This is a genomic window from Desulfosporosinus sp. OT (assembly GCF_000224515.1).
In the GTDB taxonomy this organism is placed as follows: domain Bacteria; phylum Bacillota; class Desulfitobacteriia; order Desulfitobacteriales; family Desulfitobacteriaceae; genus Desulfosporosinus.
In genome coordinates this window covers 1-57,671 of sequence record NZ_AGAF01000111.1, presented here as the reverse complement: position 1 = coordinate 57,671, position 57,671 = coordinate 1, and the positions used below count along the sequence as shown (strand labels likewise).

The window sequence follows — 57,671 nt, the reverse complement described above, 5'->3', positions numbered from 1 at the left end:
GACAAGGACTTTGAAATAAAGACTTTGCAACTTGAATTATCCGGCTTAAATAGGGACTATATAGCCAAAGGTCGCAGTCTGGATGAAAGCACCGATCCTGATATCAGAAAATATATTAATGATCAGAAACATGCAGAGGAATCATTAAGTAAAGCGCTAGATGATTTATCGGCTAGAGAAGCATTATATAAGACGGGTGCCTTGTCACAAAGTGAACTCAATGAATTTAAAGAAACTGTCAATGAAAAGGAAAAATCTGTCCAAGATGCGAGGTTTTCCGAGGCTAACACCAGGAAGGAAATCCAACAAGAGCTGGATCAGCTTAAAACTTCAATAGATCAAAAGAGCCTCATGGTTACCTCCAAGGAGCTTGACCTCCAAGGGATGCAGGAAAAGATGAACAAAAGTTACATAAACGGGAATGACATTGTTGCCGATGTTCCCAGTGGGGTAGTCACTGAAGTTGGTTGTGTTCAGGGAGATATCATAACCAATGATGAGGGGAAGAAACTTTTAAGTATCCTGAATAAGGACAAGCTTGTGATAGAGGCAGATGTGGCTGAAGAATTTATTAAGGATGTCAGGATCGGAGCAGACGTTATTATAAACCCTCAAGCAGATAAAACCCGGACCTACCAAGGGAAAGTTATGTCCATTGCCGAGAAAGCGGTACTGAAGAACAATGAAACGATCATCCCCGTCCGAATATCGATTGAAAATCCAGATAGCTTTCTGCTTCCAGAATTCAACGTCGATGTAAAAATAGATTTTGTAAGTAAAAAGTAGAGTTAGAGCAGCTTTTGATCGTTATAACCTGGGAGTTACTTTAGGAGTGATAAGATTGGGCATGATCACCAAGTTCATCTTTAAAAGTATTTGTGAAAAAAAGTTACGGACGTTTCTAATCATCTTAGCAATCGTTCTATCCTCGGGGGTATTTTTTGCTTCGATCGCTATTTCTGGGAGTCTAGAGCAAATGATTATCAAAGGGATTCAAGACTCTGTTGGTAATGCAGATATTACGGTCGTTCCTACTGAAAAATCCTCTTCTCCGTTTTTCTATCTGGATAAAGCAGAGCGTTATCAAGACCGGACGGAATATATCCTGGGTGAGATTCAGGAAAATGCCGTTTATAAACCCAACAGGAAAGAAGAAGTCAGTATTAACTTGACAGGAGCAGCGCTTGAAGAGCTTCAAAAAATGAACCCATTCACGATTGACCAGCAGGATAACCTATACCCTTTTGAGGGCAGAAAAATCGTCATTGGCCAATCAGCCGCAGAAAAGTATCAGTTGAAGGTAGGGGACAGTCTGGATTTGGAATTAGTACAAGGTCAAAAAACATCCAGACAACGATTTAAAATAAGTGGAATAGGTTCTTCAACAGGATTTTTCAAGGCAAAATCAAAATCAATCGCTGCCGTGGTACCGCGGGATAGTTTAAGTTCCTTTAGCAATGCGCGCGGCAAGGTAGGGGCAATCTATATCAAGCTGCTTAACCCTGAAGACAAACAAGCAATGATTGAGTTGTTGTCCAATGACTATAAGAACTACAAGGTGTTTGAACTTTTTCCCCTTGAGGAAATAAAACGCGAAACGTCTATGATATCGGCGCTATTTCTAATGTTATCATCGATCGTTTTCTTTATGAGCATCTTCATTATTTACTCTTCCTTTAAGGTGATTACGACAGAAAAGCTGCCGATCATAGGGACTTTTAGAAGTATCGGTGCTACCAAACGCATGACAAACTATTTGTTATTAGGAGAAAGTGTCTTATACGGTATCATCGGTGGACTGTTAGGATGTGGTGTAGGGGTAGGAATTTTATATCTCATGTCGTTTGCCCTAAGTAAAATGGCCAATGGATCGGACGGAATGGAATTCAAGGCGACGATTCAGTTTTCGGGGGCGAATTTTGTACTCGCTTTCTTGATGGCGGTCATCCTTTGCTTGGTGAGCTCGATCATCCCTATCTTAAAAGTCTCGAGAATTCCGATCAAGGACATCGTTTTAAACTCTGTACAAAAGAATACTAAACGAAGAAGGCTACGGCCGATACTAGGCATAGTCTTTATGATCATTGCTTTGGCATTTTCCTTAATTGATTCGGATGAGTTAAGGCCTATTTTGGGTAGTGTAGGGATGATTCTTATCCTTACAGCCATCGTAATGCTTGTACCCAATATTACTGCGGTGTTTGTCAGGCTCTTTGAAACCGTATATGTGTATGTTTTTGGGAATATAGGGATTCTTGCTGCCAAGAATTTAAGAGAGAATCAGAATATCATCAACAACATATCCATGCTCGCCATAGGGATAGCCTGCTTGCTTTTGATCAATACCGCCAGCTATGATAATGTCATTAGCATTACAGATGAGTTCAAGAATACTTTATATGATATTGAAATGTATACCGGAAAAGCCGATAGAAATCTCGAAAACAGGCTGCTTAGTATTGACGGAGTGAAAGAAGTCTATGGAGATTACGAGGCTTACGGAGTAGAAATTGCCGATAAAGATGAGAGGATATCCCGCATCAAAGGAGTTGATAAAAGCAAGATTTTAGATTTCTGGAACATTGATAGCGATGGTGATATTCAAGCTGAGTTTGAACGACTTGATGAAGGACGTAATATTTTACTCACCCATACTTTAAAGGAAAGGCTGGCTATAAACGAAGGGGATCTGATCAAGCTTAAACTGAACAGTGGTGAAAAGGATTACAAGGTAATTGGTTTCTTTAATGATTTTGCCAATAGTAAAAACTATGGTTTAGTCTCGCAAAGATTTCTTAAGGCAGATATGCAGTATCAGTATTATTCTGGTATTTTCATCAAGACATCCCAAAACCCTGAGGATGTGCTTAAGGAAATTGAAACGGAATTTATAAGGCTTAAGCCCTACTTACAGACGAAAGACAAACTTCAGGAAGAATATATGAGTTCCAATCAGCAAGTGACGACACTGATGTCAGGTTTTTCGATTTTGGCCATTATTATCGGGATTTTTGGAGTATTGAACAATCTTCTGATCAGCTTTCTCGTACGCAAGCGTTCCCTGGCCGTTTTCCGGTCCATGGGCATGAGTAAGGTTCAAACGGTTAAGATGATTTTTATTGAAGCACTTTCAGGTGGAGCGATCGGAGGCTTTGTCGGGGTTGTTACCGGAACATTGATGATTGTTATTTTGGCTGGAACCAATCAATCAAAGGACATCCATTTCCCGTTGGCTTCATATATAGTTTACGTTTTGGCCGGTATGGCCTTAATGTTGATAGCCTCAATCAGCCCGGCCTTAAAATCCTCGAAGCTGGATATTGTTTCGTCGATTAAGCTTGAGTAAACTCGTTCACCTTAACCTGAGAAACAACAGGGTTCAAAAGAAAAATACTATAGCAAAAAATTGGTGAAGATACAACGACGGTTGAAGTAGCTGCACCAGTCGATCTGGCAAGAACGATGAAAGATAACACTGAAATTACGCATATGCGTAATAATTCCCGCATCAACGATCAGGTCGTCGGGGCGGTAATTGCTATGCTCAAGGACGGCGTGGCTGATTTATACAAATCCCATGCCACAAAGTTCCTGCTTGAGGAGGAGGGCTCAAGGGCGCCGCCCATAAACAGTATATCCGGCATGGGAACGGTGGCAGCCGAAGGTCTCTATAACGACCATTACCTAACACTGAGTTAGGCGAAAGCTTTGCTCAACAACATTTTTTGGGAATGATCTGTAGTAAGTCGGTTATTAGTGATATACTAAATATTAGAAGTGCATAACATGAAACCTCAACCTTAGGAGAATACATAATTTCCTGAGGTTTTCTTTTGTTCCTGCTAAGACTCTCCAGCTAAGGAGGCGAGAGGTTTAATAATAAATAGTAGATAACCTAAGGAATCCATTTAATGTTGATACGATGTTTCAAGATTATGGCTAGAGTCCATTATTTCTAGAGAATTATAGTCACATTTAGATCGTTTAAAGTCTTCAGTCTTATTGTTTGAGGATTCAAAAACTATTGGATCTGCCAGCCAAACCATAGCTTGCGTGGAAACTAATCCATAAACTAAATGGTTCCATAATGCCGAATAATATGTCTTTGTTAATCTAAATTTTTTTAGTATGCCAAATTTTATTCCACCTATAAGACTACCAAGCGAAAGTATTGATATGAAAATGCCTTTAGTTAAATGATGATCTTTTCCAGTTTTCTTAAGTATATAGATCGTCGGAATTCCCCACACTGAACCAATCATAAAGTGTGCTAATTCACCTAAAATATAATTCTTTTTTTGTTTCGTTCTAAAAGGAGCAACAAACAATCCACCTGCTATATATGCATATAAGGTTTCAGTTTTACCTGCTTTAAATATTAACAAATTGGATATGTCCATAAAAATAGTTCCGATTAGGCCTCCTAATAAACCAATCGTTATTGAGTCTTTTAACATGTTAAACCTTTTTGTCCACATCATAAAAGTCATAAAAATGTTCAGCATTTAATATCCTCCTTGGTCTTGTAAATATACCTAATTGTAGGTTGCTCATAACTATTACGTTTTATGATTCTATCCATCTCCAGTGTATGGAAAGTAACTTGAGTGCTAAATAAGACTTGCTATCCACCCTATACAGAGCTATCATGTCCTACACCCGGACGATTACCGGGCGTAGGATATTTTTTTGATAGTAATATGTTCCCACAAGCTCCTAAAGTCAGTGTTCAGTATCCAAAGGAAATGCAAGTGGTAGATTAATTAAAACTATTAAAAAGAAAAATTCATAGTATTTTCCGCAATTTATTGTACAGATTCTAGCAATCAATTACCTACACGAGTTACACTTAAGTGTGACTTTTTGTATGATTGTAGGTTTACAGGCAGGAAAAGACTACCAAAGGCAGAATAATTACACTAAAGAATAAAGTTGAACTTCAGTATCTTGATAATGAAACTCCGCAGCACACAATGAAAGGAGTATCTTATGAGTAGTGGTTACGAACAAATTTATGAAAGCCTTATACCCAAATTGAGCGAATGTGATTTGTTAGAGGTTGCCGAACGTCTTGATTTGTCACCTCAGCAGGACGGTACTTTAGCTGTCAGTTTTCTTGGCCGAGAATACGCGATTAGTTCTCGTGGTGTTAACCCGACGGACGGTATGCCAGTTAATGTCAACAACCGCAGTGTACTGGCTTACTATACCTTGTCCAAAGGTGTGAGTGAACCAGCTTTATCCTATGTCCCGATTTCTTATCTTGCTGGCCCGGGAATAATATTCAACACAAATATAAAATGGATGACCGATCCGCTCGGTAAAACATTCAATGGAGATTATGTAACATTCAGCAAAACTATGGGCAGATTAGGAGGAGTTTTTAACGGTAAGTTGAAAACAGATCGTTATTCATGGCTTCTGAAAGCATTACCGAAAATCCCTCTCCAGATTATTTATAATGATGGAGATGATGAATTTCCTTGCGAAGTTCAGATCTTCTTTGATAAACATGCTTCACACTTTATGGAGTTTGAATGTCTGGCTTTTTTGGAGGGATGCCTTGTGAGGGCAATGATTATGACCGCCAAAACGGGAGACACAGCCGGTTGGGTGTAAGCTCTATTAGAGAGAGGGTGAACTCGTGGAGAGAGGGCAAAAGGTACTTGCTTTGACTATCGTGTTTCTAGCATTATCAATTCTCGTTGGATGCTATTGGATTAGTAGATCAATAGAGAATAGTGTTACGAGTAATTCAAATAGCATTGTTCAAGCCTCGCAAAATATTACGTCTTATATGAGTAGAGCAAACACTTCTCAAAATGATATATTAAACCAAGCTCAGGCGGCCAATTACCTGCAAATTACAGAGGATCGGTTATTTAAGGTAATTGATGCTATCCCACATGTAAGGCTTGGTGGCCAAGACATATTTAGTAAAAAGGCTCTTTCGGACTGGGTAGAAAAATCAAACTTCAGTTCTGATGTAAATTAGAAAAAACGGGCCACGTCAGATAACTTCTAGCAGTTATACAGAATTTCTCGCAACCCATTTGACTGAAGATACCGTATCAAATGAAAATGTAACTCCTTTAAGGGCAGTTCGGGGCAGAATGCGGTTCGCGGAACTTTCGGCGACCACCATATCGCCTTCCTAAATTGAATTTTTGACTACACATTTTATATAGCCCAGCCCTGTCCCAGAATCGTAGGCGCCTACGATTCTGGGACAGGCCGTTTAAATCTTTTCATAATGAATGGTTTTGGTGCAATATGGGAGGCAGTCAATATGATCGACGATGGTCTTGGGTCCATATGACACCAGAGCAAGCTGTTCAGGCTCATTTAGATGTAAAGGGTAAAACTATGATGTTAATGCACTGGGGAGGATTTACATTAGCTTTTTATGGCTGGAATGAACCTATAAAACGAGCATTAAAAGAGGCAAAACAGGCAGATGCTAAGCTAATAGCCCCAAAAATTGGTGAAACCTTCCTATTAGATTCAGGCCTATCGAGAGAAGCAGCTATCTCACTGGGGTTCACCTGTGAACATCGTACCACTTCAGATTGTGGCACCAGGAAATAATTTAACCTTTACAGGCGATGAACCAGCGATTCTTCAATGGGATGTTCCCAAATATGCCGTGAACCTGCAGGCAACTGTGAAGATTACCTCGCCGACGGGTTTTAGCACGATTAATGGATATGGGAACGGGGAAAATCTAAATCAGGAAATACAGAAGGATTATAGACTCTTAACTCCGGGTGTGAATCACATCACAGTGACGCTCAGCGAACGGGGTAACATTACGCAGTATCAAGGCTGGGTTGATATAATCTATAATCCATAGGTAAACTCTTTAGTTTAATGGATTCATTAAAGAATAGTAAAAATTGAGGAGACTCAGCCGTAGAACTTGCTGGTGGTATCCGAGTAATAAATGAATATGATTGACGAATTGATTTTCTTGATCTGTCACCATTCACTCCAAAAGCGGGCAGTAAAGAGTTTTGCGGGGTCATCTGTCTCTTCCCATTTCCTATTGATAGTTTGTTACGTTCCGCTTTTGGCTTCTTAATTCTCTCTTGAGTGGCTTTGAGGGAGCATATAGTCTTTTTGTGGTGACGTGGAGTATGCTGGAACGTATCTTATTCGTATTGCTAGATCTTAGGATCTGGCTTTTTAAGGTTTCATCATTAAATAATTCCGGAAATGCAGGATAAAGAGAGAGTTGTGGAAAAGAAAGTGCCTTAGTATAACTGCCTATATTTTAACAGTATAATTGCAAATTATAATTAAATCTCAGCCTAAGGGCAAACTTGTTAAAAGGCAGGGACGCAAAGCCATCGGATCTAAAGCGCTTATGAGTACTATGACAGCCTGGCTGCCGCAGTATAATTAAAGCAGCATAAGAAAAATGTTAGGACGTAATTTTATTCAAAAAAATTATTTGTAATTGAAGTTTCCTAACTATTTCTCAACCATTGGCTTGCTATACTCTAATTACAGGTTGCAACCTGATACAAATAAATGTAACAATTGAAAGGAGCAAACAACATGTTATTTACAAAACACAAAAAGATTATCGTAAGTCTTGCAGTAGCAGTAATGTCTTTGGGAGGTGCAGCAACTGCAATGGCAGCAACAACGGGGACCTCACTCACCTCTGTCTCTGTCGGGCCTTTAGATCTGTCGAAAGCGGACATTATGCCAGGCACCTATACTGTTGTCGAAGGTGTCACCCCCCATATCGAGGGCGGCCAGACCGCCACAACTGCGCTCAATTCGACGTTGACTGACGCCTCGGGCGTGTCGGTTGCGGCTATCTCCGACAATGTCGATGCCTCAGACTTCCTAGGGGACAACTTCACGGTTGAAACTCTCGGTCCGCAGGATTTACATTCCCTTACCTCTGGACAAAACTCTACCACAGCGGCAAAATAATTTGAAATCGGCAGGGTGAACAACATTTGGGTTGTTCGCCTTGCCTGTTTTTATATTGGAGGCTTTATGAAACTATTATTGGTTGAAGATGAAGAAGAATTATCTGGGATTGTTGCCCGTGGACTTAAAAAATGCGGCTACGCTGTAGATACAGCCTATGACGGAGAGGAAGCATTGGATTACTACAGAATGAATGAGTACGACGTAATCATACTCGATTTAAACATACCGAAAATTGACGGTTTGGAAGTCCTGAGAAGCATTAGACAAAACGATAAAAAAGCAAAGATCCTGATTTTATCTGCCCGCAATGCGGTTGATGACCGGGTACAAGGGCTAGACATGGGCGCCAACGATTATCTGACTAAGCCTTTTGACTTTTTGGAATTGGAGGCAAGAATACGAACTTTAACACGTATCGCCTATATCCAGCAGGGAAACAAGCTTTCCTGCGGCGACCTGAAATTAAATATGGCAACAAAGGTTGTTTCATTCCGTTCGGTTAAATTATTCTTAACCAAAAAGGAATATGCAATTTTAGAATATATGATGCTCCACAAAGGACAGGTCGCCAGTACGGAGCAGCTTCTGAATCATGTTTGGGACAGCGACTCCGATTTATTCCCCGACACCTTGAAATATCATATTCATTCACTGAAAAAAAAGCTGGCTGAAACGGGCTGCAGGCAGGAACTCATCCGGAATGTCCGCGGGATGGGGTATAAAATAGGGGAGGTGGGCGAATGAAATACATGAACAGGATTTCCCTGAGAATGCGCATTACATTGCTTTCCGGTACTATTTTACTGCTTTGTTCCACGGCCCTGGCATTCGGTGCTTATTATAACGCGCATGCGCAATTTAATGCTGTAACGCTTGCCGGCGGCTCTTATTCGGTTATTCCGAGTACTGAAGCTCCATACGATCAGGGTCACGTGGATTGGAATTCAAACGACACAGCAACAACATTACCCAAAGCAAACGTGCCAATGCTGACCCAGGCAAGGGAACAATTTAATACAACGAATTTCATTATCCTTGTAGTTGTATCCGTGTTAGGAATGGGTATGGTATATATTGTCGCAGGCAGGTCGCTTCGACCGATCCATCAATTGAGCAGGACGATTTCCGCAATCAGTGAGGACAATTTGCGACAGCGTATCCCGGACGATCATAGAAAAGATGAGCTCGGAACGCTGGGTTGCTCTTTTAACATCATGCTGGATCGGCTTGAACAGTCGTTTTTAAGGCAAAAACGTTTTTCCGCCAATGTGGCCCATGAATTGAAAACACCGCTGGCCACGATCAATGCGGGAATTCAGGTGCTTCATCTTGATAAAAACCCATCCGTTTCCGAATACGAGGAAACACTGGCAACCACGGAGCGGAATGTAAAACGTCTAATGGCAGTCGTGGATGATTTGATGAGTCTTTATGACGAGAATGAGGAATTCGAGACCGTTCCCATTAACCTACAAGGCATGTTTGAATCTATTTTAAGTGAACTCTGTCCGCTGTTTGAGGATAAGCATCTTAAAACGGAACTTCAATGTGGTCTAAAAACGGTTTGTGGGAATCCGGTTTTGCTTTATAGAGCGTGTTTCAATCTTGTGGAAAACGCAGCAAAATACAATCAAGACTGCGGAACAATACGGATTGAAACGAAGGCAGATGATAAAGTTGGGCAGATTATCATAACCGATATGGGCAACGGTATTCCGGCAGACGAATTGGAGCAGATTTTTGAGCCGTTTTACCGTGTGAACAAATCTCGCTCGCGAAAAGAGGGCGGAGCTGGGCTTGGTTTGTCCATTGTTAAAACAATAGTTGAAAAGCATGGATGGGAAATCTCTGTTGACAGTAGATTGGGACGGGGTTCAGTATTCACAATATCATTAATTTTGTAATCAGAGATTATGAACTGACCAGCGAGACCGCTGCAGGAGAAACAAAATGAGAAAAGTAATTGCATCCATGTATATCACTCTTGATGGCGTCATGGAGGAGCCCCCTAGAACCGATGTTACAATCATTGTAACTTGAAACGTAAAACTAAACATGATATAATTTGAAACATTAAAAGAGGAAACGGTGATGAATTTGGATAAGATCTCGTTAGATAAAGAAATAATTCTCAATACAACAGATGAGGTCATTCGCCGTTTCGGACCAGACAAAGCGAATATCACTGACGTGGCAAAATTATTAAAAGTAAGCCACGCTGCCATTTATAGATATTACAATGGAAAAACAGCCCTATGGAATGCCGTTACAGAACGCTGGCTCGCACGTTTGCATGCATCATCAAATGACATATTAATAGAAGATAGTCCAGCTGATATTAAGCTTTATCATTTACTCGAGAATTTTGCGGAAGCTAAGCGTCTCAGCGCGATTAATGACCCAGAAATGTTTGCAAATTACATCAAACTAGCCCGTAACTCAATGGAAGTAATAGAAAAGGTCAGAGAAGATGGGATTAATAAAATCGAGAAGATTATATTACAAGGAATTACAGAAGGTGTATTTTTTGCAGAATCTTCCCATCAAGCAGCAAAATCAGTATATCTTGCAACCAGCGTTTTTATCCACCCAGACTCATTTGAAGATCCTAACAGAAAGCAAAACATAGATTCCGTTGTAAATCTTCTGTTAAGTGGTCTTAGAAATCCCAACAAATGAATCATGAAGGAAAGACAGGGCCGCCGATAAGGCGGCCCTTTTTTTTATTCAAAATAATATATTGTTCATGGTTACTCCATTTTCAAAATCAAACGAATACTAAAAAATATAAGGTTGTTTGCTATCTATTGCCAAGTAACTTGTAACTGATTTCTGTCTACCAAACGCCGATAGGCATACTTCGGATAACCAACCATCAACCCACTTGTAACATGCATATTTTCTGGCAGGTTTAAAATGTTGAGCAGTGGCTGATAGCCGGAAGCGGCGCAAGAGTTAAAAAATCCAGTAATGCAGGTTCCAAGACCGATGGAAGGTGCGTAAAGTTCCGCATAAGCCAGTGAAAATAGAGTGTTGTCGCGACCAATGGGCAAAGAGTTTTTGTCAACTATGGGTATTATTAGACAAGGGGCATCACGCAATACAACATCCTGACCGTTCTGACGGTAGTTGGCTATGTGCGCAGCAAAGGGTGCCGCATACCGTGATCCGGCATAAGGTGGAGATTGCAATGCCTCTTCCAGCCAGTCAATGGAAACGGAGGTAATACTACGCAGTGTGTCCCGATCATCAATGACATGATAGGAAACTCCTTGTGAATTGCCACTTGTCGGCGCAAATCTGGCAATGTCTAGAAGCTGCCTAATCTTTTCCCTAGGAACGGGCTTCTCTTGAAATTCCCTAGTGGAACGCCTGTGACGGAGAAACAGAGCCGCAGTATCTTCGTCCAGAACTGGTATCTTTTCAAGTGGTACTTGATTGGCTAAAGGTGTTTTCACATTGTCGAGTGCTTCCGAGGGACAAATAGCCACGCAGTGACCGCAGGCAATGCAAAATTGTCCTATGGCCTTCGGTCCATGTTCATCCATACCTATAACACCCGTCGGGCAGACTTTGGCACAACTGCCACACTTAGTACATTTTGTCGGATCAACCTGTATCAAATCCATATTATCTTTTTCCATGTTATATTTCCTCCCTTTACGCTGACTTACAAACAACCTTGTTGTTATGAGTTACAAGTATTAAAATATGAAATTTACAACATGGATTGTATCACAATACATTATAAATTACAAGTTATTATATATGTAACTTATTATTAGATTTTACGGCTAAAGCTGGATGGCTCTTTTACGATTGCGACCGCTTTACCGGAAAGTGAGTGGCTGTTTAACTATATCCTTTCTTTTGGAGTGGATGTTGAAGTCCTGACCCCACAGAACATACGGGAAATGATTCAAATTAAATTAGATCAAATCCTTGAGAAATACAAATAAAGAAATCAAACTTAACCTAACGTCGTTGAGTTATGGTCGGTATAATTGAAATATGGTGGTTAGCTATTAATCATGAAAACAGGGGGATCAGATTATGGAAGTTTTTATGGGCGCTTATTTGGTTCATCCTGTTCATGTTGAGGTGTCAAAATATATTTTAAGGGTAATGGAGACCGGAGCGGCTGTATGCTATGAATTATAGAAACACCAATTTTTGTATGAAGGTTGCAGGGGTATGAAGCCATGATTACTATTAAATTTATGACTGCTCCTCTTTGCATTCTTGTTATTTCTGTAATCTCAGAGTAAGACGTTATACTTTAAGTAATTTATACTCCGTTTACTTTTCTGTTATATGCTAAAAGATATACAGGAGGTGAAGTTTTCAATGGGCAGGATAATGATTGTGGATGACGATAATTACATTCGCGAACTTGTAAGCACATTATTAATAAATGAGGGTTTCAGCATCTATGAGGCAACCGATGGTCGGGTTGCGCTCCAAAAATTCAGCGAAGAAATACCTGACTTATGCATCATAGATATCATGATGCCAAAAATGGATGGTTTTGAACTATGCCGCATTATTCGTCAAAACTATGAGGATATACCTATTTTGATGCTAACCGCTGATGGGGAAATCAGTCAGAAGATCAAAGGTTTTGAGCGAGGTATTGATGATTATCTAACAAAGCCCTTTGAGGCTCCTGAGCTGATCCTCAGAGTGAAGGCCTTGCTCCGCCGCTATAAAATAGTCTCCTCACAGAGTGTTCAAATCGGAACCTTAACCATTGATAGAAATAGCCACACCGTCTGCACGGATAACGAAAAGATGGACATCCCCATGAAGGAATTTGAACTATTGTTTAAGCTGGCAGGCACTTCGGGCAAGACGTTCCCTCGGGATCAATTGATCGAGGATATCTGGGGGTATGACTTTGAAGGGAATGAGCGGACACTTGATGTCCATGTCAATCGATTGCGCGAGCGCTTCCCGGCAGAACAATATCGGTTTAAGATAACAACAGTACGAGGGCTTGGTTATCGTTTGGAGGTGTTGACTTGAAAGACCTACGAATGTTAGCAGCCGGTGTCGCCCGTGCGCTGGCGGCTGGATTTATTAGTCTCTGTTTTTTAGTGGTTGGCTATGGGTTAGCTGAATTGCTTTTTTCCGCTTCAGGCCGTCCAAGCCAACTCTGGGCCTATATTGTCTCTATCCTCTTCGGCTTGCTGGTGTTTGCCGGAACCGTTAGCCTTATATTGCTAATCGCTCATCGTATATTCCATGGTAGGTTTAATAATAGGCAGATGGATTATATCAAAACCGTGACGAACGCCTTGAATAAAATCGCCCAGGGTGATTTTGAGGTAGTCATTCCAACAACTGATTTAAACAACCCGAGAAATGATTTTAATGGAATTTCCGAAAGTGTCAACAAGATGGCTAAAGAACTTGGCTCTATGGAGAAGTTAAGACAGGAGTTTATCTCCAATGTTTCCCACGAGATACAATCGCCCCTTACTTCGATCAGTGGATTCGCGGCGCTTCTCAAAAATGAAGCGCTTAGCGCGGAACTAAGAAGGCATTATGTCGAGGTTATCGAAACAGAAAGTAGGAGATTGTCCAAACTGAGCGATAATCTTCTGAAATTATCAACGTTGGAATCAGAGCATGTTTCCTTTGCAGCGCATGAATTCAGGCTGGATAAGCAGATCGAAAGTGCCATATTGATGCTGGAGCCGCAATGGCTGGAGAAAGACATTATTCTTGACCTTTCGCTGGAAAAGCTTATGTTTACTGGGGATGAGGGATTGCTCTCGCAGGTGTGGGTAAATCTTCTTCACAATGCCATAAAGTTTACCCCGGCGGCTGGAAATATCAGCGTTACATTGACAAAGAACGAAAATGCGGTATGCTGCAGCATCGCTGATAACGGCATCGGTATTTCAGAGACAGACCAGATCCATCTATTTGAGAGATTCTTTAAGGTGGATAAATCAAGAGATCGTTCACTTGGTGGCAATGGATTGGGTTTATCCTTAGTGAAAAAAATTGTGACTATGCACGATGGACAGATAAACCTTAATAGTGCCCTTGGCAAAGGGACAGAGTTTATTATTACGCTGCCACGAATAGATAAACAATAAAAATCGAAAAAGCATGATTAACACCGCGGATGTATGTTCAGCAATACATCTGCGGTGTTTTATTTGTTTGTTCTGTTTACATTGCGTTTAAGTTCCATTTAATTTGCGTTTAAGTTGGACCTTTATGATACTCCTATCAACAAATATAAGGCTAGAAACGCTGAAATTATAAAGGAGCAATGCAGATGTTAAATTATACAAAAACTTTATCTGAACTCAATAAGCATTCCTTACCGGAGGCAGGAGGTAAGGGCGCCAATCTCGGCGAGCTAATTCGTGTAGGGCTGCCGGTTCCGCCAGGCTTTGTCGTTACAACCGGCGCCTATCACCTCCATCTTGAAGAGTCAGGGCTTCAGGAACGGATAGCAAAAAGGCTTGAGGATCTCCAGCTTCAAGATATTACAGCAGTAACAGTAGCAGACGCAAGCAGAGATATCTCATCCTGGATTGAAGAGACTCCAATGCCTCTTCAAGTGCAAGAAGCAGTGATCAAGGCCTTGGAAAGCTTAGCTATAAAAACAGGATCCGATGCCAACATTTTGGTTGCAGTACGTTCAAGTGCAACCGCTGAAGATTTACCCTCGGCGTCCTTTGCCGGACAGCATGACACTTTTTTAGGGATCTGCGGAAAGGAGGCTGTGCTTAAGCATGTGAAAAAATGCTGGGCTAGTCTTTGGGGTGCGCAGGCGATATGCTACCGGATCAGCATGGGTTTTGAGCATCTGTTGGTCGAGCTGGCGGTTGTTGTTCAAGCGATGATCGATTCCGAGGTTGCGGGCGTCATGTTTACAGCGAATCCTGTCAATCAAAGCAAGGATGAAGCATTAATAAGTGCCGGATATGGCCTTGGCGAAACGGTTGTCAGCGGTCTGATAACCCCGGATACCTTTATTCTGACCAAGGACGGGCGGGTGAAGGAAAAGGTCCTCGGTTCAAAAGATCATAAACTAATCCTGACCCAAGAGGGGACAAGGAGCGAAAAGGTTCCTCTATCCCAGCAAAACTCCTACTGCCTGGGGGAAAATGAGCTTGCCCAGCTGGCCAAGCTTGCGCAGCTTGTGGAGAAACACTTTGGTATACCCCAGGATACCGAATGGGCGTGTTCAAAAGGAAACGTATACCTGCTTCAGGCTAGGCCAATCACTACGTTGCAATCCAAACCTGAAGATTTACGGATTTTAGGCCCTGAGGATGAGATCATTTATCCGAAGAAAAAACCCTCATTTGTCCTGCAAGCCGCCATGGAGCATTTTTCAGAGCCTCTGACTCCGCTGGATTTTGCTTACTTTTATCACCGATATCGGGCCTTCTACCTTTCGTTACAGGATACGGGACTCAAAATTCCCAAACAGCTGCTCAGGCTTGTGGAGAGAGAAAGCGGCTGTGTGGCGGTGGGCGTCGGTCAGCCGGGCGTGTCCCTAGCAATAGTATGGAAGGCACCGGCTGCATTGTTGACAGTAAGATCTGAGGGTATTGAGGAGCGATGGAAACCACTTGCCGTGGAAATGAATGCATGGTTGAAGAGGATGGAGGCAGCAGCTAGAAATGCGGATGATGGCAAAAACCTTGCCCAACTTATCGAACAAGCCTTGACAGAATTCGGGGATTTGCTTTGCAGAAGGTTTCGTGTGCTTTCCATGTCCGGCTGGATTAGCGATTTCAAGCTGAACCGTTTGGTCAAAAAAGCGGTGGGAAAGATTAAGGCTGCTGAGGTGAAAGATTGTCTGCTTAGAGCCTTGCCGTTCAGAACGGCTCTTCAAAATGAAGCTTTGACCAAAGTAGCACAGGTGGTGATTAAAGGAAAGAATAAGGAACATTTTCACAGGGAATTCAACAGGTTTATAAGTGTTTATGGAGACAGACCTGCTTCGGGTTTGGCTCTGCTGGGGACTCCGACCTGGAATGAAAAACCGGAAGTCATTCAGGGCTTGATTGATGCCTTGCTAAGTGATCCCACACTGCTAAATGCCGAAGAAAACTCCGAAAAGCAGAAAGCCGATTATGAAGCCGCCAAAAAGCGAGTTGAGCAAGGACTTTCGCTGGGCAAGTATCATAAATTCGAACAACTTCTTGAGCAAGCCAGAAATGAAATCATCGTCAGAGAAGAAAGTTCGTTTATGCTGGAGAAGCTCACAGCCTGCATACGCAGAATGGTCTTGAAGCTTGGCGGTCTTCTGACTGCAAAGGCAATCATCAAGGAGAAGGACGATGTATTCTATCTCTTTCTTGACGAACTCGGTTCTGCGGCGGAAGGGAAGTTGGCAGTGCAAGAAAGAATAGTGAAACGCAAGTCTGCCCTGACAAAGGTTTGCGCTGCCCATAAAAGAGGAGTGCACTGGTTGGTATCAACCGGTTCTATTCCGGAATTTAAACCAAACAACAAAGCATGCCCAGATAAACAAGGAGCTTTGGATGAGCTGAAAGGACTTTCGGTGAGCAGCGGTGTTTACGAAGGCACCGTATGTATCGTAAGAGGCCCTCAAGAATTCAATAAGATAAAAAAGGGAGATATCCTGGTATCAACCCATACCGCCCCGGTCTGGACGCCGCTCTTTAAGGTAGCAGGTGCAGTGGTTACAGAAATAGGAAGCCCGACTTCCCATGCGGCAATTGTCGCCAGAGAATATGGAATCCCTGCTGTTGTAGCGATTGAAAACGTGACATCCATACTGAAGGACGGGCAAAGAATCCTTGTAGACGGCACAAAGGGAACAATAACATTGCAGGGAGACTGACGACTTTCGATGTGGACGATACCCACCTGATTTTGGTTTATGGATGAACAAATATGAGCTGCTCTTTCTATTCAAATGGCACTATTCCTGAGTGATCATCTTCTGTGAACGCCAAGTAATTATGCCAACTATGATCGCAATCCTACTGCGATAACTGCAACGAGAAACGTACCGTGAATACCGGATGTGATTGCCGCAGAAGGCTGTATGTCCTAATTCTTTGGTGGATCAACATTTGAACTGAGGGGCTCAAATTTATTAACCATAGCGGAAGGTTAATCGAGAAAAATGGAGAAATATTAAGCGGGTAGTGGTCATAGGAAGCGATAGTGACGATAATCTTGCAATCGTTATCTATATTAGTAGTTATAGAATGAAAGGATTAAGAGGATGAAGATACGTGAATTAATTGAAAAAAACCGGACCTATCGTCGATTTTATCAAGAAGTAGAGGTAAGTATGGAAACCTTAAGAGGATTGATCGATCTGGCGAGACTTTCTTCGACGGGCGGGAACCTTCAGTCTTTAAAGTTCCTTATATCTTAGACTCCCGCGACAAATGAACGGATTTTTAAATACTTAAAATGGGCCGGTTACTTTAAAGACTGGAACGGACCAGAAGAAGGGGAAAAACCCAGTGCCTATGTAGTCATGCTTCATGACCAAAGGATTAGTCAAGGTTTCTTTTGGGATCATGGGATTGCTGCACAGAGCATTTTGTTAGGGGCAACTGAACAAGGATTGGGTGGATGTCAATTCAACGCCATCAATCGTGTCGGCCTGGCTCAAGAACTAAGCTTACCAGATTATTTGGTTATCGCGACTGTGATTGCTTTGGGGAAACCAAAAGAAATGGTGGTCATAGAGAAACTGGATGAATCTGGGGACGTAAAATACTGGAGAGATCAACAAGGAGTTCATCATGTGCCTAAACGTGCCCTGGAGGACTTAATTTATTCGTTATAAAACCTTTACTCTTAAATATTCTCTGGCGTAATATTTAACTTATGGAACACTTCGGGCAAGCCACCTGGAGTGTTCCTTTATTTATGGGCACACGCATCTGAGACATGGGGGTAAAGCTGGCCCTCTACGAAAGTGCTGGGGTTAAAGGTTGGTGAAGCGTATATTCTGTGTGCTATAATCAATTCAAGTGATACCTAGGTAATTAAACATGCTAGGAGTTCTGTCTACATGAATTTAAATGAACTGAGGAAAATTCCGCTTTTAAGAACTTTAAGCGATGAACAATTGGAAATTCTTCAAGGCAATGCCCAGGAAAGAGATTATAAAAAGAATAAACGTATCTTTGAGCCAGATAGCAAAGATAATTTCATCATGATTGTGCTGGAAGGTCAAGTCCGCATTTATCTCGCCTATCCGGATGGAAAAGAATTCACCATTGCTTTTTTGGAACAAGGTGATATTTATAGCAGTCATTCCAAGACCTTCGCTGAAGCGAGAGAAGTTACCAAGATTTTGGCTATAAATGCTCACGCTTTTCACTTTTTTATGCTAAATAATCCTACCATACTCATTAGTATGGTTAAGGCTTTAGGAGACAGCTTAGGGAATACACTGCGTATCATTGAAAATCTGGCTTTCCTGGATATCGATAAACGTCTTGCTCGCTTTTTACTGGATGCAGCCAAGGAAAAGGGAGTTGTTGGACAAGAGGGCACGTTTATAAATTTAGGTTTATCGGTGGAAGATATAGCCCTAGCCGTTGGGAGCTCTCGGCAGACCGCTTCGATGCTCTTGAATCGATGGGAAAGGGATGGGGTTATAAGACGTAATCGCAAAACCGTTTTTTTGCTGGATATGCTCAAGTTGCAAGAATTGGGAGGAAGAACAGAATAAATTTATATTGTCGAAAAAGTATGAAAACCGTCAGATATTTGATGGTTTTTTTATTTGTAATAGCCTAAGATGATTGTCAGAGAAGAGAAACTTTTTTGACAAGGAGAGGATACGATGTTAAGACAAGTATTAATTACTGATCTTTCAATGGATATCGGAGTACAGGAATTATTAGTGAAAGCAGAACAGGAAAATATTGAGACGGCTTTTCAAAGGGCGAAGGAGCAAGAGCCTCATTGTAAATTTGGCTTAACGGGTGTTTGCTGCCGACGTTGTCTTCAAGGGCCCTGCCGAGTGACCTTTAATGAGAATAAAGGAGTGAAACGCGGAGTTTGTGGAGCTACAGCAGACCAGATTGTGGCTCGTAATTTACTGTCGCTGATTGTGGAAGGCACGACTCCCCATGTAGAACATGCCCGGGAGATCCTCCACACCCTTTTAGAAACCGCCGAAGGGAAAGCTCCTTATGAAATAAAGGGAAAGGAAAAACTTATCAGTATTGGCAAGAAACTAGGATTAATGGTTGATGGCGTAGAGTTAGATAAATTAGCGCAAGAAGTTGCTTTAATCGCTTTACAGGATTTTCAACAACAATCTGGAGTGTCTCACTGGTTACGTCTGCGGGCCCAAGAGAAATCGATTGAAACCTGGGAAAAGCTGAATATATTGCCCTCCAACGCTCACTTGGAAATAGCCAATGCTATCAATAAAACAGCTATGGGCTGTGAGAGTGATCCGGTAAGTCTTTTACTGGAAATTATGAAAATGGGATTAGTTGAAGGATATGATGGCTTGCATCTTTCGACAGATCTCCAGGATATCTTGTTTGGTACGCCACGGCTTGTCAAAACCCAATACAGAATGGGTGTTATTAAAGAGGATTATGTAAATATTGCCGTTCACGGTCATATTCCAATGGTCTCGGAAAAAGTCCTGGAGTGGAGCCGAACGTTAAATAATGAGGCCAAAGCACTAGGGGCTAAAGGAATTAACATTGTTGGGATTTGTTGCAGTGCTAATGAACTTTTAATGCGTCAAGGGGTTGCCGTAGCGACAAACTATGCGAGTCAGGAATTAGCAATTATTACCGGTGCCTTAGAGGCCATGGTGGTCGATGCTCAATGTATCATGCCTGGCCTAGCTCAAGTGGCGCAATGCTATCACACAGAACTTATTTCCACATTGCCCAATATTAAGATAGAAGGAGCAAGCCATGTGGATTGGACACCGGAAGATGCGGATAAAATGGGAGAGGAGATTGTCCGTCGGGCACTTGCCCACTATCCGGAGAGAGACCAATCTAAAGTCCAGATCCCAGAGGGGACCGTGGAAGCCTACGCAGGTTTTTCCGTTGAGCAGATTGTTGAGCTTTTGGCCGCACTAAATGGAGAAGATCCCTTACTCCCCCTGATAGAAGCCATTGCTCAAGGTGATATCTTAGGTGTTGTTGCTATTGTCGGCTGCACAAATCCTAAAGTAAAACAAGACTGGGCTAATACGGAAGTGGCCAAAGAGCTTATGAGGAATAATGTATTAATCGTTGCTACCGGATGTTCAGCTCACTCCTTAGGGAAAAATGGCTTATTGTCCCCCGCTGGCTTGCAATATTGCGGTGAAAAACTAGCCAATGTCCTGACAGCCATTGGGCAAGCCAACGGTTTACCGGCCTTACCTCCTGCTCTTCACATGGGAAGTTGTGTTGATAATTCCAGGATTGATGATTTGCTGGTTGCTTTAGCCAATAGAATGGGTGTAGCTGTGAGAGAATTACCCGTGGCAGGCTCCAGTCCTGAAAATCATAGCCCCAAAGCCTTATCGATTGGAACCTTCTTTATCGCTCAGGGAGTGGATGTTCACATCGGGGTTAATGCCCCTATTACCGGTTCACCGCTGGTAGAACAGGCTCTTACAGCTAATAAAGGCGAGTTTTCCGTGACTACCGATGAGCTTTTCGGGGGAAAACTAATTTACGAAGCAGACCCAATTCAGGCTGCCCAAACAATGATTTCTCGTATTATTCAAAAACGCCAGGCTTTGGGACTTGTTTGTCCGGAAATAAGGAAAGAGCCGCAAAATAAAGGACAGGGTGAGTATTATGAGGGAGAAAAGCATTAAAATTGCCATCTCTGGTAAAGGTGGCGTGGGTAAAACGACGTTGTCATCACTATTATGCTATCTGTACGCTCGAGATGGACAGAGAGTTCTGGCTGTAGATGCTGACCCTGATGCCAATTTGGGAACGGCTCTAGGATTTCCCCCAGAAATGTTAGCCCAGCTAACTCCTATTTCTGAAGAACGAAAACTTCTTAAAGAACGTACCGGAGCTGAACCGGGAACGATTGGGGCTATTTTCAGTCTCAATCCCCGGGTGGATGATATTCCAGATACCTATGTTGCAGAATATCGAGGGATTAAACTTCTCCGCATGGGGTCGATTACCCAAGGAGGAACCGGCTGTGCCTGCCCGGAAAGTACTCTCTTAAAAAGTCTCTTGGATCATATTGTCCTGGAAAGAAACGAAATTGCTATTCTGGATATGGAAGCAGGACTGGAACATTTTGGGCGGGGGACAGCCAGGGGTGTGGATGCCTTTATTGTTGTGGTGGAACCGGGGCGACGCAGTATTGAAACAGCTCAAGCAGTGGCAAAACTTGCCAATGACTTAGGGGTCGAAAAAGTCTATGCAGTCGTAAACAAAGTGCATGCAGGACAACTTGCCGAGATCGAACAGGTGATTGATTTTCTGCCGATTTTAGGGCATTTCCCCTATGATTCGGTGGTTGTAGACGCTGATTTTTATGGTAAAAATCTGTTTGATCATAGCAAAAGTTTTGTTCAAGAAGCTGAAAAGATAAAAGATAAAATTGATTCGTTGCTTAGGTAGCGATACCAGCATACAGAAATACTCTAGGCATCCCCAAAGCCACCGTCACAGACGGTGGCTTTTTAATTATCCGACATATTACTTGTTAACGGGTGATAATCCCAACTTTCGTCGTAGCCATTTGGGAAATATTGATAGGCTGCGGCTTCTTTGTTTTTACCCGACGAACTTTATGTAAAGAAGGAATTAACATGGAAAAAAGAGTTCATCCAGATCTTAGAAAAATGTTCTCTGTTATTCCGGCACAATAGGACAGCTTTAATGAAGAGAATCTATCTGAGATCAGAAAACCTCTTAAGGATCACGCCTTGCGTTTATACGCAATAAGTGTCAGTGGAATGAGTAATTTGAGTGTATTGAAAATATATGAAGTAGTCCCTACGACCAACGAGAAGGATAATGATATGGCGTAATAAAACGACGCGGTTAATCCAAATTCAGGATTAACTGCGTCGTCTTTTTTCAAATCTTTCAAGCCCTTCACGAAGTTCTTCTTCCGTATAGGTATTGGGGATCTGGACCTTCTCTTCGAATCCGTCCATTTTGACACCGTCAAAACGATAGAGTTTCAACAGCAATTGCCATAATACATCCAATTCTTGTTGGGTAAAGCCCCTAAATATATCTGCCATGTAATCGACGGTGACGTTTTTTGCGCATTTGACCATTGTATCAAGTCCCGCTTGGGTCATGCGTACGTTGATGGCGCGCTTGTCTTTCAGACTGGGAAGGATGGTTACAAATTCCTTCTTCTGTAGGCTGTTAATGATCTGGGTGACGTTCTGTTTTGAGGTACCGAGTTTATTGGCAATATTGACAAAGGTGGTCTCATCTTCCGGCAAATGGAGAATTGCCAAAATTGTCATATATTGTCTTGATGTCATCGGATCACAGTAGGCATCGCCTGCCATCTGCACTTTATTTGATGTAGCGATCAAGGTGGCAAAAACCTGTTCCATCGTATGTAATAGTTTCAACTCTTTGTTAAAATCCATTGGGTATTAACCTCTTGAATCCTGCTTGATTAGTTAGCTTTCTTTTTATGATACCATAAATACAATTCCATAGACAGATAATAGGGCGTGCTAATTTTGTGATTCTAAGATGCCTGAAAGAAGGCGATCGTCTGCTTCCAAGAATCATATTGAGCGTTGCTGTTGCCTTCAAGTGTGCCACCGGAAGTGAAGACACCCCCATGCATCGGCATCCGAAGTGTCAAGGTGATGGGAAGAATATACGGGATCGGCAACGGGTGTCCCATGTCCTCATAAGCCAAAAGCTTGACAGCTTGAATATAGTCATGCGACTTGGCAGCTTTGAGGAGTTCCAGACAACCGTCATAACTATTCCATATATTATCCGATTTACCGCAGATCAGAAGAAGGTCCGCTGAAGCATTTTCGATTTTAATACGCGCTTCTTCACGATTCGTTGCTTTCTCAATTGCGCGTTTATAGGTACTGGCAAATCCGAACGGAGAGTTGTTCTCGACGTGTTGATTTAATTCTTCGAAAAAGAGGTTGTTCTCGACGGGAATAAACGGTGTTGAAGCACCTCCGTAAGACCAAGAAGAGACGAGATTTCCGCTCATTAAGCCATTTAGAGCTTGAAAACAATAGGTGTGCGGTTCAACGGCAACTACCTTTTTAACTTGGGGATAGCGCGAAGCGAGTAACAGTGCCAGTTCACCGCCTTTAGATGTTCCATGGAGATAGATGTCACCCATTTGTGTCAGGTTGCTCGTTTCAAGCCAATGAAAGACTTTTTCGAAATATTCAAGAGGTACCATCTCAAGTCGTTCCGGCAAATCTTCTGCACCGAAATAAGGGATGACGAGGACATTGAATCCTCTGGAAGCAAGGGGTGCGGCCAATAGGCTAAGCGCTTCCATTTGTCCGTCGGATCCGCCGAGCATTAAAATCGTCTTGCGTGTTGGGTCACCGTTGTGGAAGAGTCGGCCGTTAAACGAATTGCAGATAGGGGTCACGATAATATCGTCTGTTTTGAATACCCTTTTTATCTGAAAGGTTTCCCTTTGCAGATCGGTTTCAAAGGTGAAGTGAAAAACCATCGGTTGATCGATGGTAATATTGGCTGCTAAGTCTTGGTTGAGAGGCTCAGTTACTTGCAGGGAATAAACCAATCCCATCGGATTCGCATGTTCATAAGTGCCTTCAATTGGGGCAATGGTGTTCAAATCGACGATGCCTGTGGAATCGGCAATGTAATTGGCATAAAAGGAAAATTCGACACTTGGGCACCAGGGCAGAGTAGTTTTCAATTGAATATTTAAGCGGCTGTAAGGGGTTAGTCCTGAAATAACGGTTTGAATTTGGTCATCGACCATCGAGGTTGTTTCGTTTACTTCAATTTTCATTATGATTGGTTCTCCTTTTCATTAATTAGGTGGTTTGCTTAACCTTAATATAAACAATATATTGTCTAAAATATATCATAGAAAATCGCCAATGGTCAATATATTGTTTAAAAATCTTTGTAAATGCTGGTCTCCCATCAACGCCTATGGCATAAAAAAACTGGTAATCCTTTATTTATTAAACTGTGTAATGTTTTTTATCTAAATGTGACCAATATATGAAAGGGGGGTATTAATGAAACAAATTGAAACGCTGTAGTTTGAATATAAACAAGATATCTATAATTTTCTGTTAAGCCTGTACTCATGATCCTACCCTTTCGGAAGATTTGCTCTTAGAGACTTTTGATAAGGCGATATTCTCTATTGGTGATTTTAAAGGCAATTCCTCCATATAAGACTTGGAAATGCAGATGCCCATGTTCACAGGATTACCAAAACGAACCAGGACAACTGCCAGTATCCCAATAACTGCTCCGGTAAAAATAATGCCTTTTTTACTATCCAATGTTCTTCCTCCTTTTTATAGAAGCTGAGCTTGGAATAGGCATTTTAATTCAGGTTTGCATATCACATCCGTGCCTAAAAATAGCTGATTCGGTGATCAGCAAAGAGCAAGCTAATTATGGACCGATTCGGCTCACAGGAAGCGGTGGAAATCCTGTTTGCTATAAAGCACACGATGAATTTTCAGTTAGAGATTTTCCATATTAATCATTAGAGGAACTACTTTATGCATGGAGAATTTTAGATGATTGAATAGTATTTGAAACTGTGGGTCCAAGTAATGAGTGTGGTGACGATCATGGGCGGAACCTTAGTGATAATGCTGAAGTCTGCTCTGTTCTCAACCGCTTCAAGCCGGACGGAAAGTACAAAGTAAGGAATGATTTATTAATGCCTATGATATATAATAATGTCTGTTCTGGCGTTTGTCCGGCGAGTTGTAGATTAAAAACTCAAGTACAAAATGGGATACTTACTGAAATCAAAGGTGATTCGGATGACCTCTATACCTTAGGAAGATTATGTGCCAAGGGTTATACTTTATTAGAGCGTGTCTATTCACCGGAGCGGATCATATACCCAATGAAACAAATCGGAAAAGGAACAAATTCTTGGCAGAGAATTTCCTGGGAACAGGCCCTGACAGAAATAGCAAAGATTATTATACGCATCAAACACGAACATGGAAATTTATGGCCGGTTTGCCTTGACCAATCTTTGGGCACTAAGGGTATACTTAACCGAAGTGTAGAAGGCTTTTTTAACAGTATAGGGTTAATTACGAAGATGATCGGTTCACCTTGTGAATCAGCCGGAAGTGACGCTTTGATGTTAAGTTATGGCTCTTGTAAAAAGCCTGCACCAGAGGACATGCTTAACTCTCAATTGATTATGATATGGGGTGGAAATCCCGCAGCCACTTCCCTGCATCAGATGCGTTACGTTTTTGAGGCCCAGGAAAGAGGGGCTATGATCGTGGTTATTGACCCGATCTTTACGGCAACTGCTGCAAGGAGTGATTTATATTTTCAAATTAATCCTGGAACAGACGGAGATTTGGCTTTGGGAATTGCAAAAGTATTATTCGAAGAGGATCTCCTTGATCGTCCTTTCTTAGAGAAATATACTAAGGGTTGGCCAGAATTTTGTTCTTTACTTAAAAGACTGGATTTAAAGGATCTAGCCTCAAGAACAGGAATACCAGTGTCTGAAATCAGTGAACTAGCCCGGGTTTATGGGGAACATAAACCCGCTACCATTTGGTTGGGATTTGGTGGACAACATACTCCAACTGGGGGGCAAAATTACCGTCTAATTAATATACTGCCGGCTCTGACTGGCAACATCGGAATTGCCGGGGGTAATGTCCATTACTATAGTTATGATATGTGGGATTTCGCAGGCGTATTTACCAATTTAAGAGCTACAGAGGCTTCGAATAGTCAAAATAGCAAAGAGCTTTTAGAGCATCGTACACTAGGGACAGGGCGTTTTGCATCGCTCATGACACTAGACCCCGCAATTCAATTGCTCTGGGTAGCTGGTCGAAATCCCGCGAGTCAGGATCCGGATTCAGCTAAGGTTAAACAAGCGTTACGAGAAATTCCGACGATTGTGGTTGCTGATTTATTTATGACTCAGACTGCTCAATTTGCCGATTATTTTTTGCCGGTCACAACTCCGTTTGAATCCGAGGACATTGTCATTTCATTCTGGCACTATGGAACTGCAATAAATGAAAAAGCAATTGAGCCTGTCGGTGAGTGTAAATATGATTTCCAGATTATGAGAGAATTGGCGGCGATATTGAATCGTATGACACCTGGTTTTAGCACTTTTCCGGTAGAACGCGAAGCTGCAGAATGGTTAGATCTTGAGATGCAAAAGCTCTATCCCTTGTTAGGAATACAACATTACCTTGAGCTTGCCAGTCGATATCATCGGGTAAATTTAGCACCAGTGCCTTGGAAGGATAAACTATTTCTAACCCCGTCAGGCAAGTACGAATTCCCTCTTGAGTATAGTAAAGTTCAAGTGACTCCACCACGTTTAAATCTTTCTGCGGTGCCAGGATCTTCGAAAGTATATCCTTTTCGGCTTATAAGTACGCGAAGCAGCTTTTTGCTCAATTCACAATTTGGAAATTCGGCGCGTTTAAAGAGCATGGAGAATTCTTTGGTTATCTTGATTAATCCAGAAACCGGCCAATTGAAAAATATCGTCACAGGAGATAAAATAAAGGTTTACAACCAGTTGGGTGAGATCGGTTTTGAAGCCTATCTTACTCCCAGTGTTCCACTGGACGTGGTCGTGGCGTACGTTGGAGTGGAGTCTGGAGGAGATGACTTGAACACTCTTGTTCCTCTAGTAGAAAATGATCTGGGTGATGTTATCATGGGGGTAAAAGGATTTTTGTTCCACCACAGTTATGTAAATCTATCTAAGGTTAATTAAATGATTAGCCAAAAAGTATTTTTGGTTAATCCAAATCGTTGTCTCGGGTGTAAAACTTGTCAAATAGCCTGTGCAGTTCAACACGGTTTACCACCAGGGGTCTTTTTGCGTAAGGTTGAACTTGTAGAGCTTTCAAGCCCATCGCAAATTATTAAGTACTATATTTCGACTTCGTGTCACCATTGTGCAAACCCTGAATGTTTTCGTCTGTGTTCGGAGGGCGCATACCGAAAACTAAGGAACGGGATCGTTGTATTTGACCAAGCCAAATGCACGGGTTGCGGCACATGCATACGCAGTTGTTCTTTCGGGGCTCCGATCATTAACCCTTTGAACGGGAAAGTGATAAAATGTGATATGTGTTACGGAAATATAGAGGATCATGAAAGCCCCTATTGTGTTGCCGCCTGCCCTGTTGAGGCCCTGAAAGTTATAGACGCCGAACATATTAATAGGATGGATTTAGACTTAAAACGAACGTTACCAGGACTGCCAAGAATTGAGCTTACTCAACCTTCGGTCCGCTATGTTGCTGTCGTGATGGGTAAACAGATTTTTCGTAGGAGGGTTCCAAGAGAGGGTGGAAGAGAGTAGAAGCATGAAAAGTCTAATGTTAGAAACATTATTCTAGATTAGGTGTTCTTCACTTACGTGACAGAATTAAAAGAGGTTTTCCACATGGAGAACCTCTTTTAATTGTAAGTTTCAACACAGGTGCTAGGTGAATGCATGTCGAATCCATAAGAAATTACAAAGTATTAGGATCATAATACATATAATGACAGAAAAATCGGAGACCCAGAATAGCCCCCGAGCATGTTAATAGAATGGATTTAGATAAAAAACGAACTTTACCAGGACTTCCAAGAATTTCGGGTTATTCAACCTTCGGTCCGCTATGTTGCTGTGGGATGGGTAAACAGATTGGAGGGTTCCAAGAGAGGGCGGAAGAGAGTGAATCCGAAGGACGAAAAAAATAAGTTCTTCTACGGATTAATTTCGAGTTTGGCACAAGGAAAGGATATCCCCTATTTGACGCTGCTGCTGGCACAGGAAATGGGTGGTCCGGTGATCGTAACCAATGGGGTAAACAGAATTCTCGCCTTTCATGATCCAACCGGCACAGGACCTATGGTTGGAGAATTTTTTCCTGTCGCAGTAAATTTTAAAACGAGTCCTCCAAAACAAGATTTAGGAGATTTTGCGAAAATTGATCTTCACCATGGTCAATTTGAAGAAGAAGAACGCATACTGAAGTATTATTTCTTGCCGATTTATGTGAACAGTAGTGTTCTTGGTTACTTGATCGTATTTGTCGAGGCGTGGGATCTTGAAGGCTCGAAGAAGGAATCCGTTTTGTCAGCAAGCCTGGCATTTTCCTTGGCTCTAAAAAGTATAAGGGAAAAAAGCAATGAGCATGAACTGTATCAGGATGAGTTCATTCGTGACGTATTGTACAATAATTTTGAATCAAAGACCAGTATCTATGAGAAAGCACATTTATGGGGTTGGAAGTTTCAGGGGCCTTTAGTAATCGCTGTTGTTGAAATGGACCCAAGTAAACTAAAGATTGCTCGGGAGCTTGGCCCAAGACTTTTTAACCGGCAGATTCCTATTTATGCACTCATCAACGATCAAATAATTATGATCCTTTCTTTGGAACGCTTAAAAAAGCCTATTGCTAGAAAACTTCTTGATAAGTTCTTTTGTGAGTTCTTTAGACGGTTAGAAAGTTCCGGAATTAAGTCGGAAATTAAGTTGGGAGTGGGTTCCGCGGTAGAAACGGTGACGGATCTTTACAAAAGTTATCAGGAAGCCAAAGTCGCTTTGGAACTGGGTAGTGTATTTAAGAAGGGTACAATTTGTTATTTTGAGGACATGAGATTTCTCAAATTCGTTTTTACTCAACCTGCTCGAGAATTGCAGGATTTTTTTCAATTGAATCTAGGTGCACTTCTTTTGTATGATAATGAGAAGAAAACTGACCTTATATCTACTCTACAGACCTATTTTGATTGCCATTGTCAGGTTTCGAAATGTGCCAGAACGCTTTACATTCATGAAAATACCTTACGAAACCGTTTGAAAATAGTCCAACAGGTTTGTGGGTGCGATTTGCGCCGAATCGATCATTTGCTTAATCTTTACATTGCGTTACATATTTATAAAATGGGTGCCTAAGAGTGAAATTAAGTTATTTTTCCACGTTCATGTTGGAATGTTAATGGGGTTTTCCATAGGGAAGAGCCCTTTTTTTTGTGGTTTTCGACATAGGTGCAAGATAAACAGATAACGAATTAAGTAGGTTAGTAGGTTTTCTTTTAGTATATTAACCTAATTAAAGAGAATTTGGAGAATCAATGAAAGGAGATAGCTATATTTATAATTAAATAAAAAACGATAAAGGCAAACTTGGTGAAAGCCAAGGACGCAAAGCCATGGGTCTTCCATGTTAAGGTGAAGATAGCCGGGTTACCATATAAATTACTTTGGTATTAACAAAGCCTTTGTCGCCATGCCTGTTTAGGATGGCGATTTCTTTATTCTTTTAGACTAAAAAGCCCTAAGTAACGCGGGATAGGAGAGGTTGGAGTCAGATGAAGAAATTGCTCATTGTGGATGATGCAGCTTTCATGCGGCTTACCATTCGAAATATCATGAATAATTATGATATTGAAATAGTCGGAGAAGCTGCCAATGGAGCAATAGGCGTTGAAATGTATAAAGAATTCCGCCCGGATGTTGTTACTATGGATGTTACCATGCCGGAAATGACGGGTGTTGAGGCTCTCAAGAAAATTAAGGCCTTTGACCCTCAGGCAAAGGTGATCATGGTCTCGTCCATGGGACAGGAGAGGATGGTTAAAGAAGCTATACGTAGTGGCGCAAAAACATTTATTGTTAAACCATTTAAAGAAGAGTTCTTATATCAAACAATTTACAATGTGTTAGGTGTTTAAAGCACACTCCAAGTTAGAAGGGGGGGATTGAATTGTCGAACCAGTTTGTCAATGAACCTATGCTGGATCTCTTCATTTTTGAATCAGAGCAACTGATTGAGCAAATGGAAATATTGATCATATCTAATGAACGGTCTGGCTCTTATGCTTCCGACGCCATCAATGAGATCTTTCGAATAATGCATACGATTAAAGGATCCTCAGCAATGATGCTCTTTAACACTATCTCAACCCTGGCCCATTCTATGGAAGACCTATTTTTTATCCTGCGTGAGGACAAACCCCAGAATGTTGACTATACAGATTTGTCAGATTTAGTGCTTGAGGGGCTTGATTTCATCAAAGTGGAGATCCATAAGATTAGAAATGGAGATGAAGCGGACGGCAATGCTTCTGAATTAATTAATCGTTTGCGAGTCTTTCAAGCCTCGATCAAAGGTCAGGCTTCCAGACCTGAAGATTCGAATATTGTGGATCAAGTCGTCGCTCATGAAAATCGTTCCTCGGGGAAGCAACAATATTACATAAATAAAGTAAGTGTGGAAACGGCGTCCTTCAAGAACACATTTCAAGCAACCCTTCGTTTCGAACAAGATTGTGGAATGGAAAACCTGCGAGCCTTTGGGGTGGTTAATGATCTGGAGGGTTTTGTCGAAGATTATTACCATATTCCGGAGGATCTTGATCATGAGGATAGTGCAAGAGTTATTGGCGAACAAGGGTTTACGCTATTTTTAAAAACAGATCGCACCTGGGAAGAAATTCATAGAGTTCTGATTCGAACAATCTATTTAAAGGATCTTCAGTTAAACCAGGTGCAAGATAACGAGCTATTAAACAATCAGCACATAGAAAGAAAAATATCCCTGGAAGACAGCGGAGTCTTAGTTTCTGATTCTTCAAATCGAGACAGTGTAGCCAAGGACCCTGAAGAAAAAGAAATTTATTCTGCGGTAACCCAGCAGAGCATCATCAATGTCAGCGTGGCTAAATTAGACCAACTGATGGATTTAGTGGGAGAAATGGTGATAGCCGAAGCCATGGTTATCCAGAACCCTGATTTAAACGGCCTGGAGTTGAACAACTTCCAAAAAGCTGCACGCCAGTTACATAAAATCACTAGCGAGATGCAAGACATGGTCATGGCGATTCGCATGGTGCCTCTCTCGGCTACCTTCCAGAAAATGCATCGGATAGTACGGGATATGGGTAAGAAACTGGGCAAGGAAGTGCGCCTGGAGATTATTGGTGAGGAGACCGAAGTTGACAAAAATATCATCGAACATATCTCCGATCCGCTGATGCACCTGGTGCGGAATGCTCTTGACCATGGGATTGAACCCTCTGAAGACAGGCAGGCTAAAGGTAAGCCCCAGGGTGGAACCATTACTTTGGAAGCCAAAAATGCCGGAAGTGATGTCCTTGTTATTATAAAAGATGATGGAAAGGGATTGAATAAGGGAGCAATACTGAAGAAGGCCAGAGAGAATGGTTTACTCTATAAGTCTGAAAGTGATATGACGGATAAGGAAATTTTCAATCTCATATTCCTTCCGGGTTTCTCAACCAAGGCTAGTGTCTCCGAATTCTCCGGACGCGGTGTGGGGATGGATGTCGTCACCAAGAACATTGAGACTGTTGGCGGTACAGTTTCGATAGAGAGTGTTCTGGGCAAAGGAACGGTATTCACGTTGAAAATTCCTCTGACCCTGGCCATCATAGACGGGATGAATATAAAAGTAGGAAACTCCCATTATACCATACCTATCATCTCCATTATGGAGTCCTTCAAACCAACGGAAAATGACATGATCACCGACCCAGACGGTAATGAAATGATGATGGTAAGAGGTCAGTGCTATCCGATCCTGCGCCTGCATGAGCTGTATAAGATTAAGACAACCATTACTAACTTAGCCGAAGGAATAATCATTATGGTTGAGCAGGATAACAAAGCCCTTTGTGTCTTTGCAGATGAGCTTTTAGGGCAGCAGCAGGTCGTCGTCAAGACTTTGCCGGAGTATATTCGAAGATTTAAGAAGATTCGGGGACTGACCGGGTGCACACTGTTGGGAGATGGAAGCATCAGTCTAATTCTTGAAACTGCGGGGTTGATAAATTTCTAAGGATCTTAACCGTCCTTTTAAATAATTAAAATGGGTAGGAAGGGGATGAAACTATGGTAGACGTCATTGAAAACACACTGGAAATGGAGGAAGACACTCAAACAGGTAGATTTTTGACCTTTTCCTTGGGCAGAGAAAGCTATGGCATTGAAATCAGATATGTGACAGAGATTATAGGAATCCAGGCTATAACTGAAATACCTGAACTCCCGGAATATGTCAAGGGTATCATCAATCTAAGAGGTAAGATCATCCCGGTCATGGATGTCAGGCTGCGCTTTAAAAAAGAACCAAGGGAGTATAACGATAGGACCTGTGTGATTGTGGTTGACATCAAGGATATATCCATAGGACTGATTGTGGATAGTGTTTCAGAGGTGCTAACTATTCCAGAACAAGGGATTGTCGAACCACCAAAAATGAATAAAGGCTTCAATAACAGGTACATAAAAAATATTGGCAAAGTCGGGAACGATGTTAAGCTGCTGCTGGATTGTGAAAAGCTACTGACAGATGATGAACTGGAAAATTTAAGTGAAGTACAATAATTGTGAGGAGGAATTAAGTTATGCAATGGTATTTAAATTTAAAAGTTGCTACCAAGCTGCTCATCGGCTTTATCATCGTGGCAATTATTGCAGGAGTGGTAGGGGTAGTCGGGGTTATAAACCTACAAAAGATAAGCACTTTGGACACTGACATGTACCAAAGGCACACAGCCTCGTTGCCGGGCTTGGCGAATGTGGCCAGGACTTATCAGAGAGAACGTGTTGGTTTACGCAACCTATATATGGAAAAAGATATTAGTAAAAGGCAAGACCTTTTAAAGAAGCTGGAGGATCAAGACAAAGCTGTAAGAGATGCCATGACAGCTTTCAAAGCTGTCTCAACAGATCAAAGTGTGCTTGACTCTTTCGATAAATTGGACAAAGCAATGAATGATTTTGACTCATTGAGAGCCGATGTAATTAAGGCAGTACAAGCCAATCAGATGGATGAAGCGTACAATCTTTTGATGGGCAGCCAAGCAACCCAGATCTCAGATTCGATCCAAAAAGAGACGGACAACCTCTTTGATCTCAAAACATCCTTGGCCAAACAAAGCTCCGATACGAATACGTCGACAGCCAATACTGCTACAATAACCATGATTATCGTAATCATTGTCGGTATTGTTATTGCCATAGGACTTGGCATCTTCATAGCTAGGATCATAAGCAAACCTGTCAATAATATGGTTGAAACAGCAACCAAACTTGCCGATGGCGACTTCGATATGGACATCGAAGTACAATCCAAAGATGAACTGGGTAAGCTTTCAGGTTCGTTTAAAAAGATGGTCGATAACTTGAATGATGTTCTAGCAAACATAAATGCTTCCTCTGAACAGGTGGCAGCTGGGTCAAAACAGGTATCGGATTCAAGTATTGCTCTTTCACAAGGAGCTACTGAGCAGGCCAGTTCCATTGAACAGTTGACCGCCTCTCTTGAAGAAATATCCTCCCAGACAAAGTTAAATGCTCAGAATGCCAATCAGGCCAATGAACTGGCGGAAAATGCCAAGTCAAATGCCGTAGAGGGTAATACCCAGATGAAGGAAATGCTCAAAGCTATGGAAGAAATCAATGATGCTTCAGCTAATATCTCTAAAATTATTAAGGTTATCGATGAAATTGCCTTCCAGACTAATATCCTGGCGCTCAACGCTGCGGTAGAGGCTGCCAGAGCAGGTCAGCATGGCAAGGGTTTTGCCGTGGTTGCAGAGGAAGTCAGAAATCTTGCCGCCCGTTCAGCAAACGCAGCTAAAGAAACAACGGATATGATCGAAGGATCCATCAAGAAGGTTGAGGGAGGGACAAAGATTGCCAAAGACACTGCTGAAGCCCTCACTAAAATAGTTAGTGGTGTTGAAAAGGTTGCCAACCTTGTCAATGACATTGCTATTGCCTCCAATGAGCAGGCTACAGGCATTGCTCAGGTTAATCAGGGAGTCATGCAGGTATCTGAGGTTGTTCAGACTAATTCCGCTACTTCCGAGGAAAGTGCGGCAGCAAGTGAAGAACTATCCAGCCAAGCTGAACTATTAAAGGAAATGGTTGGGAAATTTACACTCAGACAGAATAACAGAACCTCTAACAAGTTCGATGAATTAAGTCCCGAAGTATTAGAAATGTTGGAAAGTATGTCCAAAAAGAGAAACCAAAATTCAAGCCCTATGCAAGAGGCCTATGCCGAGGCGGCTGCAACAAAGACGAAGATTGTCTTAAGCGACAAGGAGTTTGGTAAGTATTAACAAGTAGTTCAGTTGAACTGCGCAAAAGGCTTTAGTTCAGGATGAGGATGTATTGTAGGCACACAAGAAATGGTATGGAGTGAGCCGAAAGGCACTCCATACCATTGAAAGGCAGGTGAGGCTATGCTTAGAATTACCAATAAAGAATTCAGTCAATTGGCAGCTTACATAAAAGCAAATTACGGTATCCATTTAGGTGAGGAAAAGCGAGCTCTGGTAACTGGCCGGCTTCATCAGGTGCTTATCCAAAACGACTTCAGAAACTTCTCCGATTATTATGAGCACATTATTTCGGATAAAACCGGAAATTCGGCAGCTATACTGATCAACAAAATGACGACCAACCATACCTTCTTCATGAGGGAAGTCGACCATTTCGAATATTGCAAAGCTAAAGTGCTTCCTTACCTTGCCAACCAAGTGAAAGCAAAGGATTTGAGGATTTGGAGTGCTGGATGTTCCTCTGGAGAAGAGCCATATACCCTGGCAATGGTGATCGATGAATTCTTCGGGAAAGAAAGAATATTGTGGGATGCAAAAGTATTAGCGACCGATATTTCAAGCAGAGTGCTTGAAGAAGCAAAAAAAGGTGTCTATAAAAATGAAGAGATAGCGACCCTTCCTGCTCAGTGGCGGCTCAACTATTTTAGGAAAATTGACAACGAAAAATCTGTCTTTGTCGATAGGATAAGGAATGAAGTGATATATAGAAAATTTAATCTCATGGACAGTCCCTTCCCCTTCAAGCGCAAGTTCCATGTGATATTTTGCCGGAACGTGATGATCTACTTTGATGCCCAAACGAAATGTGAGCTGGTCAATAAATTTTACGACTTAATGGAGTATGGAGGTTATCTGTTTATCGGACACTCAGAATCATTAAACCGTGAAGAATCAAAGTTTAAGTACATCATGCCTGCAATATATAGGAAGGAATAAACTGATATGAAGAAAATCAGGGTTCTGATTGTTGATGATAGTATCGTATTTAGGGAGGTCCTATCCAGAGGAATTGCTTCCGATCCGACAATAGAAGTTGTGGCGACCGCAAACGATCCCTTTGATGCAAGTGAAAAGATAATCCAATTTGAACCAGACGTCATGACTTGTGACGTAGAAATGCCTAAAATGAGTGGTATCGAGTTTATTCGGCGACTTTTGCCCCAATATCCTCTACCAGTGATCGTGGTAAGTACGATAAGCAGTGCTGTGTTTGATGCTATGAATGTGGGAGCCGTTGATTTTGTGGGCAAACCAGATGTAAGGTCAGTCAGAAGTGTTGAAAACTTTATCAACGAGATGATCGAAAAGGTGAAAATAGCTTCGGCTGCCAAGGTGCTACAGCAGAAAACCAGAGATACCTCACCCAAAATTAAAGATGAATCTAACCTTGCAGATATCAATAAGATAATAGCCTTTGGAGCATCTACGGGAGGGACAGTGGCCATTTACAATGTGCTTAGATATTTGCCTAGAACTATGCCAGGAATTGTGATTGTTCAGCATATTCCGCCTGGCTTTTCCCGAATGTTTGCTGAAAGACTTAACGCATCAACCAATCTGGAGGTTAAAGAGGCTCAAACAGGTGACTATGTTGAAAAGGGGCGAGTGCTGATAGCCCCTGGCGATCAGCATATGACCGTTAAAAAAGTTGGTGAGAGATATAAAGTCACATGCTTTGAAGGAGATAAAGTCAATGGGCATTGTCCTTCAGTGGATATTCTTTTTGAATCAGTTGCCAAGGAAGCTGGTAGAAATGCAATTGGGGTGATCCTAACAGGTATGGGTTATGATGGGGCAAAAGGTCTGCTTGCTTTGAGGCGAAAGGGTGCAAGAACCATAGGTCAGGATGAGAAATCCGCTGTGGTTTATGGTATGCCAAAGGTTGCTTATAATATTGGCGCGGTAGAAAAGCAAACATCATTGGAAAGCATTGCTCAAACGATTTATTCTATGCTGCGTTAGGACAAAGATGGTTTGATGAACAAAGTAGAAATCACGGGTATGTTATCTTAATGTAACTAAGACGATAACATAGACTTTCCAGAAAGTTAATCATAAATTGAAAGAGGCGAAGGGATAATTGAAGAAATTACTAATTGTCGATGATGCGGCTTTCATGCGACTTTCCATTCGAAATATGATGAACAATTATGATATAGAAATAGTGGGGGAAGCTGCCAACGGGTTAATCGGCGTTGAAATGTATAAAGAATTACACCCTGATATTGTGACGATGGATATTACCATGCCAGAGATGTCAGGTATTGAAGCACTCAAAGCCATCAAGGCTCATGATCCTCAAGCTAAAGTAATCATGGTATCAGCAATGGGGCAGGAGGGAATGGTCAAAGAGGCTATCATAAATGGAGCAACAACGTTTGTGGTCAAACCGTTTAAGGAAGAGTTTTTATATCAAACGATTAATAAAGTGTTAGGTCTTTAAAATAGTTTTACAACTTAATTCACGAAAGCAAAGCGAAACCATGAAGGAGAATTGGTAATGAAAGCTGAATATATCAATCCTTTTATATCTGCGAGTGCTGAAATGATAGAACAGGTTACTGGGCTAAAGACCAAGAAGGGAAAAATTTATAGAAAAGATGTACCCTATAGGAGCGAAAGCACCCTTGTGCTAATAGGGATAACGGGTGGATTCCATGGGAGTGTCGTAATGTCCTTTAGCAAAGCAATCTGTTGTAAGATTGCTTCGGTTATGATGGGATGCTCACTGATTACAGAAATCGATGAAATAGGAAAAAGTGCCATTGGGGAATTATGCAATATGATCCTAGGCTATACTGCAACTTTATTTTCCAGAGAAAATATAATCGTAGATATCACACCTCCTACTATTTTAACAGGAGACAATATTCAATTGAGCATACCAAATACAGTTGTGGTATGTATACCCTTGTTATTTGAGGATGAATCACAAATTGAGATTAACGTATCATTTGCCGATGGAAATTAGCCAATCGATTAAAGAAGGCATGAGTAGGCATTCTTTGGAGGGAACGTTTGGGCGCCAATGGTTGTTGACGTATTCAGGTATTTAATTCAAAGTGAAAATATTGAAATTCTAATTAATATTCCGGAAGGACTCTTTCACCAGTCTTGACAGATGAAACTAGATTTTGGCAGGTTCTGTTCAACCTTATTGGTAATGCCATCAAATTTACCGAAAGAGGAAATGTCACTGTATCTGCCGCTGAGGATGATCAGTTTGTAAAAATCATAATTGAGGACACCGGTCTTGGCATTGCCAAAGAGAAACAGGAAAAATTATTCAATGCTTTCACCCAAGGTGATTCTGAAATTTCAAGACAGTATGGCGGAAGCGGATTAGGATTGTATATTTCACGCCAATTAACGGAACGTATGAAAGGGACTATTATTTTGGAGTGGTCTGAACCTGAGCAAGGTACCAGTTTCTCCGTCAGACTTCCTAAAGCAAGCGGAAAACTCGTGAATTTAGATGAAACGCTTGAAATGACACAGGAGGTCGCTGCCGCGGTTGAAAAGGTGGAAAATAAATTGCTGAAGAGCTTCAAGGTTCTTGCAGGGTAGTACTTGAAATATAGTAAACTACTGAAGACAAAAAGGTTGCTGTTGGCGCAACCTTTTTGTCTTCATATATAAATAAGTGTATAATTCTAATTTAAGATCAGCACTTAAACTCACAAGTCTCCATAAGAGAAAGCGGGATAGATTTGTGGATGTTGGAGCAAGGCTTCTTGCAATAGTGGCCAAAGCCGAGAAGGTCTGGGAAATCAAAGAAAATCCCTAGATAGTGGAAGATACCTACCGAAAAATCACCGACCTTCCGGATCAGACAATAAAATAAAATGAAAGGAAAGTGTTTGATTTTGAATATCAGGCAAGGATTATATGAGTAGTATTGAACAAGACAGACATATGGAATTTAGCAGAAGCATTATTAAAGGCGTGGAAATCAAGCGGTGTAGAAACAACCCCCATGCTTATAAGTCTCATGTTCATAATGAACTTTCATTAGGGTATATAGGAGAAGGATCTACTGATTTATCATTGAACGATAAGACTATTCTTTATAAATCAGGTAATGGTGTCATTATACCACCATTAATGACTCACAGATGTGTACCGAAAGATATCAATCACTGGGCATATGTTATGTTATTTGTTGATCCCAGTTACTACAGTGATGTAGTAAGTTTTAGTCAAGCCAAAAAGTTAACAGGGAATCAAGCTCAGAAATTAATAGGCTTTATTGAACAACTACTAATAGAAACGATTCCAGACACATTGGAAAATATACTTATTGAATTATTGATAGAGTTTGGAGATAAAGACATTTCGGAAATTAATGCTACAGATACAAGTGATATCGTCAAAACGATCCATGATTATATCTTAAATCACGTGAAGGATGTCATAACATTAGATAAACTTCAGCAAATATCAGGATTAAATAAATTTTCCATAATTAGGAATTTCAAAAAGTTATACATAACAACACCTGCTGCATACCATTTGCAATATCGGGTAGCTGAAGCTAAAAGGTTATTGCGCAAAGGCGTAGACGTATTTGATATTTGTGAGGAATTGAGATTCTATGACCAAGCCCATTTAATACGAGAATTTAAAAAAATGTATGGTATTACGCCAGCAACCTATACACAGCAATTAAAAAGATAGTGTCAATTTTATACAATACAGCTCCTTATTATTGGGCTATTCTGGACTTAGTAAAGATCTTAGCACAGATAAGGAGTTTTTGTATGAATAGAATTAAATTAGTACTTGTTATGATTATCTGGGGGAGTCTGGGTGTATTTACAAGATCAATTCCATTGTCCGCTTTAAGTTTAGCTTTTCTGAGGGCATTAATTGCCCTGCCGATCCTTTTTATTGTAATGAAAATGAAAAAATCGGATAAAGTGAAATGGGCGCTTTTAAAACCCTATCTTATTTCAGGCGTATTACTGGGTTTTGGCTGGTTAACTTTGTTTTATGGTTTTAAACATACAAGTATTTCATCTGCTGTTATGATCTACAATATGTGCCCGGTATATGTAATGATATCTGCACCGCTGTTATTGAAAGAGGCTATCTCAAAGATTCAAATTGCAGTTGTTTTCATCTCGTTTCTAGGCCTCTTTATGATTGTGGGTAATAATTTATCAGAAGGTTACGGATACATGGGGCTGGCACTTAGTGCTATTTCAGGGATACTTTACGCAACCATTGTGCTTATTAACCGCAGTATTAAAGTCAGGGTGGATAATCAAACGGCAACCTTTGTGCAAATATTTACTGCGATGATTGTTTTACTGCCATTTGTATTGTTTGATGGAAATATTTTAACGATAGTACACTTGGATGCTAGAGCAATTACTTATACCATTTTATTGGGTGTATTACATACAAGTGTGGCTTATACCATGTTCTTTTCTCTCTATACACATATGAAATCGGTTGAAATAGTGACCTACAGTTATTTGGAGCCTTTATTCGGTATTTTGTTCAGTGTGATCTTTGTCGGAGAGACATTAACACTCCCTCAGATTATGGGTGGGATTTTGATATTGGGTTCGACCTTTATTGGGGGAGTGCTTAAGGATAGAAAATTATCTCAAGAAAAAGATCTAATTCAAATGTAAGCGTCAACGTGCCTGATAATAGTCCTTAAATAGGCATTCTTTCTTGGTCATTCATTGAATAGCCATCTCTTCTAACATCACTCATTTTTAATGAATCATCTTTTGTTTCAATGTGTTTAAGCTTTTTAACTGCCCCATAAGCTTCTTTTAATGAAAGCTTATCACCTCTCCCGGAAATAACCCATAACGTTTTATACCCTTTAGGTATTGAGAGAAGCTTTTCTTCACCTTTGCCATCTGTAAAATAGACTAACAAATTAACCATATGGTTATTAGCATATTCAAAAACCGGGGAAAATTTAGTGCCGCCTCTGATATTAATTCTCTCTTTTATATTCTTTGAAGATTTGACTTTATACACACGTCTGATTTCACTATCACATTCTACAATAGTAATTTCATGATTATAATTTTTAACGATATCCAGGACTTCTTTGATAGCTTGATTAAACTCTTGATCGCTAATGCTTCCGCTGATATCAAGGGCAACAACAATGGTTGCTCTGTGACTCCTAAGTTGACCTCTTAAATCGAATCGATCGGGCTGTCTCCTGTTTTTTCTGGTTATGGTCTTCTTTTTATTACCTTCCACGGCTCCCATCAACTTTTTAAGATATAAATTCCAAGGCAATTCACCCTTGCTGTTTTTAAGGGATGATATCATGCTTTCTAAATAACTTGGAATGCTGCCTTTTTGAGCATTATCTATAAACTTCTCAGTAAATTCTTGAAGCGTTTTTTGATCGATATCACTGGAGTCTGCCCAAATGGCATGGGTTTTTTCAGGATTATAATTGGTTTCTATTTTTTCGCCATTGTTGCGGTCGTCTGCTTCATCTGGATTATGATCATCGGCCTCAACTTCATCCTCATCTGCTTCCAGTAAGTCCAGGGCAGTTTGAATCTCTTCCACATAATATTCAAAAGGGTTAAAGGGCAGGAGTTTTAAAGAATACTTTAAATTGACCCATTCCAAGGTAACAGCATAAGGGGGGAGATAATCTAAATAGGTATTAACGACTATATTCATTGCCATATTAAGGGCTAATGTGCTGTAGCGACCCTTGAATTCTCTGGCTCTTATTAAATGCAGGGATAATACATGGAGTATTTCGTGTTTTATGGTACTTTCCATTTGTTTGATGTTAAGATTTAAAAAGATGATAGGATTGAAATAAATAACATATTTAGCTCCTTTAAAATTCACAGCTGTAGGGCTACTTATGTCAAATCGTATTTCTCTGGACATTTGCAGCAAAAAATAGCCATAGAAATTATCTTTGTCTTCCATAAGACTTAGATTAACTTTATCTACAAGGCTAAAAAACTCTTCTTTAAACTCTTTTGGTATATTTATCTCAGATTTTCTAACTTTGCATTTTGCTTTTGAAAAATCATTAATAATGATATTTATTTTTTCATAAAGCCCTTTAACTTGGTTGTCAAAAAAAGTTTTCATAGATTATCACCTTATTAAACTATAAGATTCAAAATACGATTCGATAAACGCTTCATTTTCTATGGAATGTTTATATACTTCAGAATAACTGTTTTTAATATCCTTCATTATTCCTATCTTTAAATCGACAGGATATAGATTTAAAAACTCAATCAGCCTTTTGATATAAAAACTTGAATCATCTCGATCATTTAATAGATTTGATTCTAAGTTTTTGAGAATATTCTTGGCGGATAGATAAAGTCTGGTATGGCTTTCGTTTCTGACTTTTTCCATGACCGATTCAGGAAGAGAATTCCCTGAAAAAACATCTGCATAAGATATGGGTGAACGATAATCGGATTCGACAAAGCTCACAAACTCTTCGGCTATTACTCTCCCGACATTTCCTTTGATAACATTTAAAAACACGGATCTGGGTATTGAATCTTTTTGCTTCTTATAAATTTTATAACTGCTGGAAATTCTCTCATAGCTTCTGGGCGTTGCTCTTAGATCGTCTTCGTTGATCTTATGCAAATATTCCGGGAAGGTGGAGATAAATTCGACAACCTTTGGCTCAATTCCAGCCTCTATGGCCCAATCTATCCACTGATTATAATCGGGCTCCATGTATAGCCAAACAAATCTATTTTCTTGCGCTGCATCCATATCGACAACTTGGTAATCGAAATCCGAACCATATTTACTGGAAGGATTCATAGCTGCTAATATTTTTACATCTCCAGGCAACTTATAGCCATTAATTTCTCTATTTAAGATTAGATTCATTAATTCCTGTTGTACTGTATGTTCACAACGATTGATCTCGTCGATAAATAAAAGAACTGTTTTCCCTTGAGATATTTCTTCATCAATTTCCTTTAGCTTATGATGAACGGCATAGACTGTCGCTTTTTTTTCAATCGGATCTTCTTGATCATTAAATCCTGCATAAGGTTCTATCGTCGGTAGCCCCCCGATTTCACCTTCTTTAAGGAGATTTCCGTTAATAACGATTAAACTCCAATTATTTTCTTGAGCAATCTCCTTGGCTAAAGCCGTTTTGCCAATCCCGCTTTCCCCAACGATTAAAGGTACTTCTCCAGTCGCTAGTACTAAGTCAACACTTTTTAATGTGTCTACAAAATTCATGAATTTCACTCCTATAGCATCTTCAGCTTTTCATCGACAGCTATTTTCTTCGCCTTTTTACTTCCATATTGATAAATAAACATGATCTTGTCGATGGGCATAATGTCACTATCTTTATCTATACAACTACAATTCAAAAAATCTCTAACATATTTTTCTTCAATATCTTCGTTGGATAATGATTCCTTTAAGACTTGTCCTAATTCATCTTTAGATAGCTCTTTCAGAAGATAATTAATCACTAAAATGTTGGCTTTTAAAAATTCTAACATTTTATTTTTATCTAAATCATTGATAAAGGTAATAGCCCTCTCATTATTCTGGATAGCTATAAGTTCTGCATTATGGGTAGGAGAATTTATATATCTTAAAGCATTATAATTGATTTTCACAGCCTCTTCTTGCGCACGTTCACAAGGTTCTTTGATAAATTTTATAGAATCGTAATTTTTTCTTACAGCTAATAATTGCAATTTCTCACTTGGATTCTTAACATATTTAATAGCCCAGCCGGCTTGATTTAGTGCTAACTTTATTAACTGATCCTTTGGATTTTTAATATACTCTAAGTTAACCCAGCTATCATTAATCGCTTTGATCATCATATCTTCGGTAGGGTTATTTACGAATTGAATCGCTCGTCCATTGTTGTTTATAGCTAATTTCTGCATCTCTCGAGTTGGATCTTCTATATATTTCAAGGTAAGTCCATTGTTTTTAACAGCCAATAACTTCATCTCATCGGTAGGATTATTTATATAGATTATAGCATTGGGATTATTCTTTATCATTGCCAGAAGCTTTAACTTTTCCATAACGTTACTTTCCTTCTGTTATTATTTTGTATTACTTGGTATCATTAATTTGATTTTAAAGTTAATCCGAATAGCATGATTATAGCACTGTGTAAAAAGAGGGTCTATATATGCACATCTCCACCAATTAATACTTAACAATTGAAACAATAAGGAAGTCCAAGATCTGGACTTCCTTATTGTATTTTCTAAAACTTAACTCAGCAATTTCCTTAAACTCTGACCCATTTGGCTACCACAAACCCAGGATTTCCTTTTCTTTTTACCTCGAGAGAAAGGGCCTCAGTTGTTGTTTGAACATTCGGTGGGAAGAAAAGACATTCTCCAATTTCCACAGATACCCCGATTTGCCAGGAGCATATTTCCTCTTTGGTATAAAGAGCAGCACGGGCGAAGACCGATGTGGGGTTGTTACAAGCAGCCTCTGCATAGTATTCACTCCAGGCACTCCTGCCGGCGATAAGTCCGATCATCAGACAGCCTCCGGGTTTTAAATGACTAAAAAGTATTTTCAAGACGTTTTCTGGTTCAGGTATGAATTCAAAGGCGGTCACGGAAAAAATCCCATCATAGGTTTCAAGTTGGTCAAAAATTTCTGTAATATCGGCATGCCACCAGTGAACAGGCTTAGCATGGTCGGTGTTTTCCTCAATCACCGCTATTTTCTTTTGGGCCAGAGCCATCATCTCAATGGAAATATCGACAGCAGTGACCTCATACCCCTCTTTCACAAGCCAGCCGGTATATTGTCCGGTACCACAGCCGATTTCCAGAACCTTTGGCCCCGGTGCCTTAAACATGGACTGGGCCAGGTGACGTTCAACTTGATCAGATACTGATCCAAGCTCAGTGTCGTACCAGGCATCATAACCTTCAGCAACGTGATCAAAAATTGCTACCTTCATTTGCAATCACCCTCGTGTTCCTATTTCCTATTTTGTAACGTTCTACTTTTTGCTTTTTAATTCCTTCTTCTGCTTTCCTTTAAGTCCGATAATATAGGCAGGAATTTGCTTCATGTTAAAGGACATGGGGGAATTACGGAACAGTTGGCCGGCAGCAATAACTCGGACAAAAGAGCAGTGATCAGTAAAAAGCTTAGAGAGATGGATTTAGACTATAATATCATGAACGAACGTAAAAATCGGAAAAATAGGAGATAGGCGAGAAGTGGCGGCCAAGCGGCGCCACTTCTTTTTAAAACTATCGCGGCTGCCTGCGCCGGAGATTAATAAATGGGAAGAATTGTCTTCGGGCGCCGGCCAAGTTGTTTGAATGGCGTTACCTAAATTGGTGGACAACCCCTAGCCGCATTTGGTCATGATAGCAGTGGGGAATATTGGAGGCATTACACCAACAATATGGTACTATTTCTGGTGTTGGGTCCCATACTCGAAGAAAAGTATAAATCTCAATCAGTTAATTTTACTCGCTGCATATGTAAAAATTGTAGTTAACTCATTTTTATCTTAGCGTGGGTTTTGTCGGGAATGTTGACGATATCCATATATAACAACTTAGTCAACTGAACTGCGCTGACGATTTCCTGTTTTACAGTTAAGTTCTCAAAGGCGTTTTATTTCCGTATTCTTGCTAAGAGTGGGATTTTAGTTAATTCACGGAAAAGGAGCTGAAGTGGTGATTTTATATAAAAAGATGAAAATCCAGGGATTGACTATATTTTATCGTGAAGCAGGTTCTCCGAATAATCCAACCATTATCCTGCTTCATGGATTTCCAAGCTCCTCTCATATGTTCAGGGATTTAATTCCCCTGCTGACAGACTGTTTTCACGTCATCGCTCCGGACTACCCTGGATTCGGTCATAGCAGCATGCCTACAATGAAGGAATATCAATACACCTTCGAGAATCTATCTATTGTGATTGAAAAGCTGTTGGCTGTGATTCAATTACCAGATCGGAACTATTATTTATTGAGTGCGCCATTAGATAAGATTGTCAAAGGTGTGTTTATCGAGCAAAATGGTTTGCCTCTCTATCCTAGTTTGTGGTGGCCGGATGACCGTACCTGGTGTGTAGCGACTGAGATTGATTTCAGATGGACCTATGTCGGTGGTTCGCAGACTTGTATTAATGAATTGCTTGCCAATACGCGATTAGAAGTTCAAAGAACAAAACTGAAACATCGAGGAGATTACCTTAGTGATGTGGTCAACAGTTCGGTCTGTCCGCATTGACAATTTCAACTTATCAGCATTTTTCAGCGGTATAGGCAGAAGGAGAATCAACTTAATAGAGCTATCCAAACTAACAAGTGTTATTATAGTAGTATTGCAGAAATGGAGATAATCACAATGCCAACAGGAAAAAAGCTAACTTATCTGATATTAGTGTTAGTTGTTCTATCATGGGGTTTGAATGTTGTAATGATTAAATTTCTAACCCAGAATATGTCCCCGATCTTGGTAGCTGCAATCCGAATGCCTCTTGCAGGAATTGTTTTGTTATTTTTCGTTTTAAAAAAATATGGGTTGTACAATCCCAGTAAGAAACAATGGAGATTGCTTTTTTGTATAGGATTAATCTCTGTTTGCCTGCATCAGTTGCTTTTGGGATATGGGGTTTCTGTGACGTCATCTGCAAATGCTTCCCTTATCCTAGCCCTAAATCCTCTGACAACGGCGCTTCTAGCCTCTATATTTGTCGAGGAAAAATTCACTAGGAATTTAGGGTTCGGAATACTATTGGGATTTGCAGGGGTTGTTTTGGTAGTATTCTCAAAATCTGGCACTGTTGAATTTTCGTTAATCGGAGATGTCATTATGTTATTAGCCATGTTGACGTATGTCATTGGGGGTTTGCTTATCAAAAAACTGTTGGAAACGCCGATTCCAACTTTAGTAGTGACTGCCTATTCTACCTTAATAGGAGGAATATTGTTAAATTTGGGGACGCTGGTTTCCTTTGGACCTTCGGTTTATGGACAGATTCATTTATCGTCAACAGCTGTACTTGTCTTATTATTATCAGCCTGGGGAGCTACAGCATTAGGTACATTGGGATGGAATGACGGGATTAAACAGTTGGGGGCCAACAGAACAGCTATGTTTTTAAACGGTATGCCTTTTGCAAGCATGTTCGGTGGTGTAGTCTTTTTAAATGAGAAAATTGCCGGGATCCATTTCTTAGCACTTATCCTCACTACGTTGGGTATTGTGATTGGGAGTATTTCCAAAAAGAAGGTCATTCTTTTAGAATCATACAAAATATAAACTTCCCAGGTAGAGTTCTAAATAGAACTCTACCTGGGAAGTTTATATTTTGCGAAAGCTTTTTTAGAAAGACTTTGGTCAATGAGACATCAAAATAGTTTAAATGAGCAAAAATGTGCAGTTAGGCGCTTTTTTTATTGCCAGAAAGCAGTTGAATCACTTGAGTGAATAAGAAGTAGCTGATCTAAAAACACGAAAAGCCGTATTAGAAACCCAAGATGAAGCCCAAGAATGCAGGCTGAACTCGTTATAGATTGATGTGGGGAAAAAGTTCGACCGCCTTGAGACGAAACTTGATCAAGTCCTGCAAGCTGCTCGAGGTAGACCAACTTGGTTGGTGGCGCTTACGATCTCAGGCCTTATGATATCCGCCACAGGTTGAGTTGTTTATTTGGTGACACATTAGAGCTGCGTAAGTGCAGCGGTTTTAAAATACCAGTGTGGCACTGATAAGACAAAACCTTCTTTATGCTCTTTTAAACAAATAAAAGGCCAAGTGCGGTAGACAGCTGTTTATTATTTCAGGGGTGATTGTAGGGCTGACACGGTGGTAATGCTTAATAAGTGACTTCCTCAAGGGTGTGTTCATAGTATGACTGGAAAGGAGCATCGATATGGATAAACCAACGATTAAGTGGATTGGGTCGCCAAACTATAGTAGCCCGAGGGGTTACAAAACCATTGCAATTGTGAATCACATCATGGAAGGTACATTAGTAGGGACCGACTCATGGTTTGGCAATCCGTCGAGTAAGGTTAGTTCCCATTTCGGAGTGGGAAAGAACGGTGAAATGCATCAGTATGTCGATCTTAAAAACCATGCTTGGGCTAATGGAAAGGTCGATAAACCAAATTGGCCTTTGCTTATTCCGGGAGTGAACCCGAATTATTATACGGTTTCAATTGAACATGAAGGAAAAAGTGGAGAAGTTATGTCTGAAGCGCAGTACCAGGCCACAATTGCTTTACATCGGTGGTTAATTGCAACCTTGGGGATTACGGTTACAAGGGATACTATCATCGGGCATTACCGGATTGATTCTGTTAATAAATCAAGATGTCCGGGAACAGGATTTCCTTGGGATCGCCTGTTTAAGGATTTGTTAGGAGGAGACAATGTGTTAAAAGTAGCTGTTTTATTGTTCACTAAGGATGATTTCTGGAGCGGGTATGATGTAGTTGTTAAGAATGGAAACTGTGCTATTTTCGTGAGACCAACTGATCTTTCAGTGCCAGCAGAAGCTTATAATGCTGAAAAATTGATTGTCGTTGGAGGGCCGACAGCGAAACATCCCAACGAAGTGCTGCTGAGTGGTAAGGATAAGTACCAAACCGCTGCTGCGGTGGCAAAATACTTAGGGTAAAAATAATTTTTTCCTATAAACAAAACAATTCAGTCTTGGACGGCATGAGTACTCAATCATCACTATGTAAATGACTCTCTGAATGTGAGTATTCAGAGAGTCATCGCTTATTATGGACTTAGTTGTTAACCTAATGCTATTTTTCGTTTTCCTCAACTAGATTGGTGACCTGCGTCTGCATTTAAATCTAAATTGTATATTTTCTTGAGTTCGATTATTTTTTGCAAACTATCTTCACCAAATGACAGACACAGGGTAAGAGAAAATTTACAACTAGAAATAGGTTTAACAGTCTAACTCTACTGACCTATTTCTAGTTTATGAGCGCCTAGGCCTTGAAATCCACTGATACATTGTCTGTGCCATTCCGGACTCCATAGAACCGACGACAAAAAGCAGGATACCGAAGATGAAAACGGACCTCCTTCCGAATAGGTCCGCAAGATGTCCATAAATCGGTGTGGTTATAGAGGATGTAAGCAGATAAATTGCGAAAACCTAACTAAGTAGATTCAAACCGCTCAATTGTTGAACAATGTGTGGCATAGCATTTATAATGTTTACTTTCGAAGTAAACCACTGCTAATGTCTGTAACATAACTAATATTATCCAAGGAAACACCAGGTGGTGGGATAGTCCGACGGGTTTATATGAAGGAGAAAATGCCTGTGATGTCTCGTTAGATATTGACAGGATCATTTAAACCAGTTACAATCAATTCGATAGTTTTCGAATCTTAATCTGATGAGTTCGGAGTTGGAATATGGACACGAAAAAAGCGGCAAAGATATTCAAGGCACTATCCAATCCAAATAGACTAGAATTATATTTTAAAATCGCCAATATGCATGAATCTAGTTTTCAAACCAACAGTGAATGTTTTGTTACAGATATCATCAGTTCTTTGAATATCGGTGCTCCTACTATTTCACATCATATCAAAGAATTGGTGAATGCTGATTTGATTAGTACAGAAAAAAAGGAAAATTCTTAATCTGCAGAGTGAATCAAGAATTGATTGAGGAAGTTAGCAAGTTGTTATCAATACAGCGTAAATGAATTATCACAAGGTTAAAATTCGGCTTATAATTCGATAGTTGTAAAACCATTAAAGCGTAAGCCGTTCAATACTTCTACAAAATAAAGCCAAACTTTAATACAGATAAAGAATTTTTAGTTGGTATTGACTGTAATCATTGTGGAACGTGTGTAAAGGTTTGCCCTCGTGACAATATAAAACTCGATGAGTTCAAACCAGTATATGGGGGGAAGTGTGAATTTTGTCTTTCCTGTATAAATCTTTGTCCGCAAAAGGCGATCCGATTAAGGAAAGAAAGTAATCCGAATGCACGTTTTATGAATGAAAATGTAACGTTAAAAGAAATTGTTACAGCAAATGATTAAATAATTGTTGGTTATTTATCTCACAAAGGATCCAAAATTTGGTATCGTTAATTTGATAATTATCGAAACTCAGAAGATGTGGAAAATGGAAAAATAGTAGATGGCAGTCTAATCCAGGAAAGAAGTGAGGTAATGAATCATGATTCTGAGGGTTATGTTTAGTTTGGTTATCGGGATTCTCCTGGCTGGTTTTCTATTCCTGAAATATCATCCAGTCTTTGGTGGAAAAGTATCTCAGGAGAAAGGTAACGCCTTAAGTCAATCTGAAAATTTTGCCAGGGGAAAGTTTATCAATCAGATCCCAACGGTAATGGATACTCGAATAACGACTATGGTAGGTATTTTGAGAGATTTTATGAAAGGTAATCCCAACGGTAAGCCAAAGAGGGCAATTCCTGTGGAGCCTTCAAATTCAGTCATTATGCCAGATAATTATACAAAAGTAACATGGTTTGGTCACTCGACTTCATTGTTGGAGATGGACGGGAAACTATTATTATTAGACCCAATGTTTTCTCAGACTCCTTCTCCGTTTTCTTTGCTCGGGAGTAAACGCTATAGCCGGATATTACCCATCGAACTCGAGGAGCTGCCTCCCATCGATGTTGTCATTCTGTCTCACGATCATTATGACCATTTGGATTATCAGTCAATAAAGAAACTGAAAGACAAAGTCAGTCAGTTCTATGTTCCCCTTGGTGTTGGAGGTCATTTGGCAAGATGGGGTGTCAAAGCAGAGAAAATTAAAGAGTTCGACTGGTGGGATGAATTTAAACTTGATGCTTTGACATTTGTTTGCACCCCTGCTAGGCACTTTTCAGGAAGGCGTGTGTCCGATCGAGACACCACACTGTGGAGTTCTTGGGCGATCGTAGGGCAAGAATCACGGGTTTATTTCAGTGGAGATACTGGTTATGGTCCTCATTTTGCAAAGATAGGAGAAAAGTACGGACCTTTTGATTTAACTCTCATTGAATGCGGTCAATATGATGAACGATGGTCGGCTATTCATATGATGCCAGAGGAAACAGTTCAGGCTCATTTTGATGTAAATGGAAAAATTCTGATCCCCATACATTGGTCAGCCTTTACGTTAGCCTTACATGATTGGACAGATCCCATTGAACGGGTAACTAAGGCAGCGAGAAAACGCAACCTATGCATTTCAACACCCAAAATTGGGGAAAAAGTGCTGATAGGCTCGGTGGAGTACCCTAACTCTATTTGGTGGAGATAATGAACGTGTTCCTTGGACAGACGGCAACTCCAGAGAGAGCGGACGGACAAAGCATCCTCTTCTCAAATCAGAAGAGGATGCTTACGTGTGCGGAACTAAGATACAGGAATTATATTTTTCGCTGCCCCAATAGTACACAGTTGTTAGTTGAAAAGATTAGAATTTTTTTGCAGACCATGCTTCGTACAATACAAATATAAATCTCCACCCTTCATCGTCATAGGTATCCGGGCTTCTGCACTTTGCTCAGGATACAATCGGATTAGAAGCACTCTGTCGTAAAGCACATACGCCACAAAAGTGATATAGTGGTCTTTCGTCATAATATGACGAATAGAAACATAGTAGTCTATATCCATTTCTGCCACTGTCATTTCATGTTCTGTTGTGTAGGGCCCTGGCTTTAGCGGCCGTAGTTTTCGCCCACAGCATGTAATGGAGGCGTTCCCAGTACTTGTCAGAATATTTCCGCAGGCGGGGCATACATAAAATTGAGTTTTATAAATCTTTCCCACATCAGGCAGGTTGGGATCAAGTTTACCCTCCAGCATATTTTGAATATCTGCCCCTAGTACTGTTGAAAGCTCAGACCAGAGCGTAACATCGGGACAACCCAAACCGCACTCCCATTTGGATATGGTCTTATTGCTGATATTCAGTAAATCTGCAACCTGTTGCTGTGTCAGGCCCTTTTCTTTTCGCAGTTGAAAAATTAAACGCCCAACCTTGGCGCAATCCACATTAATAACCTCCAGTATGTTAAGAGTTAGTCTATGCTATAGATATTTAGCAATGACTTGAACCAGCCGTGCCGGAAGCTGCCGTAAATCGGTGATATCCAAAAAGCGTTCCTGTCCGTAAATATCACAAATAGTCTCTTTATCCTGCCCTATGGCAGCAGCTAGAAATAATATCCCTTTGCGCCTATATTCCTGTATCACTTCTTTCATATCAGTTATGGCGGTCTCACCGGTATAGTCCGGCATAGCTTTTGGCTGACCGTCGCTAATGCTGATGAGCAGCTTCGTCTTTTGCGGTGCTTTCATTAGTTTTTCTGCCAGGATTCGCAGCGCCATGCCATCCCGGTTGTTGCTGTGTCCTTGTATCGCCATAAGGCAATACTTGTCGTTCAGGGCTGGATTTTCGTTGTCGATATAGGAGTAAAGCGACATCTGCTCCATTGATGAGCGGTCTGCAGTATCTCCGTAAATCAGTATTGGTATTTTGCAGTTTTCACAAAATTCATAAACAGCAACCGCAGCCTGTTTTGCAGCATCCAACCGCCCAAAGGCGCTCATAGAGGCCGATTCGTCAATTCGTAGTGCCACCGCAAGAGAAGGTTCTTCATCCGGCGGACATTTCTGGGAATAGTAGTGAAAATCAGGAGAAGCCAGCTTTTCGGCATGGAATTTTGTCCCGTAAAGACGGGATTTCGCAAACTCCGTGGATACTTCGTGTTCCAACAGCGGAACAGTTTTTCGTACCAACTCCCGGATTATGGGCATTAACGTCGATGCAATCTGATGATATTCACGGTGATGGGCAAGGGTTGCTTCCGGTCTGTGAACAATCAGATTGACTTTCTCATGGGAAGAACCCTTTACTATTTCCCGCGCTTGCCGGTTCAGATGTTTGCGAAAATCTCGCCTTTGCTGCTCCAATTCAACATTGGTTTTTTGTTGCAACTCGTGATATATGGGGTCTCCGTTCTCGCTGTTATCTGAGCTTTGCGTATCGGCTGCGTTTTCCGCATCGTCATTGGAATGGCCTTCGCTGTCAGGTGACTTTCGCAGGGCTACCGCCGGGATGTCTTCCTGAACAGTGTTAGAGAACTCTGTCTCCATAGTTCCTTCCGTATGGATTTCCATAACCTGGCCGTTGGTTTTAATTTGCAGTTCCGTTATCTGTTCCAGTTCTGACAACAACCCCTGCTTTGATAAGGCTTGTTCCAGAATAACGATTTCATCGGGGTCGGTAGTGATTTTATAAATAACTTTGTGATATAGAGCGTCCACCTTCCCTAAACCATGATGGACAGCGTCTACCCAGAAAAAATATGAACGCATACCTGCAACACCCTCGATGGCGTTTACCTTGGCGGTTTGATCCAATAAAACAATGACACGAGCAAAAGTCAACAGTAATTCTTCATCGGTACAGCCGGTTTTAGCCGCCGCTCGTGTCGTCATAACTTCGATGGGGGGCAGCTCCATCTTTTCACTGTGTTGCACACGGTCACGCAGGGCCTCGTTCAACGGGCGGCAGCCATTGTAGCCCCGATTTGTGGTAATAACAGCAATAAAATCAGGATGACGATGCACAATCCGGGTAGGCAGATTAATGCTGCCGTCCGGCTCCAACGCCGAGTTTAGTGCCATCAGCACAGCTGCGTCACGAATTACTGTAGGCTCCTGAATTTCCAGCAACCAACCGTTTTCATAAGCTCGCACAATTTCTGAGGGATAATATTTGTAAGTTACGCCTTTAGAATTGTTTTTATCCTCCGGCAGCACCGGCAGGATAGAACCTAATACGTCGGATTTGTCCATGTCCGCAAAACAGGTCACCTTAGTATAGGGCAGTCCAAAGTCAGCGGAGAGGGCTTTTGCAAGCTGTGTCTTGCCGGAACCGGCATCTCCCTCTAAAAGGATATTTGTAATTTTCATTTCACCGCGCGTCCAATTGCGCTTTACTTCTGCACAAATGCGGTGTTCAGCTTCACTTTCAATGTGGGTGACAGGCTTTTGCCAGACAAGAGATTTTTCTACTTCTGTCAACTGTCTATCAGGGGACAGAAGCCATTGATTTTCCATTTTAACAATACTCCATTTCCTCAAATATACGGGACAGCACGCGCAGCCGTTCGCCAGTCAGCTCTCCCAAATTGCTTAACGCCTGTGAGAACTTTTGAATGTCTTCGTTGATATTCGGATTCTCGGTGCAGACAGCGATTGGCATAACGCCGCCCTGCACACCAACCCGTTCCACTGTCGGCTTCTCCGGGTCATATAACAGCGGCAGCCGATAGGCTTCACGAAAGTACAGCAGGGTACGGCTTAGAAAAATCATCAGATCAAGCACCTGATAAATGGGCAGCTCAACGCTGAGTTCTAATTCGCCGTTCGCTGCTTCTTTCCAGATTTGCACTGCAATTTGTATATTCTTGTTGACGTCCAATGTCGGTGCGCCCAGTGTCAACCGTTTGATATCTGACTTATAGGCGTTTCTCCCATCGATGCGGTCATACTGATCGGCAATCATTACAATATCCTTGTTCATTTCCAAATCCTCCTTGCTTGTTTGTCCTGTACCAGACACCACTCTCGTAGCGCTTCCAGTTCTGCGGTGTGATCGTTTTATATTCTTCAAGAAGTTGCTTCTTTCTTTTGATATCCACATTGTTCACCTCGGCTTCATTGTATAAGTTGTATATAATGAAAACAATCCACGCTCCGTAGAGTCTACACTCTATAAAAAACTAATTAAAAAGATAAAACCTATGTCACTTATTTGTGTTGGTCAGAATCATAGTAATTGCAATAACTACTTCCCTTTGTTCTTATAACCCATCAGTACAAATGCCGTCCATTAGTTGGACGGCATTTTAGATAATCCTGCGAATTAAGGTAGTTTCCTATTTCCTATTTAGTTGGGTTATACATTCTTAGTTGATCCTCGGTCCATACTTTTTTTATTGCGGTGGTTTCTCTACGCCTAAATGAATCCAGTCTTCCTTTGGTGGTCCATAAACACCAAAAGGTTTTAGCCCTGCTTGGCGTATAAGAATTGTAGCTTGTCCGCGATGATGAAAAATGTGTTTAATTAGCCCGATCAAAATTTGAATATTTGATTCATCTCTTCCAAATGCATTCTGTACTTGGCTCAAAGACTTATCTGTCCACTGTTGTTCAATAACTTTAGCCGCTTGAACACTTACCCGTCTAAAGGTTTCAGCAATCTCTTTTGCCGAAGTTGGAACTGCAATGAGCATCGATAGGAGTATCAGTGTTCGATTTTATGGTCGGACTTTTTCCTTTTCAATATATTAAGTTGCTGACGCATTTAATAATACGTGTCTGATCAAACAGCTTGAAATTAGCAGAGGGTGCCAATCAGATTTTAAGACTGACTGGCGTCCCTTTGCAAAGTTTTGAAATTTTTTAATCATTCATCGAGCATTCAGGCTATGTCAAAGAAGGAGTTTGAAAACCTTGAGGACAGGCTGGATGCTTTTTTATGTGCTTATGCCGCCTATTGGCTCGCCAATCATGACGGGAAGGTTTTTGGTGATGATAGGGATGGATTCATTGCTATTCCAATAATAGACGGGAACGGAGCTTATGACGCAAGATCAGGCAGTGTAAAAATCTACAATAAATTGATTCGCGATAGAATCCCCCAGATCATCGAGGATAGCGACAAGAAAGCCATTATAGAAAAAGTTTCCAGCCAAGAGTACCTGGACTTATTAAACGCCAAGTTAGGTGAAGAGCTTCAGGAGTATCTGGACAGCTATAGCGTTGAAGAGCTGCAGATTTAGTTGAAGTGGTCTACGCCATCTTGGATCATAAAGAGGTTTTCCGGCAGGAATTCGAGGGTATCAGAAAGCAAAAGGTCGAGGAGAGAGGCGCTTTCCGGGATAAGCTCCTGCTGAAAGAAGTTAGCGACGATTGAGGGGTTGAATCACATTGACAGAAAAGATCAAGCAGAAGGGAAGCCTGGGTAGTATCGCCGAAGATCTCTTTGTCGAGCTGTTCTGTGATACCTTTGGTCCGGATCAAGCGGAGTATCTGTTTCTTCAGTATCCGGTCACAGATATTTATGGCAATAGACGCTCTATTGATTTTGCTCAGACAAGAGTTCTTTAAGTCGTTCTTCAGAAGAAGATAAGGGTTTCGAAGACGATTATGGGCTTAAGTTCTTTAATCCGTTAAGACAAAACTATGGGCATATTCAGGCTCTGAAGCAGAATTTGCAAGAATACTCAGAGTTGAATTACGTGCCGATTATTGTCTTTGCAATAGATGCTGATTTAAAGGTTAAGACAAATGCCAGGGTTATATATTCAGTAAAATTGCTTAAAACGATTAAAGAGTTTTCAGCGGAAACCATTACTGAGCAGCAAAAGGAAGAGATATATTCGAAATTACTAGCTCTAAATGTAAGAGATAAGGAATCCAGAACTCAACATGTCGAAGGAATACATAAAAAGAAAGCTGAAGCGGCGAACCAAGTAAGCGCTAATAGTTGTCCTAAATGTGGTGGGGAGTTAATTACCAGAAAGGGTAAATATGGAGATTTTAAAGGGTGTAAAAATTATCCGAAGTGTAAGTTTACAATTACTAACTAGGCAATGAATCTTGATTTCGGTGAAAGTGGAGTCACTAATACAAGTGTTGATAATAGCCGATAATTGGAAGTCATAACCAATCTAGGTAAAGGCATAAAAAGTAGTACCAATGCGAAATAAGGATAATGAGGTGGCAATTATTTTGGTATAGAAGGATTTTAGTGATTGTTGTAGAAACACAATATAGGTATATTATTACTTAAACGGGTAGAAGTGGTGGAGTGTGTTATGCTTTGAGTCTTAAATATCAGGAGTTTATTATGGAGGAGAGTTGGGTAAAGAATGATAATATCAAACTTGTTGGGGGTTTTGATAAATGAATAAAAAACAATCTCACATTATGTTGACTGTTATTATCATCGCAATCCTCGTTATTGGAGGAGGATTTATTTTCAGCAGATATTTTTATCTACCAAACTACCATATAGCCGTTAATCAAAGCGATATTAAGGATATTCGGATTGATATAAACGGAAATGACAGAGTTATTCCGTCTAAGGACTGGAGTTTATTGGTTAAAGAGTTCAATGGTTCAAAAATGGAAAGAGTTCGTAATCTTGATGTTAGTTATAATACCGTTGTATTATTTGCTTTTAATGACGGAACAACATTGAATTTTGCCGTTAATGGTAATGAGATAAGGGTTTCCAGACTTATAGGACAAAAGAAAGTGGATTATATAGCAAGAAATGAACAAATAATAAATTCAGTAAGACAAATTTACGATGCAACCTAACCTAACCTATTAGGAACTATATTTGTTGCGTTAACAATTGCCCGCCGCCGTATGGTGTCGGGCTTTTTCGTACAAAGCATAATACGGCTTTAATAATGGGGTTATTATATTAGACTTGTCTTTTGTGGTTCAGAGAGCCTGACCAATTAAATAAAGTCAACAAGTTCAAAGTGATATAAATGAAGCTTTTGATAAGCTTAATCCGATTCTAGCCTTATTAGAGAATGGCCTTTATATGATTTCGAGAATTGAAATGTCACCTACAGATGGAGAAGGGAATTTCTTTTGGACCTGTAATGACAATAAGTATTTTAAGGCAACGGCAGACATTTATTATAACTTCCCTGTAGGAACTGGATGGCCTAACTTTTTATACCCTACCCAACCTGTAAATAGATTTAATATAGACCAAATGAATCATTACAGAGAATAAATAAAAGCTGGTATATCAATGACTGGTTTAGCATTTTACATGGATGGTTCTTTCTCAGCATTATTAGATGGTCATCATAGGGCTACCGCTGCTTGAGGGGGGTAATGCTATGAAAATTAAAGTTAGAAACCTCAATTGACAGGAAGTCTTAAACATCATGGGTAAACCTGATTTTACCTTATCGGGGCTGTATGGCGACGGTTATGTGTTCAAGGACGGGTCAACCGTGGTATTTTACTTTGGTGCCAACGAGCTGGTGTATGATATTAAGAAATCAGATGAACCGAGGAAACCTGCCTCATTGCATACGAGTAAAACAGGGCTGACTTTGAATATAGGTTAGATCCGGTATGCGCATGAACCACATATTTCCTGCAGGATCATATCGTGATAATATAGGGTTGGATATATTTTCTAACCCGTGGCAAAATGATTTGGCTAGTGAGCGGGGATGAAAGAAAGGAAAGTGTGTATGCTCAGCATATCGAAACTGTTCATAAACAGAAAGAGACTTTTGCTGATCGGCGTTGCCTGTGTTGTTTGTGTGCTTATACTTCTTTGGACTTTGCGCACCGATCCTTTTGTACCTGCCGGGAGTTCGGATCC

General features: G+C 40.8%; 58 protein-coding genes, 2 pseudogenes and 2 riboswitches (1 of these 62 running past the window's edge). Of the genes and pseudogenes, 45 read left to right on the top strand and 15 right to left on the bottom strand.

Features of this window, described 5'->3' with window-relative positions; genetic code table 11:
* The 3 genes from DOT_RS10135 to DOT_RS10125 form a co-directional block, all read left to right on the top strand.
* Window positions 1–786: the 3' portion of an efflux RND transporter periplasmic adaptor subunit gene (locus tag DOT_RS10135; protein WP_139024181.1), read on the top strand. 279 nt of this gene lie to the left of the window's left edge; only the last 786 of its 1,065 coding nucleotides appear in the window; the start codon falls outside the window, past its left edge; it ends in the stop codon at window positions 784–786.
* A 61-nt stretch (window positions 787–847) separates the two neighbouring features.
* Entirely contained in the window at window positions 848–3,346 is a 2,499-nt protein-coding gene (locus DOT_RS10130; RefSeq protein ID WP_242833814.1) for an FtsX-like permease family protein, read from the top strand.
* Window positions 3,347–3,462: 116 nt separating this feature from the next.
* Window positions 3,463–3,699 carry a hypothetical protein gene (locus DOT_RS10125; protein ID WP_009617883.1) on the top strand — a complete coding sequence of 79 codons (237 nt, stop codon included), beginning with the start codon at window positions 3,463–3,465 and terminating at the stop codon, window positions 3,697–3,699.
* A gap of 209 nt (window positions 3,700–3,908) precedes the next feature.
* On the opposite strand, the gene DOT_RS10120 is transcribed toward DOT_RS10125, so the two are convergent.
* The gene (locus DOT_RS10120; protein WP_009617881.1) at window positions 3,909–4,505 is read right to left on the bottom strand and encodes a hypothetical protein; all 597 of its coding nucleotides are present in this window, start codon (window positions 4,503–4,505) and stop codon (window positions 3,909–3,911) included.
* 484 nt (window positions 4,506–4,989) lie between these two features.
* On the opposite strand from DOT_RS10120, the gene DOT_RS10115 reads away from it, so the two are divergent.
* The 8 genes from DOT_RS10115 (at window position 4,990) to DOT_RS10080 (ending at window position 10,629) form a co-directional block, all read left to right on the top strand.
* Complete coding sequence (locus DOT_RS10115) at window positions 4,990–5,619, top strand: DUF3786 domain-containing protein (protein ID WP_009617879.1); 630 nt, start codon at window positions 4,990–4,992, stop codon at window positions 5,617–5,619.
* 25 nt (window positions 5,620–5,644) lie between these two features.
* Window positions 5,645–5,995 (top strand): helix-turn-helix domain-containing protein, encoded by a 351-nt coding sequence (locus DOT_RS10110; RefSeq protein ID WP_009617878.1) that lies wholly within the window; start codon window positions 5,645–5,647, stop codon window positions 5,993–5,995.
* Window positions 5,996–6,273: 278 nt separating this feature from the next.
* The gene (locus DOT_RS10105) at window positions 6,274–6,588 is read left to right on the top strand and encodes an MBL fold metallo-hydrolase (protein WP_139024180.1); all 315 of its coding nucleotides are present in this window, start codon (window positions 6,274–6,276) and stop codon (window positions 6,586–6,588) included.
* On the top strand, window positions 6,572–6,853 hold the full coding sequence (locus tag DOT_RS10100) for a hypothetical protein (protein ID WP_040411794.1): 282 nt from the start codon (window positions 6,572–6,574) through the stop codon (window positions 6,851–6,853). The genes DOT_RS10105 and DOT_RS10100 overlap by 17 nt, the downstream gene beginning before the upstream one ends.
* A gap of 452 nt (window positions 6,854–7,305) precedes the next feature.
* A riboswitch (cyclic di-GMP riboswitch) is annotated at window positions 7,306–7,395 on the top strand.
* A 165-nt stretch (window positions 7,396–7,560) separates the two neighbouring features.
* A complete protein-coding gene (locus DOT_RS10095) occupies window positions 7,561–7,947 on the top strand; it encodes a hypothetical protein (protein WP_009617874.1) in 387 nt (128 codons plus the stop codon).
* Between the two features lie 66 nt (window positions 7,948–8,013).
* Complete coding sequence (locus tag DOT_RS10090; RefSeq protein ID WP_040411793.1) at window positions 8,014–8,694, top strand: response regulator transcription factor; 681 nt, start codon at window positions 8,014–8,016, stop codon at window positions 8,692–8,694.
* Window positions 8,691–9,854 (top strand): ATP-binding protein, encoded by a 1,164-nt coding sequence (locus tag DOT_RS10085; protein ID WP_009617870.1) that lies wholly within the window; start codon window positions 8,691–8,693, stop codon window positions 9,852–9,854. The genes DOT_RS10090 and DOT_RS10085 overlap by 4 nt, the downstream gene beginning before the upstream one ends.
* A 187-nt stretch (window positions 9,855–10,041) precedes the next feature.
* The gene (locus tag DOT_RS10080) at window positions 10,042–10,629 is read left to right on the top strand and encodes a TetR family transcriptional regulator (RefSeq protein WP_009617868.1); all 588 of its coding nucleotides are present in this window, start codon (window positions 10,042–10,044) and stop codon (window positions 10,627–10,629) included.
* 125 nt (window positions 10,630–10,754) lie between these two features.
* Here DOT_RS10080 and DOT_RS10075 read toward each other — a convergent pair whose 3' ends face one another.
* A complete protein-coding gene (locus tag DOT_RS10075) occupies window positions 10,755–11,594 on the bottom strand; it encodes a nitroreductase family protein (RefSeq protein WP_009617866.1) in 840 nt (279 codons plus the stop codon).
* 703 nt (window positions 11,595–12,297) lie between these two features.
* On the opposite strand from DOT_RS10075, the gene DOT_RS10070 reads away from it, so the two are divergent.
* The 5 genes from DOT_RS10070 (at window position 12,298) to DOT_RS32675 (ending at window position 17,758) form a co-directional block, all read left to right on the top strand.
* A complete protein-coding gene (locus DOT_RS10070; RefSeq protein ID WP_009617864.1) occupies window positions 12,298–12,975 on the top strand; it encodes a response regulator transcription factor in 678 nt (225 codons plus the stop codon).
* Window positions 12,972–14,057: a HAMP domain-containing sensor histidine kinase gene (locus tag DOT_RS10065; RefSeq protein ID WP_009617862.1), complete on the top strand. Its 1,086-nt coding sequence runs from the start codon at window positions 12,972–12,974 to the stop codon at window positions 14,055–14,057. The genes DOT_RS10070 and DOT_RS10065 overlap by 4 nt, the downstream gene beginning before the upstream one ends.
* Window positions 14,058–14,242: 185 nt before the next feature.
* The gene (locus DOT_RS10060) at window positions 14,243–16,792 is read left to right on the top strand and encodes a PEP/pyruvate-binding domain-containing protein (protein WP_009617860.1); all 2,550 of its coding nucleotides are present in this window, start codon (window positions 14,243–14,245) and stop codon (window positions 16,790–16,792) included.
* A gap of 390 nt (window positions 16,793–17,182) precedes the next feature.
* Complete coding sequence (locus DOT_RS32680) at window positions 17,183–17,338, top strand: oxygen-insensitive NAD(P)H nitroreductase / dihydropteridine reductase (RefSeq protein ID WP_009617858.1); 156 nt, start codon at window positions 17,183–17,185, stop codon at window positions 17,336–17,338.
* A gap of 105 nt (window positions 17,339–17,443) precedes the next feature.
* The gene (locus DOT_RS32675) at window positions 17,444–17,758 is read left to right on the top strand and encodes a nitroreductase family protein (protein ID WP_009617856.1); all 315 of its coding nucleotides are present in this window, start codon (window positions 17,444–17,446) and stop codon (window positions 17,756–17,758) included.
* A gap of 11 nt (window positions 17,759–17,769) precedes the next feature.
* Here DOT_RS32675 and DOT_RS31805 read toward each other — a convergent pair.
* Window positions 17,770–17,858: pseudogene (locus DOT_RS31805) on the bottom strand (glutaredoxin family protein); the annotation flags it as partial.
* Between the two features lie 128 nt (window positions 17,859–17,986).
* Here DOT_RS31805 and DOT_RS10050 point away from each other — a divergent pair.
* The 3 genes from DOT_RS10050 to DOT_RS10040 all read left to right on the top strand — a co-directional run bounded on the left by DOT_RS10050 (window position 17,987) and on the right by DOT_RS10040 (window position 21,536).
* Window positions 17,987–18,652, top strand: a complete 666-nt coding sequence (locus tag DOT_RS10050; protein ID WP_009617854.1) for a Crp/Fnr family transcriptional regulator — start codon at window positions 17,987–17,989, stop codon at window positions 18,650–18,652.
* 114 nt (window positions 18,653–18,766) lie between these two features.
* Window positions 18,767–20,767, top strand: a complete 2,001-nt coding sequence (gene cooS, locus DOT_RS10045) for an anaerobic carbon-monoxide dehydrogenase catalytic subunit (protein ID WP_009617852.1) — start codon at window positions 18,767–18,769, stop codon at window positions 20,765–20,767.
* The gene (locus tag DOT_RS10040) at window positions 20,748–21,536 is read left to right on the top strand and encodes a carbon monoxide dehydrogenase accessory protein CooC (RefSeq protein WP_009617851.1); all 789 of its coding nucleotides are present in this window, start codon (window positions 20,748–20,750) and stop codon (window positions 21,534–21,536) included. Before cooS ends, DOT_RS10040 begins: the two co-directional genes overlap by 20 nt.
* Before the next feature lie 443 nt (window positions 21,537–21,979).
* Here DOT_RS10040 and DOT_RS10035 read toward each other — a convergent pair whose 3' ends face one another.
* From DOT_RS10035 to DOT_RS31250, 3 genes are all read right to left on the bottom strand, one after another.
* Window positions 21,980–22,531, bottom strand: coding sequence for a MarR family transcriptional regulator (locus DOT_RS10035; RefSeq protein ID WP_009617849.1), 552 nt, complete (start codon window positions 22,529–22,531; stop codon window positions 21,980–21,982).
* A 104-nt stretch (window positions 22,532–22,635) separates the two neighbouring features.
* On the bottom strand, window positions 22,636–23,913 hold the full coding sequence (locus tag DOT_RS10030; RefSeq protein ID WP_009617848.1) for an acyl-CoA thioesterase/bile acid-CoA:amino acid N-acyltransferase family protein: 1,278 nt from the start codon (window positions 23,911–23,913) through the stop codon (window positions 22,636–22,638).
* Window positions 23,914–24,217: 304 nt separating this feature from the next.
* The gene (locus tag DOT_RS31250) at window positions 24,218–24,421 is read right to left on the bottom strand and encodes a hypothetical protein (RefSeq protein ID WP_009617847.1); all 204 of its coding nucleotides are present in this window, start codon (window positions 24,419–24,421) and stop codon (window positions 24,218–24,220) included.
* Between the two features lie 266 nt (window positions 24,422–24,687).
* On the opposite strand from DOT_RS31250, the gene DOT_RS10020 reads away from it, so the two are divergent.
* The 14 genes from DOT_RS10020 (at window position 24,688) to DOT_RS09955 (ending at window position 39,898) form a co-directional block, all read left to right on the top strand.
* Window positions 24,688–26,874, top strand: a complete 2,187-nt coding sequence (locus DOT_RS10020) for a molybdopterin-dependent oxidoreductase (protein WP_242833810.1) — start codon at window positions 24,688–24,690, stop codon at window positions 26,872–26,874.
* A complete protein-coding gene (locus DOT_RS10015) occupies window positions 26,875–27,468 on the top strand; it encodes a 4Fe-4S dicluster domain-containing protein (protein WP_009617841.1) in 594 nt (197 codons plus the stop codon).
* Window positions 27,469–27,828: 360 nt separating this feature from the next.
* A complete protein-coding gene (locus tag DOT_RS10010; RefSeq protein WP_009617838.1) occupies window positions 27,829–29,055 on the top strand; it encodes a helix-turn-helix domain-containing protein in 1,227 nt (408 codons plus the stop codon).
* A 214-nt stretch (window positions 29,056–29,269) separates the two neighbouring features.
* Window positions 29,270–29,354: riboswitch (cyclic di-GMP riboswitch) on the top strand.
* Window positions 29,355–29,471: 117 nt separating this feature from the next.
* Window positions 29,472–29,834 carry a response regulator gene (locus DOT_RS10005; RefSeq protein ID WP_009617837.1) on the top strand — a complete coding sequence of 121 codons (363 nt, stop codon included), beginning with the start codon at window positions 29,472–29,474 and terminating at the stop codon, window positions 29,832–29,834.
* Between the two features lie 32 nt (window positions 29,835–29,866).
* Complete coding sequence (locus DOT_RS10000; RefSeq protein WP_009617835.1) at window positions 29,867–31,960, top strand: chemotaxis protein CheA; 2,094 nt, start codon at window positions 29,867–29,869, stop codon at window positions 31,958–31,960.
* A gap of 53 nt (window positions 31,961–32,013) precedes the next feature.
* Window positions 32,014–32,508 carry a chemotaxis protein CheW gene (locus tag DOT_RS09995; protein ID WP_009617834.1) on the top strand — a complete coding sequence of 165 codons (495 nt, stop codon included), beginning with the start codon at window positions 32,014–32,016 and terminating at the stop codon, window positions 32,506–32,508.
* Window positions 32,509–32,528: 20 nt separating this feature from the next.
* Window positions 32,529–34,253, top strand: coding sequence for a methyl-accepting chemotaxis protein (locus DOT_RS09990; protein ID WP_009617833.1), 1,725 nt, complete (start codon window positions 32,529–32,531; stop codon window positions 34,251–34,253).
* Between the two features lie 123 nt (window positions 34,254–34,376).
* Complete coding sequence (locus DOT_RS09985; RefSeq protein ID WP_009617832.1) at window positions 34,377–35,192, top strand: protein-glutamate O-methyltransferase CheR; 816 nt, start codon at window positions 34,377–34,379, stop codon at window positions 35,190–35,192.
* 6 nt (window positions 35,193–35,198) lie between these two features.
* A complete protein-coding gene (locus tag DOT_RS09980; RefSeq protein WP_009617831.1) occupies window positions 35,199–36,218 on the top strand; it encodes a chemotaxis response regulator protein-glutamate methylesterase in 1,020 nt (339 codons plus the stop codon).
* 118 nt (window positions 36,219–36,336) lie between these two features.
* Window positions 36,337–36,699: a response regulator gene (locus DOT_RS09975; RefSeq protein ID WP_009617830.1), complete on the top strand. Its 363-nt coding sequence runs from the start codon at window positions 36,337–36,339 to the stop codon at window positions 36,697–36,699.
* Between the two features lie 57 nt (window positions 36,700–36,756).
* Complete coding sequence (locus DOT_RS09970) at window positions 36,757–37,227, top strand: chemotaxis protein CheX (RefSeq protein WP_009617829.1); 471 nt, start codon at window positions 36,757–36,759, stop codon at window positions 37,225–37,227.
* Between the two features lie 143 nt (window positions 37,228–37,370).
* Window positions 37,371–37,823: an ATP-binding protein gene (locus tag DOT_RS09965; protein ID WP_009617825.1), complete on the top strand. Its 453-nt coding sequence runs from the start codon at window positions 37,371–37,373 to the stop codon at window positions 37,821–37,823.
* Window positions 37,824–38,144: 321 nt separating this feature from the next.
* Window positions 38,145–38,933 carry an AraC family transcriptional regulator gene (locus tag DOT_RS09960; protein ID WP_009617821.1) on the top strand — a complete coding sequence of 263 codons (789 nt, stop codon included), beginning with the start codon at window positions 38,145–38,147 and terminating at the stop codon, window positions 38,931–38,933.
* An 83-nt stretch (window positions 38,934–39,016) separates the two neighbouring features.
* Window positions 39,017–39,898, top strand: a complete 882-nt coding sequence (locus DOT_RS09955; protein ID WP_009617820.1) for a DMT family transporter — start codon at window positions 39,017–39,019, stop codon at window positions 39,896–39,898.
* A gap of 25 nt (window positions 39,899–39,923) precedes the next feature.
* Here the strand turns inward: DOT_RS09955 and DOT_RS09950 are convergent, their stop codons facing one another.
* The 4 genes from DOT_RS09950 to DOT_RS09935 all read right to left on the bottom strand — a co-directional run bounded on the left by DOT_RS09950 (window position 39,924) and on the right by DOT_RS09935 (window position 44,211).
* Window positions 39,924–41,357 (bottom strand): VWA-like domain-containing protein, encoded by a 1,434-nt coding sequence (locus tag DOT_RS09950; RefSeq protein WP_009617818.1) that lies wholly within the window; start codon window positions 41,355–41,357, stop codon window positions 39,924–39,926.
* Window positions 41,358–41,363: 6 nt separating this feature from the next.
* The gene (locus tag DOT_RS09945; RefSeq protein WP_009617816.1) at window positions 41,364–42,491 is read right to left on the bottom strand and encodes an ATP-binding protein; all 1,128 of its coding nucleotides are present in this window, start codon (window positions 42,489–42,491) and stop codon (window positions 41,364–41,366) included.
* Window positions 42,492–42,502: 11 nt separating this feature from the next.
* The gene (locus DOT_RS09940; RefSeq protein ID WP_009617814.1) at window positions 42,503–43,306 is read right to left on the bottom strand and encodes a hypothetical protein; all 804 of its coding nucleotides are present in this window, start codon (window positions 43,304–43,306) and stop codon (window positions 42,503–42,505) included.
* A gap of 212 nt (window positions 43,307–43,518) precedes the next feature.
* Window positions 43,519–44,211, bottom strand: coding sequence for a class I SAM-dependent methyltransferase (locus DOT_RS09935; RefSeq protein ID WP_009617812.1), 693 nt, complete (start codon window positions 44,209–44,211; stop codon window positions 43,519–43,521).
* A gap of 751 nt (window positions 44,212–44,962) precedes the next feature.
* Between DOT_RS09935 and DOT_RS31800 the strand changes: the two genes are divergently transcribed.
* The 3 genes from DOT_RS31800 to DOT_RS09915 all read left to right on the top strand — a co-directional run bounded on the left by DOT_RS31800 (window position 44,963) and on the right by DOT_RS09915 (window position 47,904).
* A complete protein-coding gene (locus DOT_RS31800; protein ID WP_083824057.1) occupies window positions 44,963–45,505 on the top strand; it encodes an alpha/beta fold hydrolase in 543 nt (180 codons plus the stop codon).
* Window positions 45,506–45,622: 117 nt separating this feature from the next.
* Complete coding sequence (locus DOT_RS09920; RefSeq protein WP_040411789.1) at window positions 45,623–46,540, top strand: DMT family transporter; 918 nt, start codon at window positions 45,623–45,625, stop codon at window positions 46,538–46,540.
* A 614-nt stretch (window positions 46,541–47,154) separates the two neighbouring features.
* Window positions 47,155–47,904, top strand: a complete 750-nt coding sequence (locus DOT_RS09915; RefSeq protein WP_009617800.1) for an N-acetylmuramoyl-L-alanine amidase — start codon at window positions 47,155–47,157, stop codon at window positions 47,902–47,904.
* A 318-nt stretch (window positions 47,905–48,222) separates the two neighbouring features.
* Here the strand turns inward: DOT_RS09915 and DOT_RS31795 are convergent, their stop codons facing one another.
* Window positions 48,223–48,360, bottom strand: a complete 138-nt coding sequence (locus DOT_RS31795; RefSeq protein ID WP_242833812.1) for a hypothetical protein — start codon at window positions 48,358–48,360, stop codon at window positions 48,223–48,225.
* Window positions 48,361–48,668: 308 nt separating this feature from the next.
* Here DOT_RS31795 and DOT_RS09910 point away from each other — a divergent pair, with 308 nt between their 5' ends.
* The 3 genes from DOT_RS09910 (at window position 48,669) to DOT_RS09905 (ending at window position 50,546) form a co-directional block, all read left to right on the top strand.
* Window positions 48,669–48,899, top strand: coding sequence for a metalloregulator ArsR/SmtB family transcription factor (locus tag DOT_RS09910; protein WP_009617798.1), 231 nt, complete (start codon window positions 48,669–48,671; stop codon window positions 48,897–48,899).
* A gap of 146 nt (window positions 48,900–49,045) precedes the next feature.
* Window positions 49,046–49,309 carry an EFR1 family ferrodoxin gene (locus tag DOT_RS28570; protein WP_139024182.1) on the top strand — a complete coding sequence of 88 codons (264 nt, stop codon included), beginning with the start codon at window positions 49,046–49,048 and terminating at the stop codon, window positions 49,307–49,309.
* A 139-nt stretch (window positions 49,310–49,448) separates the two neighbouring features.
* The gene (locus DOT_RS09905) at window positions 49,449–50,546 is read left to right on the top strand and encodes an MBL fold metallo-hydrolase (RefSeq protein ID WP_009617796.1); all 1,098 of its coding nucleotides are present in this window, start codon (window positions 49,449–49,451) and stop codon (window positions 50,544–50,546) included.
* Between the two features lie 143 nt (window positions 50,547–50,689).
* On the opposite strand, the gene DOT_RS09900 is transcribed toward DOT_RS09905, so the two are convergent.
* The 4 genes from DOT_RS09900 to DOT_RS09885 form a co-directional block, all read right to left on the bottom strand.
* Complete coding sequence (locus tag DOT_RS09900; RefSeq protein ID WP_040411788.1) at window positions 50,690–51,286, bottom strand: helix-turn-helix domain-containing protein; 597 nt, start codon at window positions 51,284–51,286, stop codon at window positions 50,690–50,692.
* A gap of 36 nt (window positions 51,287–51,322) precedes the next feature.
* A complete protein-coding gene (locus tag DOT_RS09895) occupies window positions 51,323–53,359 on the bottom strand; it encodes an AAA family ATPase (protein WP_009617790.1) in 2,037 nt (678 codons plus the stop codon).
* Between the two features lies 1 nt (window position 53,360).
* Complete coding sequence (locus DOT_RS09890; protein WP_009617789.1) at window positions 53,361–53,825, bottom strand: DUF6530 family protein; 465 nt, start codon at window positions 53,823–53,825, stop codon at window positions 53,361–53,363.
* A gap of 412 nt (window positions 53,826–54,237) precedes the next feature.
* Window positions 54,238–54,537: a DinB family protein gene (locus tag DOT_RS09885; RefSeq protein ID WP_009617786.1), complete on the bottom strand. Its 300-nt coding sequence runs from the start codon at window positions 54,535–54,537 to the stop codon at window positions 54,238–54,240.
* Between the two features lie 195 nt (window positions 54,538–54,732).
* Between DOT_RS09885 and DOT_RS31790 the strand changes: the two genes are divergently transcribed.
* The 6 genes and pseudogenes from DOT_RS31790 to DOT_RS09860 all read left to right on the top strand — a co-directional run bounded on the left by DOT_RS31790 (window position 54,733) and on the right by DOT_RS09860 (window position 57,408).
* A complete protein-coding gene (locus DOT_RS31790; protein ID WP_009617784.1) occupies window positions 54,733–55,086 on the top strand; it encodes a nucleoside triphosphate pyrophosphohydrolase in 354 nt (117 codons plus the stop codon).
* Window positions 55,087–55,234: 148 nt separating this feature from the next.
* Entirely contained in the window at window positions 55,235–55,414 is a 180-nt protein-coding gene (locus tag DOT_RS09875; protein WP_009617780.1) for a hypothetical protein, read from the top strand.
* 35 nt (window positions 55,415–55,449) lie between these two features.
* Window positions 55,450–55,551 (top strand): annotated as a pseudogene (locus DOT_RS32670) (hypothetical protein); the annotation flags it as partial.
* On the top strand, window positions 55,546–55,896 hold the full coding sequence (locus DOT_RS09870) for a topoisomerase DNA-binding C4 zinc finger domain-containing protein (protein WP_348982142.1): 351 nt from the start codon (window positions 55,546–55,548) through the stop codon (window positions 55,894–55,896). The pseudogene DOT_RS32670 and the gene DOT_RS09870, both read left to right, overlap by 6 nt.
* Before the next feature lie 316 nt (window positions 55,897–56,212).
* Window positions 56,213–56,632 carry a hypothetical protein gene (locus DOT_RS09865; protein WP_009617776.1) on the top strand — a complete coding sequence of 140 codons (420 nt, stop codon included), beginning with the start codon at window positions 56,213–56,215 and terminating at the stop codon, window positions 56,630–56,632.
* A 590-nt stretch (window positions 56,633–57,222) separates the two neighbouring features.
* Window positions 57,223–57,408 carry a hypothetical protein gene (locus DOT_RS09860; RefSeq protein ID WP_009617772.1) on the top strand — a complete coding sequence of 62 codons (186 nt, stop codon included), beginning with the start codon at window positions 57,223–57,225 and terminating at the stop codon, window positions 57,406–57,408.
* Window positions 57,409–57,671 lie beyond the last annotated feature (263 nt).

Coding starts and splice junctions, on each gene's coding strand:
- DOT_RS10130 (WP_242833814.1), top strand. CDS start 848: ATGATCACCAAGTTCATCTTTAAAAGTATTTGTGAAAAAAAGTTACGG.
- DOT_RS10125 (WP_009617883.1), top strand. CDS start 3,463: ATGAAAGATAACACTGAAATTACGCATATGCGTAATAATTCCCGCATC.
- DOT_RS10120 (WP_009617881.1), bottom strand. CDS start 4,505: ATGCTGAACATTTTTATGACTTTTATGATGTGGACAAAAAGGTTTAAC.
- DOT_RS10115 (WP_009617879.1), top strand. CDS start 4,990: ATGAGTAGTGGTTACGAACAAATTTATGAAAGCCTTATACCCAAATTG.
- DOT_RS10105 (WP_139024180.1), top strand. CDS start 6,274: ATGGGAGGCAGTCAATATGATCGACGATGGTCTTGGGTCCATATGACA.
- DOT_RS10095 (WP_009617874.1), top strand. CDS start 7,561: ATGTTATTTACAAAACACAAAAAGATTATCGTAAGTCTTGCAGTAGCA.
- DOT_RS10090 (WP_040411793.1), top strand. CDS start 8,014: ATGAAACTATTATTGGTTGAAGATGAAGAAGAATTATCTGGGATTGTT.
- DOT_RS10085 (WP_009617870.1), top strand. CDS start 8,691: ATGAAATACATGAACAGGATTTCCCTGAGAATGCGCATTACATTGCTT.
- DOT_RS10080 (WP_009617868.1), top strand. CDS start 10,042: ATGAATTTGGATAAGATCTCGTTAGATAAAGAAATAATTCTCAATACA.
- DOT_RS10075 (WP_009617866.1), bottom strand. CDS start 11,594: ATGGAAAAAGATAATATGGATTTGATACAGGTTGATCCGACAAAATGT.
- DOT_RS10070 (WP_009617864.1), top strand. CDS start 12,298: ATGGGCAGGATAATGATTGTGGATGACGATAATTACATTCGCGAACTT.
- DOT_RS10060 (WP_009617860.1), top strand. CDS start 14,243: ATGTTAAATTATACAAAAACTTTATCTGAACTCAATAAGCATTCCTTA.
- DOT_RS32680 (WP_009617858.1), top strand. CDS start 17,183: ATGAAGATACGTGAATTAATTGAAAAAAACCGGACCTATCGTCGATTT.
- DOT_RS32675 (WP_009617856.1), top strand. CDS start 17,444: ATGCTTCATGACCAAAGGATTAGTCAAGGTTTCTTTTGGGATCATGGG.
- DOT_RS10050 (WP_009617854.1), top strand. CDS start 17,987: ATGAATTTAAATGAACTGAGGAAAATTCCGCTTTTAAGAACTTTAAGC.
- cooS (WP_009617852.1), top strand. CDS start 18,767: ATGTTAAGACAAGTATTAATTACTGATCTTTCAATGGATATCGGAGTA.
- DOT_RS10040 (WP_009617851.1), top strand. CDS start 20,748: ATGAGGGAGAAAAGCATTAAAATTGCCATCTCTGGTAAAGGTGGCGTG.
- DOT_RS10035 (WP_009617849.1), bottom strand. CDS start 22,531: ATGGATTTTAACAAAGAGTTGAAACTATTACATACGATGGAACAGGTT.
- DOT_RS10030 (WP_009617848.1), bottom strand. CDS start 23,913: ATGAAAATTGAAGTAAACGAAACAACCTCGATGGTCGATGACCAAATT.
- DOT_RS10015 (WP_009617841.1), top strand. CDS start 26,875: ATGATTAGCCAAAAAGTATTTTTGGTTAATCCAAATCGTTGTCTCGGG.
- DOT_RS10005 (WP_009617837.1), top strand. CDS start 29,472: ATGAAGAAATTGCTCATTGTGGATGATGCAGCTTTCATGCGGCTTACC.
- DOT_RS09995 (WP_009617834.1), top strand. CDS start 32,014: ATGGTAGACGTCATTGAAAACACACTGGAAATGGAGGAAGACACTCAA.
- DOT_RS09990 (WP_009617833.1), top strand. CDS start 32,529: ATGCAATGGTATTTAAATTTAAAAGTTGCTACCAAGCTGCTCATCGGC.
- DOT_RS09985 (WP_009617832.1), top strand. CDS start 34,377: ATGCTTAGAATTACCAATAAAGAATTCAGTCAATTGGCAGCTTACATA.
- DOT_RS09980 (WP_009617831.1), top strand. CDS start 35,199: ATGAAGAAAATCAGGGTTCTGATTGTTGATGATAGTATCGTATTTAGG.
- DOT_RS09970 (WP_009617829.1), top strand. CDS start 36,757: ATGAAAGCTGAATATATCAATCCTTTTATATCTGCGAGTGCTGAAATG.
- DOT_RS09960 (WP_009617821.1), top strand. CDS start 38,145: ATGAGTAGTATTGAACAAGACAGACATATGGAATTTAGCAGAAGCATT.
- DOT_RS09955 (WP_009617820.1), top strand. CDS start 39,017: ATGAATAGAATTAAATTAGTACTTGTTATGATTATCTGGGGGAGTCTG.
- DOT_RS09950 (WP_009617818.1), bottom strand. CDS start 41,357: ATGAAAACTTTTTTTGACAACCAAGTTAAAGGGCTTTATGAAAAAATA.
- DOT_RS09945 (WP_009617816.1), bottom strand. CDS start 42,491: ATGAATTTTGTAGACACATTAAAAAGTGTTGACTTAGTACTAGCGACT.
- DOT_RS09940 (WP_009617814.1), bottom strand. CDS start 43,306: ATGGAAAAGTTAAAGCTTCTGGCAATGATAAAGAATAATCCCAATGCT.
- DOT_RS09935 (WP_009617812.1), bottom strand. CDS start 44,211: ATGAAGGTAGCAATTTTTGATCACGTTGCTGAAGGTTATGATGCCTGG.
- DOT_RS31800 (WP_083824057.1), top strand. CDS start 44,963: ATGAAAATCCAGGGATTGACTATATTTTATCGTGAAGCAGGTTCTCCG.
- DOT_RS09920 (WP_040411789.1), top strand. CDS start 45,623: ATGCCAACAGGAAAAAAGCTAACTTATCTGATATTAGTGTTAGTTGTT.
- DOT_RS09915 (WP_009617800.1), top strand. CDS start 47,155: ATGGATAAACCAACGATTAAGTGGATTGGGTCGCCAAACTATAGTAGC.
- DOT_RS09910 (WP_009617798.1), top strand. CDS start 48,669: ATGGACACGAAAAAAGCGGCAAAGATATTCAAGGCACTATCCAATCCA.
- DOT_RS09905 (WP_009617796.1), top strand. CDS start 49,449: ATGATTCTGAGGGTTATGTTTAGTTTGGTTATCGGGATTCTCCTGGCT.
- DOT_RS09895 (WP_009617790.1), bottom strand. CDS start 53,359: ATGGAAAATCAATGGCTTCTGTCCCCTGATAGACAGTTGACAGAAGTA.
- DOT_RS09890 (WP_009617789.1), bottom strand. CDS start 53,825: ATGAACAAGGATATTGTAATGATTGCCGATCAGTATGACCGCATCGAT.
- DOT_RS09885 (WP_009617786.1), bottom strand. CDS start 54,537: ATGCTCATTGCAGTTCCAACTTCGGCAAAAGAGATTGCTGAAACCTTT.
- DOT_RS31790 (WP_009617784.1), top strand. CDS start 54,733: ATGTCAAAGAAGGAGTTTGAAAACCTTGAGGACAGGCTGGATGCTTTT.
- DOT_RS09865 (WP_009617776.1), top strand. CDS start 56,213: ATGAATAAAAAACAATCTCACATTATGTTGACTGTTATTATCATCGCA.
- DOT_RS09860 (WP_009617772.1), top strand. CDS start 57,223: ATGGGTAAACCTGATTTTACCTTATCGGGGCTGTATGGCGACGGTTAT.